Origin of the sequence: Nocardioides seonyuensis, assembly GCF_004683965.1 — a bacterium.
Classification (GTDB): Bacteria; Actinomycetota; Actinomycetes; order Propionibacteriales; family Nocardioidaceae; genus Nocardioides; species Nocardioides seonyuensis.
Genome location: NZ_CP038436.1, coordinates 3,897,027 through 3,953,390, shown reverse-complemented (window position 1 = coordinate 3,953,390; position 56,364 = coordinate 3,897,027). Strand labels below are relative to the sequence as shown.

Sequence of the window (56,364 nt, the reverse complement as noted above, 5' to 3'; positions counted from 1 at the left end):
TACATCGTCACCTACGGCACGATCAAGGCCAAGCAGGCCGTCAAGGACTCCAGCCGCATCCTCGCCTACCCCTTCGCCATGGGCGACCGGATCACCAAGGCGATGCCGGCCGCGGTCATGGGCAAGGACGTCCCGCTCAAGGAGATCTTCAACCCCGAGCACAAGCGCTACGGCGAGGGTGGCGAGTTCCGAGCCCTCTACGACGGTGACGCCGACGTGCGCCGGGTCGTCGACACCGCGATGGGCATCGAGGGCCTCAAGCGCCAGTGGGGGGTCCACGCGGCGGGCGTGATCATGTCCAGCGAGCCGCTGATCGACGTGATCCCCCTGCTGAAGCGCCCGGCCGACGGGGCGATGATCACCCAGTTCGACTACCCCACGTGCGAGTCCCTGGGCCTGATCAAGATGGACTTCCTGGGGCTGCGCAACCTCACCGTCCTCGACGACGCGGTCAAGAACATCAAGACCAACTGCGGTGAGGACCTCGTCCTCGAGGAGCTCGAGCTCACCGACCCCAAGACCTACGAGCTGCTCCAGCGCGGCGACACGCTGGGTGTCTTCCAGCTCGACGGTGGTCCGATGCGTGCCCTGCTGCGGTCGATGCGGCCCGACACCTTCGAGGACATCTCGGCCGTCGGTGCCCTCTACCGACCTGGCCCGATGGGGGCCGACTCCCACAACAAGTACGCCCGCCGCAAGACCGGTCGCGAGCCGGTGGAGCCGATCCACCCCGAGCTCGCTGAGGCCCTCAAGGACATCCTCGGCGAGACCTACGGCCTGATCGTCTACCAGGAGCAGGTCATGGCGATCGCGCAGAAGCTGGCGGGCTACACGCTCGGCCAGGCCGACCTGCTGCGACGCGCCATGGGCAAGAAGAAGAAGGAGGAGCTGGACAAGCAGTTCGAGACCTTCTCCGGCGGCATGCAGGAGCGCGGCTACTCACCGGCTGCCATCAAGACGCTCTGGGACATCCTGCTGCCCTTCTCCGACTACGCCTTCAACAAGGCCCACTCCGCGGCCTACGGGGTGGTCAGCTACTACACCGCCTACCTCAAGGCCAACTACCCGGCTGAATACATGGCCGCGCTCCTGACGTCGGTGAAGGACGACAAGGACAAGATGGCGATCTACCTCAACGAGTGTCGCCGGATGAAGATCCAGGTCCTGCCGCCCGACGTGAACGAGTCCCACGCCAACTTCACCCCGGTCGGCCGCGACATCCGGTTCGGGCTGACGGCGGTCCGCAACGTCGGCGGCAACGTCGTGGAGGGGATCGTCTCGGCGCGGGAGGAGAAGGGGCGATACGCCGACTTCAACGACTTCATGGAGAAGGTCCCGGCGCTGGTCTGCAACAAGCGTGTGATCGAGTCCCTGGTCAAGGCCGGCGCGTTCGACGAGATGAAGCACAGGCGTCGCGCCCTGGTGACGATCCACGAGTCCGCCGTCGACCAGTACGTCGACATCAAGAAGAACGAGGCGATCGGCCAGGACTCGCTCTTCGGGGGGATGGAGGACGACGACTCCGGCTTCGGTGTCTCGGTGGCGATCCCCGAGATCGACGAGTGGGACAAGATGACGTTGCTCGGCCACGAGCGCGAGATGCTCGGGCTCTACGTCTCCGACCACCCCCTCCTCGGTCTCGAGCACGTCCTGTCGCAGGGCACCGACACCAGCATCGGCGCGCTGATGCTCGACGAGGAGCGTGCCCACGGCTCGACGATCACGGTGAGCGGTCTTATCACCTCCGTCCAACGCAAGATCACCAAGCGCGGTGACGCTTGGGCGACGATCACGCTGGAGGACCTCGACGGCGCCATCGAGGTGCTGCTGTTCCCCAGCTCCTACCAGCTCGCGTCGACGCTGCTCGTCGAGGACGCGATCGTCCGGGTCAAGGGCCAGCTCTCGCGTGACAAGGACCAACCCGAGATCAGGGCACAGGAGGTCACCTCACCTGACATCTCGACCGGGCCCACCGGTCCGGTGGTGATCAGCCTCCCCTCGACCCGCTGCACTGCTCCGGTGGTCGAGCAGCTGAAGGACGTCCTCGGCACCCACCCCGGCATGACCGAGGTGCAGCTGCGCCTCCTCACCCGGGCATCCACCAAGGTCCTCAAGCTCGACGACCGGCTGCGCGTGACGCCCAGTCCGGCCCTGTTCGCCGACCTCAAGCAGCTCCTGGGGCCTGGATGCCTGACTGGCTGACCGGACCCTGGGGTCGGGCCTGCCTCGTGGTGGTCGGGTTCGTGGCGTGCGGAGCGTTGGCAGGCGTCATCTGGAACGCGTGGTGGGAGCCGCCCTCGGGTGTCGCCTACCAGGGGATGTGGCTCCTCGACCCTGCCGGTCCCGACGTCGCCCTCTCGGGCACTGCGCTCTATGTCGCCCTGGCGTTCCCCGTCGGCCTGGTGCTGGGTGTCGTGGTCTCGGCCGTCCCGCGTCATGAGGTCGCGACGCTCGTGGGCGTCGTCGTGGGGTCTGCGCTCGCTGCCTGGGTCATGTACTCCATCGGCCACCTGCTCGGCCCGCCGGACCCCCGCGTGCTGGCAGCGGGAGAGGCCGACTTCACCACCATCCCGTCAGACCTCGTGGTGGCAACCGCCGACGACACGCGCAACCCCCTGCGATCTCCCGCCCTGCTCGCCTGGCCCCTCGGCGCAGTCACCGGATTGGCCGTGAGCTATCTCCTCGGCCCGCGCACATCTCGCGACGCCGGCTGACGAAGCGCGCAAGCCCCCACCCTCCGGTGGTTGAGGAAGGACGGAGCGCCGTCCTGAGGAGGCCGCCCGCGGCCGTCTCGAAGGGTCCTGTCTCGAAACCCCTGTGGAATGGGAGTTCTGGGGCCTTGGACTGTCGGTGGTGACTGGTTGAGTATTCCCATGACCAGCACCGCACAAGACTCCGATCTCGAGGTCGTCGACCTCGCGGGTGCGAGCGTGACCGGTCTGTTGGAGCAGGCGGCGGAGTGCGAGGCGGTGCTGCGCGAGGCGGCGGTGCACCAGTTGCGTATCGCCTACGAGTGGGCGATCGCGCACCCGGTCGTGGACGCGGCCGAGACCGCTCACGGACCCGTGTTGCCTTCGGTCCTAGAAGCCCCGGAGACGTTGGGCGGTGAAGGGACGCCGGCGGTGGCGGCGTTCACCGCCGAGCCGCTCGCCGTCGCTTGTGGGATCGCCCCTTCGTCTGCGACGGCGCTGCTCGCGGATTCGCTGGACCTGCACCACCGACTCCCGGTGCTGTGGCACCAGACCCAGGCCGGATTCGTGCCTGCGTGGAAGGCGCGGCGGGTCGCAGCCCGCACCCGCGACCTGTCCCTGGACGCTGCCCTGTGGGTGGACCGGCACACCGCCGGCAGGGTCGGGTCCCTCAGCCTCGGGGCGTTGGACCGGTTGATCGCCGAGGCCGCCGCCCGTGTCGACGGCGAGCCCCTGGCCGAGAAGGACAAGCGCAGCCGCAGCGAGTGGGACGTGCAGCTCAAGCACCGCGACCCCCGCGAGGGCGGCGCGACCTCAGAGATCCACGCCGTCGGCGACACCCTCGACCTGACCCGGTTCCACGACGTCGTGCGCGCCGAAGCAGAAGCACTCGGCGCCCTGGGTGACGGCGACACCTTCGAGGTCCGCAAGGCCAAGGCCCTCGGTGTCATCGCCGACGCCCAGGCCCGCCTCGACCTCACCACCCTCCTCGACGAGGAGACGACCCCGGAGGAACAGGCCGCAGTCCGCCGCCGCCTCATCGAGCGCCGCGACGCCAGGGTCCGCCTCTACCTTCACGCCTCCCTCGCCGACGTCGCCGCCGGCGTACCCGGTGCGGTCGGCACCGTCGAAGGTCTCGGCCCGGTCACCCTCGACCAGATCAAGGAGTGGATGGGCAGGGCCCGGGTCACCATCCAGCCGGTCCTCCACGTCGCGAGCGAGGACACCTGGTCCGTGGACCGGCACGACCCGCCACGGCGGATGGCCGAGCAGGTCGTTCTCCGCGACTCGACCTGCGTGTTCCCGTGGTGCTCACACCCCTCACGGCACGCCGACCTCGACCACATCGAGCCCTACGAGGACCCAGACGAAGGTGGTCCTCCCCGAGAAGACGGCAGCGGCCAGACAAGACCTGACAATCTTGCGCCGCTGTGTCGAAGACACCACCGAGCCAAGACCACCGGGAGCTGGACCTACCAACGCACCACTCCGGGCACCTACCTGTGGACCGGCCCCGCCGGAGTCACCGCCCTCGTCACCCCCACCGGCACGATCACCCTGCCCACCTGCTGAGCAGGTCCCGTGTCGGGACCACCTCAGGTACGCGCCGCGCGACCCAGCACCTGTTGCACTTCTGCGTCCGGCTCGACCACCACCAACTCCACGGCGATGTTGTCCGGATCCCTGAAGTTGAGGTGGTGTCCCCATTCGCTCCAGCGAAGGTCGGAGCCCACGCCCTGCTCCGTGAGCCGCGCTCGCCACTCCTCGAGGCTCGCCAGATCTGGGACGGCGAGGCTCACGTGGTCGAGACCGGGGCGGAACTCGCTGAAGGGCGCGGCGATCCCGTCCTCGTGTGTAGTGAGGATCAGCGCGGAGAGGCCAGCGCCACCGATCAACAGCGCGCAGTACGTCTCGCTGGAGTCCAGGCATGGCGCTCGTCGGCGCGGTGGGCAACAGGCAACGTCCCTCGCGGCTGCGCCAGGAACCCATGCGGTCCCCGCACGAGCTCCGAGAGCCCATTTCACACCTCAGCCGGAGCGGCGTACCGAGGCGCGAGCGCCAGTAGGCTCCCGCCCATGACTGACACGGGTGGACAAGCTGAATACCTCGACGAAGGTGTCGAGACCAAGACTGACAATCGCAAGCGGGCGATCGTGCTGGGGGGCGTCGTGGCCACGGCGGCCGTGATCGGGGGTGCCGCCTGGGCGGCGACGAGCTTCTTCGCGACGGGAGCCCAGCCGGCCGAGGCGCTGCCCGCTTCGACCACGGTGGCCTACGCGTCGATCGACCTGGATCCGAGCGGCAGCCAGAAGATCGAGGCGATCCGGACTCTCCGCAAGTTCCCCGGACTCGAGGAGGAGATGAACTTCGACGCCGACGACGACCTGCGCGAGCAGCTCTTCGCCGAGCTCACCGAGTCCGGCGAGTGCGAGGGGCTCGACTTCGAGCGGGACATCGACCCGTGGCTCGGCTCGCGAGCAGCCATGGCCGGGGTCGAGGGGGCCGACGGCGAGGTCGTCCCGGTCGGCGTCATCCAGGTGACCGACCCCGGCAAGGCCGAGGACGGGATGGCCAACTTCGTGCGGGTGTGCGGTGGTGACGACGAGGACGCCTCGGCCGAGACCGGTCCGTGGATCATCGAGGGTGACTGGCTGGTCGTGGGGGAGGACCACGAGGCGGTCGAGGGCGTCGTCGAGGCGGCGGGCGAGGGCTCCCTGGCCGACGACGACGAGTTCACCCGGTGGACCGGCGAAGCCGGTGACCCGGGCATCCTCTCCGTCTACGTGGCAGCTGGGGCGGCCGCCCACTTCGACGACGTTTTCGCCTCGAGCGGCATGTTCTTCGGCCCCGCGACCATGGCCGGCGACCCCTCGATGACGGGTGCCATCGAGGACTTCGAGGGCATGGCGATGACCGTGCGCTTCGACGACGGGGCGCTCGAGATCGAGTCCGCTGCCAGCGCCAACCAGCAGATGCAGGAGTTCTTCGCGAGCACCGTCGGCATGGACCTCGTCGCGTCGCTGCCCGAGGACACCGTCGCCGCCCTGGGCATGGGTCTCAAGGACGGCTGGGTCGACGCCATCGCCGAGCAGATCGCCACCGCCGAGGGCGAGGACACCACCGTCGAGGACCTCTACGCGGAGGCGAGCGAAGCCACCGGCCTGGACTTGCCCACTGACCTCGAGAAGCTCTTCGGCGAAGGCATGACCGTGGCACTGGGCGATGGCATCGACGCCGACGCGCTCGCCAACGGCGGCGTGCTCGAGCTGCCGATCGGCGTGAAGATCAAGGGTGACCCCGATGACGTGCGAAGCGTCCTCGACAAGATCGAGCCGCAGCTGGGCCCCGACGAGCAAGGACTGCTCGAGTCGGCCGCGTCCGACGACCACGTCGCGATGAGTCCCGACGACGCGTTCCGGGAGGAGCTCGCCGAGGACGGGTCCCTCGGCGACAACGAGGTGTTCGAGGACCTCGTCGACGATTCTGGCGACGCGCAGGCGGTCCTGTTCGTCAACTTCAACGCCGACGACGACTGGCTCGTGCGGGTCGCCGACGACATCGACCCGACGGTCGCCGAGAACCTCGCACCGCTCTCAGCCCTGGGCGTGAGCAGCTGGTTCGACGACGGAGTCGGTCACGGCGTGGTGAGGCTCACGACCGACTGACGGCCGCCACCACGGCCCCGGTCACCGTGACCAGGTCGGCAGGCGCGAGCTCGAGGTCGAGGCCGCGCCTGCCGCCGGACACGAGCACGGTGTCGTACGACAGCGCACTCTCGTCGAGGACGGTGGGGTGCGGCCGGCGCTGGCCGACGGGGGAGATGCCGCCGGCGACGTAGCCGGTGGCACGCTCGGCCAGGTCAACGGGCGCCATCACGGCCTTGCTGCCGCCGAGCGCGCGAGCGAGCGCCTTCAGGTCGAGCTGACCGGACACCGGCACGATGCCCACGACGAGGGCGCCGTCGAGCAGCGCCATCAAGGTCTTGAGCACGCGCTCCGGCTCGACCCCGAGGGCCTCGGCCGCCTCCAGGCCGAAGCTCTCGGCGCGGGGGTCGTGCTCGTAGGCCCGGCTGGTGAAGTGGATGCCAGCCTCGGTGAGCACGGTGGTCGCGCGTGTGCCTGAGCCGCCCGCCGGCTTCTTGCGTCCCATCGTCAGTTGGGCGACCACGCTGTGCGCGCGACCTGGGTGGCCGGCAGCGAGGGGATCACGTTGATCGCGCGCAGCTCCTCGCGCAGCAGGTGGGTCACCAGCTCGAGCCGTTCCTGGGAGTCGGGCGCCTCGAGGAGCGACTGCCGCTCCGCCATCGGCAGCGGCGCGATGGCCGACAGCGTCCAGGCCAGGTAGTCGGGGTCGCGCGGCAGCGTGCCGCTGAACGGGTCACCCTGGAGCTGGGCCATGGCGGCACGGTAGGCCGTGAACGTGGCCCGGGCGCGGTCCAGCACCTGCTCCTCGACCCGGACACGCGGCTCCACGACGACGCTGGCGAGGCCGTGGGGGTAGTCGCCGCCGGGCTCCATGCGGTCGAGCAGCAGCCTGTCCCGGCCGACGGCCACGACGTCGAAGGAGCCGTCAGGTCGCGGCTCGACCTCGGTGAGCTGAAGGGTGCATCCGACCCGGTAGATGGACTGGGCGCCGTGGTCGCCGACCTCGTAGCCCTCACGGATCGCCACCGTCCCGAACACGCGCTGGCCGGGGTCCGGCACCTCGAGCAGGTGGTCGACCAGGGCGCGGTAGCGCTCCTCGAAGACGTGCAGGGGCACGGTCATGCCGGGGAACACCACGGTGTTCAGCGGGAACATCGGCATGGAGTCGGCCACGCCACGACCCTAGCCACTCGTCCACGCCTCGTGGGCGGGGCAACGCCGCCACCGGGGCGAACCTAGAATCGGGGCATGTCCCTGATCCGTCGCATCGACCTGAGGGACGCCGACCCGGCGTCCGTCGACTACCGCGCGAGCGTTCCTCGCGCCGAGTTCGACGTCGAGGCCGTGATGCATCGGGTGCAGGAGATCGTCGACGCCGTGCGCACGCGCGGCGTCGACGCGATCGTCGAGCTGACCGAGGAGCTCGACGGGGTGCGTCTCGACGACCTGCGGGTCCCCTCGGAGGCGCTGGTCCGGTCGCTCGAGGCACTCGACCCCGGCGTCCGCGCCGCGCTCGAGGAGTCCGTACGACGCTTGCGCGCGACGTGCGAGGCCGACCTCGAGGACGACCACAGCATCGAGGTGGCCCCCGGCGCGGTCGTGACCCACAGGTCGGTGCCGGTGGACCGGGTCGGCCTCTACGTCCCCGGAGGGTTGGCGCCCCTCGTCTCCACCGTGGTCATGAACGTCGTCCCTGCCCAGGTGGCAGGAGTCAGGTCCATCGCGTTGTCGGCTCCGCCCACGCGCGAGACCGGCTTGCCCGACGCGTCGATCCTGGCTGCCTGCGCCTTGCTCGGGGTGGACGAGGTCTACGCCGTCGGCGGCGCCCAGGCGGTCGCGATGTTCGCGCACGGCGCCGGGCCCTGTCGCCGCGTCGACATGGTCATTGGCCCCGGCAACCTCTACGTGACCGCAGCCAAGCGACTTCTGCGCGGGCTCGTCGGCATCGACTCCGAAGCCGGTCCCAGTGAGATCGCGGTGCTCGCCGACGACTCGGCAGAGGCCGCATTCGTTGCCGCGGACCTCCTCACCGAGGCCGAGCACGGCGGCACCTCGGCCGCACTCCTGGTCACCGACTCCGACGTGCTGGCCGACGACGTCGAGGCGGAGCTGGAGAAGCAGGTCGGTGCGACCCGGCACTCCGCGCGCATCGCCGACGCGCTGGGAGGCGAGCAGTCGGCCATCGTCCTGGTGCGCGACATGGACCAGGGCCTGGACGTGGTGAACGCCTACGCGTCCGAGCACCTCGAGATCCAGACCCGCGACGCGGCAGCGCTCTCCAGCAGGGTCCGCAATGCCGGAGCCATCTTCCTGGGGTCCTGGTCCCCGGTCGCGGTGGGCGACTACTGCGCCGGGTCCAACCACGTGCTGCCCACCGCAGGGTGCGCCTGCCACTCCTCCGGCCTCGGGGTGAAGTCGTTCCTCAAGCAGGTGCACGTGGTGGACTACACGCGCGAGGCACTGGCCGCCGTCGCGGACCACGTCGTCGCGCTGGCCGAGGCCGAGGACCTGCCCGGCCACGGCGCAGGCGTGAGCAGTCGGTTCGAGCGATGACCTTTCCTCCTCTGCGGGAGGAGCTGCGCGGCATCGAGCCCTACGGGGCCCCGCAGCTCGACGTGCCCGTCCAGCTCAACGTCAACGAGAACCCCTACGGACCCTCGCCGGAGGCCGCAGCAGACATCGCGCGTGCGGTGGGGCGTGCGGCAGCCAGCCTCAACCGCTACCCCGACCGTGAGTTCACCGAGCTGCGCGAGGGCCTGGCGGCCTACCTCAACTCCTCGGGGGGCCACGGCATCACACCCGAGATGGTGTGGGCTGCCAACGGCTCCAACGAGGTCATGCTCCAGCTCCTGCAGGCGTTCGGCGGTCCGGGCAGGTGCGCGCTGTCCTTCGCCCCCACCTACTCGATGTACCCCGAGTACGCCCGCGACGCGATGACCGAGTGGGTCGTGGGCCGGCGCGAGGAGGACTTCTCGCTCGACCTCGACGCCGCACGCAAGCTCGTGCTCGAGCGGCGCCCGACGATCGTGCTCCTGCCCAGTCCCAACAACCCGACCGGAACCGCCCTGCCTCCGGAGGCTGTCTCGGCGCTGTGCGAGGCGGCGGCGTCCTACGAGCCGGGCGGCCTCGTCGTCGTCGACGAGGCCTACGGCGAGTTCCGCCGGGCAGGCACGCCCAGCGCCCTGGAGCTGCTGCCGCGTCACCGCAACCTCGTGGTCACCCGCACGATGAGCAAGGCGTTCGCGCTCGCCGGGGCCAGGCTGGGCTACCTCGCCGCGGACCCGGCGATCGGCGACGCCATCCGCGTGGTGCGGTTGCCCTACCACCTCTCCGCGGTCACCCAGGCGACCGCGGTTGCGGCACTGCGGCACGCCCCTGAGCTGCTCGGCCGGGTGGAGGACCTGCGCGTCGAGCGCGACCTGACGGTGGCGTGGTTGCGGGACCAAGGGCTCGAGGTGCCCGACTCCGATTCCAATTTCGCGTTGTTCGGGCGCTTTCCCGACCGGCATGCTGTCTGGCAGCGCCTCCTCGACCGGGGGGTGCTGATCCGCGAGACCGGGCCGCAGGGATGGTTGCGGGTGTCCATCGGGACGCCCGAGGAGATGACAGCATTCAGGCACGCACTCACTGACGTGATGAAGGAGCAAGCATGAGCCGCACGGCCACCGTCGAGCGCACCACGAGCGAGTCGAGCGTCAAGGTCGAGGTCCACCTCGACGGCACCGGCCGGTCGCAGGTCACCACGGGCGTCGCGTTCTACGACCACATGCTCACCGCCTTCGCCCGGCACTCCCTGATCGACCTCGTCGTCCACACCACCGGCGACACCCACGTCGATGCCCACCACTCCGTCGAGGACACCGCGATCGCGCTCGGGCAGGCGTTGCGCGAGGCTCTCGGTGACAAGGCCGGGATCCGCCGGTTCGGAGACGCGACGGTGCCGCTCGACGAGGCGCTGGTGCAGGCCGTCGTCGACGTGTCGGGACGTCCCTACTGCGTGCACACCGGCGAGCCGGCGGGTCAGGAGTACGTCGCCATCGGCGGCAACGGCCCCAACGGCGCGCCCTACCAGGGGTCGCTGACGCGACACGTGTTCGAGACACTCGCCTTCCACGCCCACCTCGCCCTGCACGTGCGCGTGCTGGCCGGCCGCGACCCGCACCACATCGTGGAGACGCAGTTCAAGGCCTTCGCACGCGCGCTGCGCGACGCGATCGCGCTGGACCCGCGAGAGACGGGTGTGCCCTCGACGAAGGGAGCACTGTGAGCGAGGACGTCGTCGTCCTCGACTACGGCTCGGGCAACCTCCGCTCAGTGGTGCGGGCGGTCGAACGGACAGGTGCCAGCGTCACGCTGACGTCGGACTTCGACCGAGCGCTGGAGGCTGACGGGCTCGTCGTACCCGGGGTCGGCGCGTTCGCTGCGTGCATGGCCGGGCTGCGGGCGATCAAGGGCGAGCGCATCATCGGTCGACGGCTCGCGGGTGGCCGCCCGGTGCTCGGTATCTGCGTCGGGATGCAGATCCTCTTCGCGCGCGGGGTGGAGCACGGTGTGGAGACCGAAGGTTGTGACGAGTGGCCCGGCGTGGTCGAGCGACTGCAGGCGCCTGTCGTGCCGCACATGGGCTGGAACACCGTCGAGGTGCCGACCGGGTCGACGCTCTTCACGGGGGTCGAGGGCGAGCGGTTCTACTTCGTGCACTCCTACGGTGTCCGCGACTGGGCCCTGGTGACCAACGACCGCACCCGGGCGCCGCTGGTGACGTGGGCCGAGCACGGGGGAGACCGCTTCGTGGCCGCCGTGGAGAACGGACCCCTCAGCGCGACGCAGTTCCATCCGGAGAAGTCGGGTGACGCCGGGGCCGGGCTCCTGCGCAACTGGGTGCAGTCTCTCTGACTGCTGAGCGCCTCCCCATACCCGAAACGGGCTGCGGACCTGCGCGTCATCCTGCCCGCTGAGACGATCCAGATATTCGGGGCGGCGTCGTTGACACCGAGATGTTCGTGACGCAAAGTAACGCGCGTTTGCAACGGGAGTTGCATTCTGGGGAGTAGCCCAAGCTGGGAGGCAGGGTTTTGCGTTCGTCACATCTGAGGGTGGGTGACGTGCGGCCTGGGGAGGTCAGGGCATGGGTGCCCACCGCTGCGAGCCGTGCGGCCCTTGAGTCGTGCCCCGTGGACCCGCGACCCCTGACCCATGACCAGCTCGGCCACCTCTCCGGTGCCATGGGTCGCACTCAGGGCGATCCTGCTGACGCGCCGTGGATCGGGGCTTCCTGTGTGCTGGCCGACGCCGGTCCAGGGTCCGTGGCCGCCGCCCTCGCGAGCCTTTTCGACCGGCACGAGAGCCTGCGCTGCGACTACGTGCCCGGCCAGGTCGGGCTGCCGTCAGGCGTGCCGGGCCAGGACGAGCCGTTCCGTCGCCGGCTGTTGCCGCCACTGGTCGTGGAGTTCGAGGAGGTCCCGTTGGGGGTCCACGACGACGCCTCGGCCGTCCACGCGGTCATCATGGACTGGTTCGCGGCGCACGCCGGCCCGGCCGCCTGGCCGCACTCGGCCTTCGTGACGCTCGAGTCGGGCGATGAGGTCACGCTCTTCGCGGCCTTCGACCACGTGACCTTCGACGGCTTCTCGATGTACACGTTCGCCGCCGAGATCCCGCTGCTGCACAGGGTCTTCGCGGCTGGTGATGCCCCCGACCCGGCGCTCGCGCTCAGTGGGAGCCACCTGGAGCACGCCCGTGACGAGCGCGAGTTCACCCGCTCGCTCACCGTGCAGGAGCCGCGGCTCCGGCCGTGGCGCGAGCTGCTCGACGATCGCGGTCAGGTCCCCGGCCTGCCGCCGGCCTCGGGCGTGCGTCGCGGCGACCAGGTCACGCACGCCATGGTGTCGCTGCCCGTCGCCGCTGCGGAGGAGTCGGAGGCGTTCCGCGCTCTCTGCGAATCGTGGGGCGTCTCCTACGGGTTGGGGTTCATCGCGCTGCTGCTGCGGGCGATCGCCGTGCAGGAGGGCCCTGCGCCCACGACGGTCAGGACGATGATGAGCACCCACGGTCGCTCCCGTCCCTACCGCGGGTCCGTTGGGTGGTTCGCCGGCGTGGCGCCACTGACCGTCGACGTCGACCCGTCGGCCGACCTCCGTGACTCGGTCATGGCAGTCCGGTCGGCCTGGACCGACTCGGCTCCGTCGGGTCGCATTCCGCTGGGGGTGGTGGGGGACCTGCTCGGCACCCGAGTCGAGCCGGGCCTGGTCGTCTCGTTCATGGACTCCAGGTACTGCCCCGGATGGTCTGAATGGGCCTCCACCCAGGCTCGCGGCTACCTGGGCCACGTACCGCCCAGCGACCAGGCGCATGCCTGGATCAACTGCCTGCCCACCGGGACGTTCCTCGAGGCGCGCCACCCCGACACCCGCGAGTGTGCTTCCTGGGTCTCCACCCTCGCGGTCCTGATGCGGGGCTCCTTGCAGAGCGCGTTGCGCGGCTCGCGCGTGCCGCGGTCCGAGCTCGTGCCGACCGTTCCGTCCCCACGACAGGAGAGTGCCCACCATGCAGATGACTCGTCTCGATGACCACGAGACCGTCACCGGAGAGGTGTGGCTCCTGAGGCCGAGCCTGCGCACCAGGCAGGCGATGGGGCGCGCGGAGCGCTCGGACGCGCAGCCGTCCTACCTGCAGACCGCCCACCTCGACCTGCGCCTGGCGATGGAGCGCATCGGCAAGCGAGACGCCAGCTGGCTGGCACTGGCGTTCGAGCGCGAAGGTCGCATCGACCCCCAGGTCCTGGCCCGCACCCTGACGACCTGGGTGCGTCGCCACGGCGTCCTGCAAGGGTGGTTCACCGTCGGCGAAGGTGGCTACGTCCGACACGACGTGCACGTGGACGACATCGAGTTCGTGGCCGAGGCCGCGGGCCGCGTCGACGACATGACGTCGTTGCGTGCGGTCGTCGGGCCGCTGCTCGACGAGGTCTGCACGCCCTTCGACACCTTGGGCTACACGATGGTCGCGGTCGCCTCCCAGGAGCGGTCTGCGGTCTACCTCGGACAGGACCACTGCTACTCCGACGGCTTCAGCGTCATGATCGCGTTCACCGAGATCAACGAGATCTACGAGGCGCTCGAGGAGGGACGTCCGGTCGACCTGCCGCCGACGGTGAGCTACACCGACTATGCGCAGGTCGAGCGCGAGGCCGCCGCCCAGGTCACTGTCGAGCACCCCGCCATCGCCTACTGGGCCGACTACGCCATGAAGGACATGGGCACGCTGGCCACGTTCCCGATGGAGCTGGGACTCGCCCCCGGACAGCAGGAAGTGCTCGTCCCGGCCCGGATCGACCTCCTCGACGGTCCCGAGACCGAGGCTGTGGAGAGGCTGGCTCGTCAGGACGGTGCGACGTTCCCGTCTGTCGTGTACGCCGCGTGCGCCATCGCCGCGCGCGACCTCGCCGGCCGCTCGGCGTACCGCTTCCTGAACCCGATCCACACCAGGACCACTGCCGAGCAGCTCCCGGCGATGGGATGGTTCGTCAATCTCACCCCCATCCACGTGGACCTGGCAGCCGGGGACGACATCGTCTCCATCGCGCGCCGGGTGCGCGAGACGTTCAGGTCCGCCCAGGTCTGCGCCGACGTGCCCGTGCTGCGCGTCATGGAGCTGGTGAAGGAGGTCTTCGGCTTCGAGAGCGACAGCATCCAGCGCCCGCCGATCGTGTCGTACCTCGACGGTCGCCTGGTCCCCGGCAGCGAGCGCTGGGACGCCCAGCGGTTCTTCGGGCTCACCGGTGGTGGGGACGACGACGACGTCAACGTGTGGATCAACCGGATGCCTGCTGGGACGCACGTGATGTGCAGCGTCCCCGACACCCCGACGGCCGTCACCAACGTCCGGGCGTTCTTCGAGCACGCCCGCGACACCTTGCACGACTACCTGGCGCGGGGCGGTGACGGCGAGTCCTCGCTGTCGTAGATCTGGTCGGAGCCCACAGGATTCGGGCGATGACAAGCGGCCCTCCCGGGTCCAGAATGCAGGGACCACGCGACTCCGGGAGGGAACATGACGACGAGGCGACGACTGGCTGCGCTGGGGTGCGCGGCGTCGGTCCTGCTGGCACCGCTGACGGTGATGGGGCTGGCGGAGGCCAAGACCCCGCCGGGCAAGCCGGTGACGGTGATGACCCGCAACATCTATCTCGGCGTCGACATCAACCGCCCCGTCGAGGCAGCGATGGAAGCCGCCGCCCAGCCGGGGGCCAGCCTGATCACCGTGCTCACCGCACTCGCCCACGCGACGGACGAGAGCCGCAGGATCGTGGATCGCACCGACTTCCACGTGCGCGCTGAGCTCCTGGCCGACGAGATCGGTGACGCGCGACCCGACCTGGTCGGTCTGCAGGAGGTCGCCCTGTGGCGGCACGGGCCGATGGAGATCGGGCAGGTCGGCGTGCCCAACGCGGAGGTCGTCGACTACGACTTCCTGCAGATCCTCCTCGACGAGCTCGCCGAGCGAGGCACGCCCTACGTGGCGGCCAGCATCGCCGACCGCGCGGACGTCGAGGCGCCCAGCTTCTCCGGCAGCGTCGCGGCACCGGTCAACCCCCGAGACATCCGGCTGACCATGCGCGACGTCGTCCTGATGCGACAGTCCAGCAGCCTCACCGAGATCGACGAGGGTCAGGCTGTCTACGACGTGAACCTCTCGCTCGGGGTCGCGGGCGTGACGTTCGACTTCGACCGGGGCTACCAGTGGATCGACGTGCGGGCGGGCTCCGAGCGGTTCCGCTTCGTCAACACCCACCTCGAGGCCTTCAGCTCCGACATCGCCCTGGCCCAGGCGCAGCAGCTGGTGTCGGAGGCCACCTCGCCGGACCGCAGCACGATCTTCGTGTGCGACTGCAACTCCGATCCGGTCAACAGCAAGGTCAAGGAGATCGACACGGTGCCCCACAAGGCACCCTACGAGCTGATCACCGGGCCAGGCGGCTACACCGACCTCTGGAAGGCCTCAGGGCGGCCGGCCGACCTGCCCGGCTTCGACGCCGGAGACACCTCGGGGCTCAACGAGACGGTCGACGAACCCCTTCCCGGGTCGTGGACCCACCGCATCGACATGGTCTTCGGGCGCACCGCGTCAGGTGAGCCGCTCACCACCGACCGCGGTCGGGTGACGGGCCGCGACGGAGACCCGCGCGACCCGGCGACCGGCCTGTGGCCCTCCGACCACGCCGGAGTGGTCATGCGGGTGCGAGGTCTCTGAGGTGGCGGAGCTGAGCATGAACCAGATCATCCACGCAGCCGTACGCCGAGACATCGCGCGCACCGAGCAGGCGCTGCGGTCATTCCCCGAGGGTGATCGCTCACGCGCGTCCCAGCTGCACGGGGCGTGGCAGCACCTGGTCCACCAGCTGACCCACCACCATGAGGCCGAGGACGCCAACATCTGGCCGTTCCTGGAGTCCCGTGGACACGACGCGTCGCTGCTGGCGGCCATGGAGGAGGAGCACGCGGCGATGAAGGTCACGCTGTCCTCCGCCTCGGCCGCTCTCGACGACCTGGTGCAGGAGCCCACCACGGCGCAGGCGTCGACCGCTGCTGACGCAGTGGCCGAGGCAGGCAGGGTCACCAACACGCACCTCGACCACGAGGAGCGCGACGTCGAGCCGCTGGTGGCTGCCCTCGAGGACGACCCGGAGTGGAGGGCGGTCGCCAAGCGGCTGCGTCCGGCGAGCATCGTCGACGCGGCCAACGCGCTCGCCTGGATGCAGGACGGTGCGGGGGAGCGTGAGCTGTCGTCGCTGCGGGCCACGATCCCGGGTCCGGTGGTCAGCGTCATGACCGGCCTGCTCGGACGCCGCTACTCCCGGGAGGTGGCCCCCACCTGGCGGTGAACGTCGTACCAGGCGAGCTACGACCTCAGTCGACGACGGCCAGGCCTGGAGCGGGCTCGGGCTCGGGCACGCGCGGGTCCGGGACGTCGAGCGAGGCGCCCCGTTCCTCACCTGCCACCCATGCACGCACCTCCGCGATCGCGCTGGCGAATGCGATCTTGCGCTGGTCGGGTCCGACATCCATGGGCTGGGCGTTGAAGAACGCCACGTCGGTGATCCCGACGAAGCCGAAGATCGCTCGCAGGTAGCTCTCGAGGAAGTCGTAGGAAGCAAGTGGGCCAGAGGAGTAGTCGGCGCCCCGGGAGGTCACGCAGATCATCTGCCTGCCATGCACAAGGCCCTCGGGGCGTCCCTGCTCGTCGTACTGGAACAGGTAGCCGGGCTGGACGATCGCGTCGATGTAGTACTTCAGGGCGTAGGGGACGCTGAAGTTCCACATCGGCACGGTCAGGAGATAGGTGTCGGCGTCGAGGAACTGCTCGATGGTGCGCTCGATGTCGCTCCACGAGCCACGGGCGTCCTCGTCGATCGCCTGGCCGGTCATCAGCGCGTACTTCGTCTTGATGTTGGCCCCGGCCACAGCAGGCAGGTCGACGCTGAAGAGGTCGAGGGTCTTGACGTCGAGGTCGTCGTACTTCGCGTGGAGCTCCTCCAGGAGCACACCCGAGAGGCGTCCGGTGTGCGAGGCGAGCCCGCGCGGAGTGGCGACGATGTGCAGCAGACGGTGGGTCATGAAGGCCTCGGGGCAGTGGCGGAGGTGCCGGAGGTTCCATTAGAGCGCCGTGGCCAGCGCATGGATACCCCGGTATGGACCATCGCGACCACTCATAGGATCGAGGCATGGCTTCCCCCGATCAGCGCCACCTCGAGCTCCTGCCCGCCGTCGACATCAAGGGTGGCCAGGCCGTCCAGCTGACCCAGGGAGTCGACGGGTCCGAGAAGCGCTTCGGCGACCCGGTCGAGGCGGCGCTTCGCTGGCAGGAGGCGGGTGCGGAGTGGATCCACCTCGTCGACCTCGACGCGGCGTTCGGGCACGGCCACAACCGTGAGCTCCAGGCTCAGATCGTCGGCACCCTCGACATCCGGGTTGAGATGAGCGGCGGCATCCGCGACGACGAGTCCCTCGAGGCCGCCATGGCGACGGGCTGCCGTCGGGTCAACATCGGCACGGCGGCACTCGAGTCGCCCGAGTGGTGCGCCCGCGCCATAGCGACCTACGGCGACCGGGTGGCGATAGGCCTCGACGTGAGGGGTACGACGCTGGCGGCGCGCGGCTGGACCCGTGAGGGCGGCGACCTCTACGAGACCCTGGCCCGTCTCGACGCCGAGGGCTGCGCGCGCTACGTCGTCACCGACGTCAACAAGGACGGCATGCTCGCCGGCCCCAACCTCCAGCTCCTCCGCGACGTCTGCGAGCGCACCGACCGACCGGTCGTCGCGAGTGGGGGAGTGACCACGCTCGACGACATCCGGGCCCTGATGGACCTCGTGCCGATCGGTGTCGAGGGCGCCATCGCGGGGACGGCGCTCTACGAGGGCCGGTTCACCCTCGAGGACGCCCTGGCGCTGACCCAGCGACGGGCGCCGCAGTGACGCTCTCGATCCGCGTGATCCCCTGCCTGGACGTCGACGGCGGCCGGGTGGTCAAGGGCGTCAACTTCACCGAGCTGCGAGATGCGGGCGACCCGGTGGAGCTGGCCCGGCTCTACGACGCGGAAGGGGCCGACGAGCTGACCTTCCTCGACATCTCGGCCTCCCACGAGGGACGCGCGACGACGATGGAGATCGTGTCCCGCACCGCCGAGGAGGTCTTCATCCCGCTGACGGTGGGCGGGGGAGTGAGCAGCGTGGAGGACGTGGACCGGCTGCTGCGCGCGGGTGCCGACAAGGTCGCGATGAACACGGCGGCGATCCACCGGCCCGAGCTCATCGCGGAGGTGGCGGACCGGTTCGGCAGCCAGGTGCTCGTGCTCAGTGTCGACGCCCGCCGGGCGGAGGGGACCGGCAGCGGGTTCGAGGTGACCACCCACGGCGGCCGCAAGAGCGCCGGTCTCGACGCGGTCGAGTGGGCTGCCAGGGGAGCCGAGCTCGGTGCCGGCGAGATCCTGCTCAACGCCATGGACGCCGACGGCACCACCGACGGATTCGACCTCGAGCTGATCAGGGCCGTGCGTCGCGAGGTCAGCATCCCCGTGATCGCGAGCGGCGGGGCAGGTGCCGTTGATCACTTTCCGCCAGCCGTCGACGCCGGTGCGGACGCGGTGCTCGCCGCGACGGTCTTCCACTTCGGCACCCTGAGCATCGCCGACGTCAAGGCCGGGCTGAGATCTGGCGGCCACCCCGTCCGGTGACGTTTAGGATTCAACCCATGTCTGCCCTGCCCCTGAACGCGCTCACCCGCGCCGCTGCCGTCGCCCTCCTCGCCACCTCCCTCGCAGCCTGTGCCCCCGCCGATGAGGCCGAGGACGCGGGCACCGCCGAGGAGACCACCTCGACCTCGGAGGAGTGCACCCCCGAGACCATGGAGACGGTCACGCCGGGGGCGCTGACGATCGCGACCGACTCCCCGGCCTACGAGCCGTGGTTCGTCGACGACGACCCGGCCAACGGGGAGGGCTACGAGTCCGCGGTCGCCTACGCGATCGCCGAGGAGCTCGGCTTCGACGAGGACGACGTCACGTGGACCGTGGTGCCGTTCAACAAGGTCGTGCAGCCGGGCGCCACCGGCTTCGACTTCGACGTCAACCAGGTCTCCATCACCGAGAAGCGACGCAACGCGGTCGACTTCTCCTCCGGCTACTACGACGTCCGGCAGACCGTCATCACCAACGAGGGCAGCGCGATCGCCGACGCGTCCTCCCTGGAGGACCTCGCCGACGCCAAGCTCGGCGCCCAGGTGGGGACCACCAGCTATGACGCCATCACCGAGCAGATCCAGCCGTCGCAGGACCCCGGCGTCTACGACACCAACGACCAGGCGGTCCAGGCCCTCAAGAACGGCCAGATCGACGGCATCGTGGTCGACCTGCCGACCGCCTACTTCATGACCGCGGTCCAGCTCGACGACGGGGTGATCGTCGGCCAGCTCCCGTTGGCGAGCGAGACCCCCGAGCAGTTCGGCGCGGTGCTGCCCAAGGGCTCGGCGATCACTGACTGCGTGACGCAGGCGGTCGACGCGCTGCGCGAGGACGGCACCCTCGACGAGCTCAACGAAGAGTGGCTCGCCCAGCAGGGCGCTCCCGAGCTGTCCTGATGTCCACAGTCGACGGCGCCGACTGGACGCCGTCGGCGGTCCAGCGTGAGCGGGACGCCTGGCGCCGGCGCCAGACGTTTCGCAGCGCCGGCATCGCCGGACTCAGCACGACCTTCCTCCTGGGAGTCCTGGGCTACGTCGTCGTCTCCTCGCCTGGATGGGACCGCGTCGCTGAGACCTACTTCGACTGGGACAAGGCCGTTGACTCGTTCCCTGCGGTGCTCGAGGGCCTCTGGCTGAACATCCGGGTGATGCTGGTCTGTGCGCTGCTGATCCTGGTCGTCAGTCTCACGATCGCGGTCATGCGCACCCTGCGTGGGCCGGTGGCGTTCCCGCTGCGAATGCTCGGCACGGCCTACGTCGACGTGTTCCGGGGCCTGCCGCTGCTGCTCGTGCTCTTCCTGCTCGGCTTCGGGGGGCCAGCGCTCAACCTCAGCGGCCTGCCCAAGTCGGCGCTGTTCTGGGGCTGCTCGGCGCTGGTGCTGTCCTACTCCGCCTACGTCGCCGAGGTCTTCCGGGCCGGGATCGAGTCGATCCACCCGAGCCAGCGTCTCGCCGGTCGGGCGCTGGGGCTGAGCTATGCGAAGACCCTGCGCCACGTGGTGCTGCCGCAGGCGTGGAGGAGGGTCCTGCCGCCCTTGATGAACGACCTGGTCTCGCTGCAGAAGGACTCCGGCCTGATCGCCGTGCTGGGCGTGATCGACGCCATCCGTGCCGCACAGATAGAGACGGCCCGCGACTTCAACTACACGCCGTACGTCGTCGCCGGCGTGCTGTTCGTGTGCCTGACCGTGCCGATGGCCAGGCTGACGGACTGGTTCGCGCGCAAGCAGGGGTTCCACGGCGCGGGAGGAATGCTCTGATGGCACTGCTGGCGATGACGGGCGTGCGCAAGGCCTTCGGGAACCACGTGGTGCTGAGCTCCGTCGACCTGACGATCGACGCCGGGCAGTGCGTGGTCCTGATCGGCGCGTCGGGGTCGGGCAAGTCGACCCTGCTGCGCTGCGCCAACCTGCTCGAGGTCGTCGACGACGGTGTGATCACCTTCGACGGCCGCGACATCACCGACCCGCGGGTCGACGGCGACGAGGTGCGCTCCCGGATGGGTCTGGTGTTCCAGGCCTACAACCTGTTCCCGCACCTGAGCGTGCTCGGCAACGTCACCCTCGCGCTGCGCAAGGTGCACGGCGTCCCGGACGCGGAAGCGCGCACGCGCGGCCTGGAGATGCTGGACCGGGTGGGGCTCGCCGAGAAGGCCAGCGCCCGCCCCGACGACCTCTCGGGGGGCCAGCAGCAGCGCGTGGCGATCGCGCGGGCGCTGGTCGCGAACCCGAGGCTGATGCTGCTCGACGAGGTGACGTCGGCGCTCGACCCGGAGCTGGTGGGAGAGGTGCTCGACCTTCTCGGAGAGCTGAAGGCCGACGGAGTGACGATGCTGCTGAACACCCACGAGATGGGCTTCGCGCGCGAGGTCGCCGACCAGGTCTGCTTCCTCCACGACGGACGGATCCACGAGTCGGGGACGCCCGAGCAGGTCCTGGGCAACCCCACCCAGGAGCGGACCAGGGCCTTCCTCTCGCGCATCAGGGCCTGAGCTAACCTCGGGCTGGTGAGTGACGAGTCAACGCTGCGCGGCTCCACCACTCGCGAAGGCTTCGCCGTCCTCGGTGTCGCGATCCGGCGCGAGCCGTTCGTCTTCACGGTCGCCACCGCCGGCGCCGTCCTCTTCGGGGTCCTCACCGTCGCCGACGCGTGGGTGCTGGGCTGGGCGACCGACAATGCCCTGGTCCCGGCGTTCGAGAACGGCGAGATCGGCACCGACATGCTGGTGTGGGTCGTCGCGCTCTTCGTCGGGGTGGCGATCCTGCGAGCCGTCGGCATCGTGGCCCGTCGCCTCGGTGGCGGGATCATGTACTACCGGATGCAGTCCCACACCAGGCGCTCGGTGACGCGCCAGTACCTCGCCCTGCCGATGGAGTGGCACCAGCGCCACCCGACCGGGCAGCTGCTCTCCAACGCCTACTCCGACGTCGAGGCCGCCTGGGCGCCGATCATGCCGCTGCCGATGGCACTCGGCACGATCGTGATGATGGTGATCGCCGTCATCCAGATGCTCATCGCCGACGTCGTGATGGCGGTGGTGGGGCTGTTGGTCTTCCCGGCCGTCATCGTCGCCAACCTGGCCTACCAGCGCTTCTCCTCCCCGCTCATGACACGCGCCCAGGGCCTGCGCGCGGAGGTCAGCGAGATCGCCCACGAGTCGTTCGACGGGGCGATGGTGGTCAAGACGCTGGGTCGCGAGACCGAGGAGACCGACAGGTTCCGGGCCAAGGCCCACGAGCTGCGCGACGTCAACATCCGGGCGGGCCGCATCCGTGCGGCGTTCGACCCGACACTGGCGAGCCTGCCCAACCTCGGCGTGCTGGTGGTGCTCGCCGTGGGGGTCTCGCGGGTGATGAGCGGCGACACCGATGCCGGCGACGTGGTGACGATCGCCTACCTCCTCACCATCGTCTCCTTCCCGATCCGGGCGATCGGTTGGCTGCTCGGCGAGTTCCCGCGCTCCGTGGTGGGCTACAACAGGGCCCGCGCCGTGATCGAGGCGACCGGGGCGATGTCGTACGGCGGCGGGTCGCTGCCACGGAAGTCCACGGGAGCGCTCCTCGAGCTCGACGACCTGCGCTACTCCTACGACCCCACCGCGCCCCTCTTGAAGGGCGTCGACCTCACCGTCACCCCGGGGCAGACGCTGGCGATCGTGGGTCCGACCGCGTCCGGCAAGAGCACGCTCACCAGTCTGATGGCCCGCCTGGTCGACCCCGACGACGGAGAGATCCGCATCGACGGGATCGACTTGCGCGACCTGCGCCACGGCGAGCTGGCGCGTGACGTCGCGCTCGTCCCGCAGACCGCGTTCCTCTTCGACGACACCGTGCGGGACAACGTGACGCTGGGTGCCGACGTCAGCGACGAGGACGTCTGGGCGGCCCTGCGCACCGCGCAGGCCGACGGCTTCGTCGCCGCCCTGCCCGCGGGGCTCGACGCCCGCCTGGGAGAGCGCGGCACCTCCCTGTCCGGAGGCCAGCGGCAGCGTCTCTCGCTGGCGCGCGCCCTGGTCCGGCGCCCCCGGCTGCTGATCCTCGACGACGCGACGTCAGCGGTGGACCCGGAGGTGGAGGCCCGCATCCTCGCCTCGCTGCGCGACGACGTGACGGGCTTGGAGGCCTCGCTGGTCGTGGTGGCCTACCGCAAGGCGACCATCTCGCTCGCCGACGAGGTGGTGCACCTCGACCAGGGGCGCATCGTGGGCCGGGGCACCCACGCCGAGCTCCTCGCCGGTAGCCCCGACTACGCCCGCCTGGTCAACGCCTACGAGGTGGAGACCCATGAGTGATCCCACTGCAGGCACCACCATGGACACCGGCGAGAACATCCAGCCGCTGGAGACCATCCGCCTGGGCATGCGCTACTCGCCCGAGATCCGCGAGGGTCTGGGCTTGACGCTCCTGCTCGCGGTCATCGCCTCGTGCGGGCAGGTCGTGGTCCCGATCGCGGTGCAGCAGACCCTGGACCGGGGACTCAACGGCCCGGACGGCCCTCGGTTGGGCTTCGTGCTGTGGATGGGTCTCGCTGCCTTCGTGGCGATCGTGGTGACCAGCGTGGCGTCGTACGCCATGACCAGTCGGCTGTTCACCGCCTCCGAGCGTGGCCTGGCCACCCTGCGCACCCGCGCGTTCCGGCACGTCCACGACCTCCCGCTGCTCACGCAGAACACCGAGCGGCGCGGGGCCCTCGTCTCGCGGGTCACCACCGACGTCGACCAGGTGAGCCAGTTCCTCGTCTTCGGAGGACTGATCTTCGTGGTCAGCGTGGGCCAGATCCTCGTCGCCACCGTCCTGATGCTGGTCTACAGCTGGGAGCTCGCGGCGGTCGTCTGGTTGTGCTTCGCCCCGCTGTTCCTGTCGATCCGCTACTTCCAGAAGAAGCTGTCCCAGGCCTACACCGTCGTACGACACCAGGTCGGCGTGCTGCTCGGCGCGATCTCCGAGCCGGTGGTCGGCGCGGCAGTGGTGCGGTCCTACGGCGTGCAGGAGCGCACCCAGGAGCGCATCGACACCGCGATCGACGACTGGCAGGCCGCCTACACGCACGCCCAGACCTACACGGTGGTGTCGTTCTCGCTCGGCGGCATCTCGGCGGGGCTCGCGAACGCCGGCGTGATCGTGATCGGGATCCTGCTGGGCTTCACCTCCGACATGACTCCCGGCAAGGTGCTCGCCTTCGCGTTCCTGGTGTCGCTGTTCGTGGGTCCGGTGCAGATGGGCACCCAGATCCTCACCGACGCCCAGAACGCCATCTCGAGCTGGCGTCGTACCCTCGGCATCCTCGAGACGCCTGCCGACCTCGTCGATCCCGGTCCCGGGGGCGTCGAGCTGCCGAGCGGACCGATCGACGTGACCTTCGACCACGTGACCTTCGCCTACCCCGCGGGTCCGCCCGTGCTCATCGACGTCGACCTCCACATCGACGCCGGCACGCGGGTGGCGATCGTGGGGGAGACGGGCTCCGGGAAGTCGACCTTCGCCAAGCTGTTGACACGCCTGATGGACCCCACCGAGGGTGCGGTCCTGCTCGACGGGGTCGACGTGCGCACCATCGACGCCGCCTCGCTCCGCAGGAGCGTGGTGCTCGTCCCCCAGGAGGGGTTCCTCTTCGACGACACCATCGCGGCCAACGTGCGCTACGGCAAGCTCGACGCGACCGACGAGGAGATCCACACCTCGGCGCAGGAGCTGGGGCTCTCTGAGTGGCTGGAGGGGCTGCCACGCGGGCTGCGGACGCGCGTGGGACAGCGTGGTGAGTCGCTGTCAGCGGGGGAGCGGCAGCTGGTGGCGCTGCTGCGGGCGCACCTGGCCGACCCGGACCTGCTGGTGCTCGACGAGGCGACGAGCGCGGTGGACCCGCGTCTCGAGATGCAGATCGGCCTGGCCATGGAGCGGCTGATGCAGTCGAGGACCTCGGTGACGATCGCCCACCGGCTCTCGACCGCGGAGAAGGCCGACGAGGTGATCGTGGTCGACCGCGGGCGGGTGGTGCAGCGTGGTCCCCACGCAGAGCTGCTCACCCACGGGGGCAGCGTCTACGCGGGGCTACACGCGAGCTGGGTGTCCCAGCGCGGGAGCTGAAGGGGGGTCAGGAGGCGAGGAGCTCGGCGATCAGCTGGTCGACGTCGAGGTGCTCGGACTCGTGCCCCTCGGGAACGACCTCGGTCGTCCGGCTGATGAACTCGGCGACGCTCTCGGCGCGCGCCTCCAGGAGGAGGTGGCCGTCGGGGGAGCTGAGCTCGATGTTGACCACGGCACGGCCGTGGCCGTCGATCCCGGGGAAGACTGCGACGTCGCCGTCTCCGTTCGGGGCGAGGGTGCCGCGCGAGAGGAGGTCCCGGCCGAAGGTCCACACGAGGCTGCCGTCGCCGGTGACGAAGGTCATCGACACCGCGTAGGGATCGGTTCGCCGGTAGCCGAGCACCGTGTCGATCTCGTGGCGCTGACCATTCTGGTCCACGCACTCGACCGTGATGTCGACGGCAACGTCGGCGACGGTGCGTCCGCTTCCGAACATGTTCATCCTTGGTCCTCCAGAACCTTTCGGGCAGTTCACCCACAAGACGCCGCCGGGGCCGCGCCATGACGCGATATCGAAACTGCTACTGCTGGTCTAGACCAAATCCCTGTTTCGCCACGTTGTATGACGTCGCTAGGGTCTGGTCATGACCGGAGCCGCCAAGCGGATCGTTCTCGAGACGCTGGGCTGGGTGCTGCTCCTCGTCGGGATCGCCGCTCTGGTGCTCCCCGGCCCGGGTCTCCTCTGTATCTTTGCCGCACTTGCCCTGCTTTCGCAGCAATATGAGTGGGCTGATCGCAGAGTCGAGCCAATTCGTCTCCGCGCACTGCGAGGAGCGGCTGAGAGCGTGGCCACGTGGCCACGCATCATCGCCTCCGTCCTGAGCGCTGCAGCGCTCGCCGCCTGCGGCGTCCTGTGGATCATGTACCCGCCCGCGCCGGACTGGTGGCCGCTCGACGCCGCGCTCTGGCTTCCGGGAGGTGTCTGGACCGGTGTCACCCAGGTCGGCTCCGCCGTCATCGCCGTGGCGCTGATCATCTACAGCTACCGCCGCTTCCACGGACGCCCCGAGGCGCTGGAGGCTCTCAACCGCGAGATCGCGGGTGAGGGAGCCGATTCCCCCTCTCGCGGACCGGTGCGTTAAGGTTCCCGACGGACTCGGGCGATTGGCGCAGTGGTAGCGCGCTTCGTTCACACCGAAGAGGTCACTGGTTCGAACCCAGTATCGCCCACCGAGCAGAAAACCGCCTTTGACCTGCGAAGACAGCAGATCAGAGGCGGTTCTGATTTGGTCCTCGTAGTCCCTACGTAGTCCTCAGATCCGGCGAGCCGTCCATTAAGACGCGTCCTCGCGGTGCGTGGTCGGGATGCGGCGGAGCGCATCTTCGAGCTCGTCGAGACGGATCCGGATATGCCGACGACCGCACTTGTAGGCCGGAATCGTGCCGTCGCTGATCCGCCGGCGGATCGTCTTCTTGCTCAACGACATCAAGTCGGCGGCCTCATCGAGGGTGAGGTAGACGGGCGTGACGCGCTGCTTGGGGACGCGGGCTGTCTTGCTCTGTGTGGTCATGGCGGGCTCCTGGTGGTTTGTGGTCACTTCGGAGGTGCGCGACGTTCCGCAGCGCTGCGTCGTTCGAACGGGTGTGCGAAACTTCATGGCATGGCGGGTGGTTATGGGCGGGGTGCGGGAGTCCCTCTGCGGGATCGCGTCCGTGTCGGCCTAGACGAGTTCGGCGAATCCGAGACGCTCGTGCGCCGCGTTGCTCCGTCTGGGCCTGGTCGGCACTGCTGGGTGTCGGTGCCCGTCGATGGTGGGCTCTCGCGCCCTGCGCTGCTGCTCGAGTGGCGTCGCGAGGGCGACGGTGGTCCTTGGGTGGGTCATGTCGTGTACGTCGCGCAGTTGAGGACCGACGAGTGGACCACGGTCATGGAGTGGCTGCCTGCGGATCGGATGACGGCTGAACCGCCGACAGCCTGAGGGTGCTGCTCGACCCAGGGCTACAGACTCGGGGCGTCGCTTGCTTGGCGGCGCCCGGTCGGTCGGTGGATGAGCGCGGCCTGCAGCTCGGCTCGTGAGGTACCGGGTCCTGTATTGCGAGGCCCGGTGGTCGGTCGTAGTCGGTCTCGGACGGTGTGGACGACTGCGAGGTCTTCGGCCTCGGTGACGGGTCGGAACCGTTCGCGTACGGGGAGGGTGATCCTTCCCCTCTTCTCTGGGTCGAGTCGAGGGAGAGTGACTCGCTGGACGAACGCCTTGCGTTGGAGGCCTTCCTCGACGATGTCGGCGATGCGGTGGTCGATGCAGTCGAAGAGGATCTGGAAGCCGCCGAGCACGCGCGGTTCGATGACGGTGTCGGGTGCGATCCTCTCGAGCCGCGCTGCGGCAGTGGCTGCTTCGCCGGCGGCGAGTTCTCCGGTGCCGATGAGTCCGCCGAGATCGCGCAGCTCTTGTTGGACGCGCGTGTAGGTCGCGGCCCGTGTCTTCCATGGCTCGACCAGGGCCGGCTGTGCGCGTGCCGCGAACGGGGTCAGCAGGCTGGAGATGAGGCGTTGGGAGTCCACGACGACCCTGAGGTTCACCAAACTGGGAAAGGCGCGAAGCCGCACGGTGAGGTCGTGCTCGGCTTGGAGCACGCCGAGGATTCCGGCTTTCACTGTGGTGGTCCTGATCGGCTTGCTCATGGGTCGCCAGCCGACGTCGTCGATGCTGTAGTCGGGTTGGCCCAGGTTGACATCGAGGGACGCGGCCAGAGCGGTCCACCCGAGCCGGGCGCTCTCCGCCAGCGACTCCCAGCCGGGGACGTACCTGTACCGCTGGTCGAGGATTACAAGTGCCTGCGCGATCGCGGCGACGTCCCCGACTAGTGCTTGGGCTTGTCTGGTGGTGAGCAGGCCGGCGAGGGCGGGGGTGGTGTCGTGTTCGGCGAGGGCAGCAGCGCGTGCGACCTGACGCCAGCCGTCCACGACAGGACTCTCGCTCGCGGTGGTCAACAGCTCGGTCGACGCGGGCGTGGCAGTCGACTCGGTCCGTGCGTGCTCCAAGGCGCGCGCGAGCTCGATCGCCGGGCTGCTGCGGCCGTTGGGTTTGAACGGGTTGTGGTTGCGTGGCGGCAGGTTGGTGAACAGCATCGGGCTTGCCACCTGCATCGCCTGGCCACACCAGACGAGCACGCTCTCGCGGTACTGCCGGATCACCTCCCCATCGGTCTGGCGTGCGGCGGAGTCCCTATCGCTCAGACGCTGCTGGATTCGGTGCTGCCCCAGCAAGGCGACAAGCTCGTTGCGCATCGTGGCACCGGTCTCGCCGTACATCAGTGGATCTCCAGCACGGTCGCGTTGTCGAGGAGAGCCAGGAGGAGCTCGACTTGGAGCTCGTCGACGCCGTGGGTCTTGAGCTCCTCGAGCGCGTGCGCGGCGAGGTTGAAGAGTTCGCCAGGCCCGTCGGGAAGGCCGTAGGTGTCGATGGCGGGACAGCCGTCACCATGAAGGACGTCCAGGGTGATCAGCACCTGCTCGTAGGCCGAGGACGCCTCGATGCAGCTGGCGCCATCGGAAAGAACCGCCAGGGCCGATCGGGCATCGCAGAGGGTGCGCGCGTGCGCGAGAAGCATCGCCTGCTCCTTTCGAGGGGATGGGAACGACACTCATGGGGCAGGGGCCGAAGGAACGCCGGACTTCGGCCTGGCCTGTGGATGAGGTGGCCTGTGCCGACCCGTGTGCTTGCTGCGGCTCAGGCCGTGAGTTGCTCGGCGACGAGGGCTTCGATCCGTCGGCGCTGTTGTAGGTCCTCGCGGACGAAGGCCTCGAAGTCGCGGTTCCGGTCGAGGATCTCGACCTCGCCGCTGTTGTTCTCCGGCGTTTCGCCGGGCCAATTGGTCTGTCGGGTGGGGCGGTCCCGGTCCAGGCGGGTGCCACAGATGGAGACCCAGTCCCGAAGCCGGGCCTTGGCTTCGGTGAAGTCGCCGAGCCATCTGATCGGGTCGGAGGGCCCAGCGGTCTCGTGGTAGCAAGCGAGCCAGTGGGTGTGGAGGGCGGAGAGCTCCCACACGAGCTCGTCGTGCCGGTGCCAGTAGGGCGGCACGATCGTCGGTGTGAGTCCGAAGGAGGCCTTGAGCCACTTCACCCACGCGTCCAGGTCGCGCCACCGGTACTCGGCCTCATCGGCGGTGAGGAGGTTCCAGTTGATCGCCGTGGGTGGCCCGTCGATGACGGCTTGCAGGCTGCCATACGCAGCGCGAGCCTCGGTGGGGTGCTGGTCGACGACAGCCATCACATGCCGAGCGCAGGCTGGTGCTGCACGGCCCTCTGTGCGGAGGCCGGGGCGTGCGGCGGGCGCCGCTGGACGACGTACGTCGTCTGGTTGGCGTTGTGACCGATCTTGCGGGCGACGAACTCTTCCTTGATGAGGCTCCCGCCGCGTTGGTCGATCTCGTACTCGTGGATGTAGCCGCTGGCGACGAAGAAGTCGCCCGGCCTGAACCGCTGGCCGATGACGCTGGCGGCTGTGTCGTACGCGACGACGTCGTGATAGGTCGGATCGAGCTTGGTGAAGGTGTCGTCCGCCTCGTGACGCCACTGCTCGACACCGACCCGGAGGCGGATGCGGTCGCCACCGCCCGTGGTGCGCTGGAGGTCGGAGATGGAGACGATGAACCCGGCCAGGCTCATCTGGGTGGGGATGGACATGCGGGACTCCTGGAGCCGGCGCGCCCTCGGAGTGAGTAGCGCAGTCAACAGTCAGGTGCGCCGACTCGGCCAAGATGGGATGCTGGTCGGACCCGTCTTGCGGGGGTGAACGATCCGCGAAGGCCTGGGCGCACCGTCGATGGCGGCGGAATGCCGCAGCTCGATGGACCATCAACTCCAAACTCGGTCCATCCGCCCAGTGGGCGCTGGGTGCGGTCGGAGAGATCGACCACCTATGGCACTAGGTTGGCCACGTGGACGCCTCTGCCCTCGAACCGGACGAGGCAGCCAAGCTGAAGCTTCGCCACATCCTGCGCGACTTCGCTCCATCGGAGTCCGGGCGAGGGTGGGTGGGGCGCAGTATCCGGGTCCCTGTTCACTCCGAGTCATTCGCGGTCCCGCAGCTTGCGATCGCGGCCCTGAAGTGGGTCGGATTCAATGACAGTGGCCCCCACGACAAGACCGCATGGTGCATGGAAGGTCGCTACCGCGACACCCACATCGCGCTCGCGTCGACTAAGTTCGGACTCCGCGTGTTCGTTGAGGGTCCTGCGCACGGCGACAGCACCCGCGGCGCCGCGGAATTGGACGATGCGGCGTCCGGTGCCGTCGCGTTCACCGGCACCGACGACCTCGAGGACAAGCCTGAGCTGAGGTCCCTCGTCGATGGATTCATCTCCCAGCTCATGGCGGGAGCGAAGGTGTTTGACCGACACGTCATGTCTCCGCTGGTCGACGCACAAGTCACGTCCGGTGATGTCACCCTGATGAATCAGAGCGCGCGGCTGCGTGGCGCCTACGACTATTTCAGATGGCAGGCGCAAGCGTTCCTCGACGGTCACGGCGACGAGGGATTGCGTCGCGCGATGACAGAGATGGGTGAGCGGGCAGCGTCGCAGACCGGCCAGCCCTGGTTCTTCACTCCCTTTCTTACTCGGACGCAGATGCAGTACTGCCTGACGGCAATGGCCACCGCCTACTTCTCCTGGCTCGAGCACGTGCTTGTGCTTTCCTTGCCGTTCGGGTCGTGGGAGCCGGAGCAGGACGACATCATAAAGGTCATATCCAGCACGTGGACTGAGAAGTGGGCGCTCGTCATTCCCGCTTCGAACACTTCAGAGCGACCACTTGCGGCCCTCAAGGAGGCCGCGGAGGAGTTCCGACACCTGAATGTTCACGGCGGGTTCGGCAAGGGGAACCGTTCCTTACTGGTGCATACCCCCATGGGCGTGCTGCCTGCCCGGCTGACGTCTGGTGCGCGAGCCATCAAGGCATCGGTGGTGCCTGAGGCACCGATCTCATTCGTGGACGCATGTGAAATCTTCGACGCGACAGACACGTTCCTACGCAACGGTCCCCTGAGTCTGCAAATGCGCTGGATCGAGTCTGGACTCCAGGTGGCGTTCGATGCCGAGACGCGGCGATCGTTTAGGGACACGATCGCGCAGGGGCCGGACGCGTTCGAGGTCCTGGTTGCAACTGCGGTAGAGCTCGAGGATCGGATGATGAACTTCGACTACTGATGGCATGAATCTCTATGAGGCGGGTAGAGGTCCACCACAGCCTTGATCTTGAGCGTCGGCTGAGAGCCGGCTTCAACCGATTCGCTTGCACAAACCACCAGGAAGGTCCGGCTCGGTTGCGCGGTCGTCGCCTTCAAAGATGACGGGCACGTGCTGGAGATGCCATGAGCAGGGTGAGTGCTTCCACTTCCACGTGATGTCGCTGATCGTCAGCGCCGTTGCACGAATCTGCGGCATGCAAGTAAGTGCCACTATGACGATCGCTATCCACCAGGGGTGGTCGCTACCGGACAGTGCGACGCTGGCTGCTCCGATTCCGGGCGCAAGCAGCGATGCACTCGTGGTGTCCATCGCATCCACCTCTATCCACTCGAGCGCCGCTCCGGATGTGAGCCTCTCAGGCTCGAGAGCGAGCGGTCCGCCCTGGTCGACGACCAGGCACGCCAGCCGTAGACGGGCGCGTGGGGTGAGTGCGGCGTTAGCGAGGGACACGAAGACCTCCTGGGTGGAAAGCGGTTCCTTAGACAACTCCACTCCACGCCCGGAGGTCTTCGCCTTCCAAGCTCATTCAAAATCGTGTCGTCACACGATCTCGACCAACGTGCCCGATCGGTACACCCAGGTGTCGTGACTATGCACGCTCCCCGAAAACTGCGTCGAACTCCGCGATGGCACTCTGGGAGTGCCGTATCAGGCGCTCCATGAAGGGTCGGAGTGCTGCGGCGTCCAGCACGTCGTCCGGAAGCGCATCTAGAAGGACACGACCTCCAGGCTTCTGAACTACATCCCGAAGTGGAAGCCTCGGCAGTTCGGCCTTGATCGAGGAGAACTTGTTGTCCACCACCGCCGGATGCAACGCAAAGTTGGTCACCATGAGCGGGGTGTAGATCTCCCGCAATGCGACAAATGCAGCCTGTCGCTCGTCGGGCAGTGCGGCGGCCTTCCTAGAGACACGACTGTTGATTGGTTCAGTGTATTCATGGAGCGCATCGGTCTCTTCAGCGACAGTCGGCGACATGAAGGACCTGAACCACCGGAGGGCGAACATTCGCTGAAAGTCGTCCCAAGTGAGTAGGTGAACGTTCGAGTAGGCAGCGGCCTCGCTGGCTCCCGATTGGAAGCCAGCTGACGACACCAACAATCCAGTGTTGGCGCCGCTGTCGCCAACCACGGTGCGGAAGCCGTGAACGACATCCTTGCTCACTGGCCTGTTCCAGTGTTTGCACTCGATGGCAAGGATGTTTGGCGGCTCTGCACGATCGTCGGCCCAGACATCGACGTTTACATCACCGCGTGCCAACTCAACGTGCTTCTGCACTTCGACCTCGTAGCCGCACTCGCGCAGGACACGCGCGACCATTGCCTCTAGGTCCTGCCAAGTGGCTGGCGGCGCGTCCTCGATTAGTGGGCTCACAGATCGAGCGTGCCAGTCTTGCTGAGTCTCCCGCGTCGGCTCGCGGCGGAAAGACGCGGGTGGTTACGCATCAGCTGGCGCACCTGATCCGAGCTATGGCCCAGTGCAGGTCATGGGGCAGGGCAAGAGCCAACTCAATGACTCCGTCTTCCGTCAGGCGTGCGTAGGCAGCGGCTAGTTCGGTGAGCGCGGCTTCCCTCGGTCGAGCTTGAACGAGCTTGGCCAAGGGCCTGTACAGGTCTGGCGCCAGTTCTCGCAGCCGGTCTTGGTCCTGAGCGGGCATTGAACTCCATGCGGAGGTGAGCGCAACAAGCGCCTCACTCCTGCGGCGCTCGTTGCGTCGACGCGTGTCGCGAAGGCTCTCTTGGCGCACGCGTTCCACATAGGCATCGAGGTCCGAACGGGAAACCCGCCAGGTGGCGGCGCCGCCGCGTCTAGCTACTACTGCAAGCAGGCCCTTGGTGACGAGGCTCGTCGCCTTGGAGTGGCTTAGTCCAAGCTCGGCAGCGACCTGCTTCATTGTCAGTAGGTCGTTGGGTGCCATGCGAAAAACCTAGATGCCAGTTAGCGCCCTGCGCCACCACTCGATCGCGACACGTTGACTTGCGGCGGAGAGACTCTCACCGCCCAGATCGGCCCCGCCGTTGGCGATCCACCCATGGACAAAGTTGAGTGACGACGGGCGGCGCGCTGCGCAGCAGCACCAGTCCCGTACCAAACGGGAGAGTCCGAATCCTCTCAGGTGGCATCACAGCCACTCGACGTGTTGTTCGCTGGATCGATCGGGAGCCGTAGTCCCCGATCGAGACGCTGTCAGTTCGCTCGTCGCGTTCGCCGATGAGCACGGAGAGCTCTTGGAGATCTTTGGAGGCAGACGCGCCACCGAGGATGACCTTGACGATGGAGGCGTCCCAGATCGCGCTCGCGGCGTGGTCGCCCCACTTGTGGCGTGCTTGGGACAGTGACTGGAGAACCGGCATGGTGGTGATGCCAGTCCCACCACCTTCGGCCATCAGCACCGGCAGCGACGGAAGCGGCGAAAGGTTGCCGATCTCATCGAGGGCGAGAAGGAGCGGCGGGTCGAGTCTCGCGCCGGGAGAACTGGCGGCCAGCCCACGGGCGGTCTCGGTGAGGTCCTCGATGAAGGCTGCGACAAGTGGCCAGGAGGCACCGGAACCCGCACCGGTTGCCAGCAAGTAGAGCGTCCCGTTGTTGGTGAGGAACTCAGTCGGGTCGAACTGTTCGCCGGGCTCAGGATTGACGGCATCGAGGACGCGAGGGTCGGCGAGGGAGGCGAGAGCTTGGGCGACTCCCATCCAGATCGAGTCGCGGGTGCGCGGGTCGGCGCCGATCATGGCCTGCAGCGCGTCGGCCCATCCAGTCGCCGCCGCGGGGTGTCCGGACAGGATACCGACCGCATCGGCCGCCACCGATGGGGACAGCGACCACTCGAAGAGCACCCGCGTGGAGAGACCTTCCAGCGCGGCTGCGTGCAGGAGCGCCTGAAGGGCGGACCGGGTCTTGCCTTCCCAGAACCCGCCGGACTCGACGCCGTCGGCCGAGAGCCCGGTGGAGGCGGCGAGGCCGGCGGCGCGGATCATCGCGGTCAGGGGTTGTTCGCAGCCTCGTACGGGTGACCAGCGCACAGCCGCTCGTCGTACGTCGATCAGCTCGGCGGTGAGCTGCTGTGGGTCGAAGACCGCGACGGGCCCACGCTCTTGTCTTGCGGCCAACGTGGCGGTGATGTTGTCGGGGCGGGTTGACGTGGTGACCACGGCGCCGGGCGCGTCGAGGATCGCGTTGATGACCAGGTGGAGGCCCTTGCCGGAGCGGGGTGGCCCGAGGATGAGGATGGAGTCCTCGACCGAGGCCCAGATCTCGCGGCCTCGGCTGCGGCCGAGCCGGTAGCCGATGTCTTCCGGTGAGGGGTGGGGGAGTGAGGGGCGCAGGGTTTGGCCGCGGCGTAGGAGTGCCTTCTTCGATGCCGCCGCTTCGATGTCGCGGGCGGTGGCGGTGCCGGGAAGTCGGTGTGGGTCTCGTGTGGCGCGATGTCGTACCCCGCTGACCACCCGCCACGTCACCCACGAGATGCCGGCAAGGACTGTCAGCCCGGCGGCGACGACAAGCCAGTACGCCGCGGCAGAGAGCTCGTTCGCCTCCAGGGCAGCACCGGGGTCGCGGGCGTTGAGGAGGACCTGGAACCCCGATGACACTCGGCTGCTCGGCTGCTCGGTGCCTGTCAGGAAGGCGGCGATCGACCCGGCTCCTCGCAGCAGTAGGGAGACACCGAACGCAGCGAGCAGTGCAACGAGGGCGAGGTTGACCAGTTCGTCGTCGACACCCCGCCCGTGTGGGTTCCCCGGTGTCATTGGATGGTCGCGATGGTGTGGGAGGTCAGTCCGACCAGGACGAGTCCGTCACGGCGTGAGGCGAGCAGCGTCGGCGGGAGGCGTAGGGGTGCGCTGCCGTCGAGGTCGGCTGTCTGTCGGGTCAGGACGTAGGCGAGCGCGACCTGCTCACCGGGCATGAAGCCTGCGTGGGACGTGGCGGGGGTCGTCGGCCAAACTGACTCTTCCTTGGGTGGCTCGGTGAGGTGTTCGGGTGGGGTGGCGATGTCGGCGTACGTCGTACCGTCGGCCTCACGGACCTCAACCCGGACGGGGGAGTCGAGCATGGTGGTGATCTGGTCCAGTACGTCGCCCACGTTGCCGCGGGTGAACACGCTGGCGTGTTGGTAGACCTCGCCATCGAGAGTGACGGTAAGGCCGCCATCGCCTGAAACGTTGATATGCACGACTGGGAGAACGACGGGGATCTTCACAGCTCCACCGCCGGAGTCTTCGCTTGGATACGTCGCATGGGCGCGGAGGGGGTGAGTGCGGCCCGGTCGAGTCCGGGTGGGTCGCCGTCGCCGACCTTGATGGTGTCGAGCCGGTCGAGGATCCCGAGTGCAGTGGCGCGGACTCGTTCGGCGGTGGCTTGCACGACCTCGACTGGTGTCTTGCCGGGGACGCTTTTGGCCCAGGTCGCGACGTAGGGGATGGTGTAGGCGCTCGTGTCCAGACCATGGGCGGCGCCGACCATAAGCGCGACAGACTCGGCTTCTACCTCGGCAGTCCCGCGATGCACGGTCGCCTCGGCCGCCGCAGTCGTGTCGGCGTCGACGGACTTCGGGGCATGGAGCCGGCAGTGCCCGAGCTCGTGCGCGAGCGTCTTGGCCTGGGCTGCGTCGTCGACGTCCATGCGTATCGAGACTTCGCGGGTGAGGAAGTCAGTGAGACCGTTGGCGCCTCCGATCGCTGCGGACGAGGAGACCAGCCGTAGTTCGTAGCCGTCGGAGGTGATCTGATCGGCGAGGCCGTCCCACAGCCCCGACGGCGCCTCCCCTTCCAGGAGGACCGGACGTGGAGGTTCCGGCAACGGGAGACCGTCGGTTTGCGACACGTCCCACACGTGGGTGCCCTTCACGCCGATGAGCCGTGACTTCACGACCTCGCCAGGAGCGGGCCTCTCGCCGCGGCCGAGTCGATGCCACGACCCAGGATTGGCGGGCTCGCGGCTGGCGAATCGTGCGGTGACCGGGGCGAGGATGCCGTACCCGGACTGTCCCTTGACTACATGCCGGCCGAGGGACTGCCATTGCCGGAACCCCGCGACGTACGTCGGGCTCGGCTCCGGCACGCGACCCTCGTTGTACGCCGCGAGGTGCGCTGTGGCGATCAGGAGCGAGTTGCTGAAGCTCCTCGACCGGAACCTGACCGCGAAGGTCATCGCACGTGTCCAGTCCTCACCCGTGACGAGAGCGGCCACGGACTCGGCCAACTCTTGTTGAAGTGCCTCGAGTTTCGCCGTTCGTGCTGCTGCCGGTCGGTCTTGGAGTCGCATGCGTGCCTCCTGGCTTCGATAACCAGGAGGTACGCAGCCAGCGCCGCGACTCCGTCCCAATGAGGGCCACGAGGCATTGGCGGAGCGACGCGCCGGATGAATGTCATACTCGATCGCGCAGACGGATCATGGGTAGATTGCGGCGATGTCGACGACGATCCGGCTTGATGGCGCAGACTGGGATCGGGAGCTACTCCAGAAGCCCGTGGCGTCTCTCGAGTCAGCGCAACTACGCGCCGACCAACGTCGATCGGCGGGCCCCTCTGCGCTACTCGGCGTCGCTGCGATTGCCTGTACCGGTGACCCTTCACGGGCCCGAGCCATGGTCCAAGGTGACTTTGACCTTCCGAAGGCCAGAGCGCGCGACTCCGTAAAGGTTGGCGCAGCGATCTGTGACGGGCACAGAGCTTCGAACACAGCACTTGGGTACTTGGCTGGGGTCAAGGTTTCCGAACGCCAACAGGCCAAGTTGATCGCGATGCTGACCGGCGTTGCTCTCAAGACCGGTGCCTCCCCCACGCTCGTGAGTTCGGCTGCCGTGGAACGGTCCGTCGCATCGAGAGCGATAGGTCGGCTCGCCCGCAAGGCCGTGAGGTTTGGTGACCGCCCTAGCCAGGCAGCCCTAGCAGCACTCTTGGCGTCTCGCTTGGGGAGTGCCGGGGTGCGCCGCATCGGGGCTCCCCTCCTCACTTCGGGCCTGGCTCATACGTTCATGGGCCCGCGGAGGTCATCCTCCGTCCAGAGTGCATCCGACCGGCTTCTGGTGGCCGCATATGCCATGTCCGCACTGTCGACACGGGGCCTTGATCTGGGTTCGGAACGATGGCATGGAGCGCCAGGCGACTGGCGCTATCGAGCCGCCCCTTGGGTGCTTCCGCTCATCGATGAGAAGACATCGTCGGCGTTGATCCAGCTACTTGATGCAGCCAGGGCCCGAGGGCTTAGCTTCGTCGCTCCCGGCTCGTCCCCTTTCGTGCACACGGACTCTCGAGATGTCACTGAGTACATGAGGAACGTCGCAGTTGGCCAAGCGAGTGCGCTCACCAAGTGGACCGACTGGCCCACCTGGTTTGGCGGCGACCCGAACGGGGCGCAAGTCCTCCTCACCCAGGATGACAACTATGCGTACGCCTGGGTTGGGCGGCGCAAACAGGGGCAGCTCATCGCGTTCGATACGACCGACTTCATCGGCTGGGGTCTCGATGAACCAGGCACAGAACAGGCCATGGCCTACGCAGTCGGCTGGTACGTCGACGTCTCAATAAGCCTGCGCCTGAACCCCGCCGGAACGTCTGCTTTCAGGCGAACTGCTGGCGGGTCAAAGACGGGGGGCATCAACTACAAGCCGACTCCTTCGTACGTTGGGCAGCGCGCAGGGGTCGCTCTAGGTACTCACAGCCCACCGAAGCCGCATATGCGGGCGGCCCACGTGCGGAATCTGGGCCAGGGGAACCCGAGCGACGAGGCACTGAGTCACGCGCATGCGAAGTACCGAAGCCAGATGGGGCCACATGACACCTGGGTTCGAAGAGCCACCGTTGGCGGTGCGTCAACTCAGAAGGCGATGAAGACGCACCTCAGCAAGCACTCGGCTCTCGCCGACGCTCTCGGCCTGATGGACCGAAGTTCAATCCCGTAGGCAACTGCGATTCTCGACGCGCAGCGGGAGTGCCCGGCAGGCGGCGGTAAGAAGCAGGGCGGGCTGACTGGTCTGCGCCGTCGTCCAGCGGAGCCAGCCTGCCTCGCCTAGTGTCGAAGAATGACCGAGCCGATCACCCCCAGGCAGCTCTCGGTAGAGCTCAGCCTCAGTCCCACAACGATCCGTCAGTGGCTGCGCGACCAAGGCTGGCAGAGCGCTCCGTATCGCCGGTGGGAGCTCTCCTAAGAGCAGGCGGACCAAGTTCGCGAGCATTTCGGCGACTGATACGTCGACAAGCGGCTACGTCTCGCTCGTGAGGATGACTCTGGCTGCGGTGGCCCTCTCCTGGTCGCCCAGGTTCGCGACCAACATCAACAGGAACTCAGCGGCCTGACAAGCGCCATGCTTCCCTGCGATCTGACTGTACGTGTGGGCAAGTACCGCCGGCAGCGGGTCGGTGGTGCCGGGCAGGTCGTCGACGGCTGTTCGGATGCCTTGCATCACGAACGGCAGGGTGTCGGGACGTAGCCACGGCTGGGAGAACTGGTGGGTGAGAAGAATCTTCAGGTTTTGCGAAGCGGCTTCGACGCTCCCGTCGGTGATGCGGACCAAGCCGAGCGCTACTGCGGCTGTCCAGTCCGCAATGGCTGCCGGGGACGTGGGCGCGACCCGGGCCATGGCTGTGCTGGCGAATCGGACGCATGCGGCGGGGTCGACCCAAGAGTGGGTGCGTGTAAGTGCGGCGGCGGCGCCCTTGGGCCTCCAGTTGTCGAGTTCGGCGGCGAGCGTCAGTACGTCCGCGTCGAAGTCCAGGTCTACGTGGTAGCCGGCGACCAGGCTGGCGCGTGCGGCGATCCCGAGGTCGTGATCGAGTAGGCCGGCAGCTTCCAGAGCCGCGAGGAGGTCGACGGTGCCGAACGTTTGAGCGCCTTCGGAGGCGGCCATCTGGCGAAGGGATCGGTCGTCGCACCAGAAGGGCCGCCCCTCGGACATGGCTAGGTCGAGGGAGCTGAGCCAGATTCCGTCGCCAGAGAACTCCGCGAACCGCTTGAGTCCGGGCCAGCCCCGGCGCTCAGAGCGGGCCAACAGGTCAACGACCCGGTCTGCGCGACGTGCGAAGGCGTCGGCTTCCTCCTCGCTTGTCTCGGTAATCAGCGGACGCGCTTGCTTGTCGTCCCAGCCCAAGGTCATGGTCGACCGCATGTTGAGGCTCTGCTGGGCGCCGAGCGCGTCGCGGTAGGCGGAGTCCGTCGTTCCCAGATCCAGAAAAGCACCGATCAGCCTGTCGACGATCGCCGGGTTGAGGAGCGAGAGCGTCGCCGCCGCAGAGCCGTCGATGACGACTCGAGAGCCCAGGGCGGCCGCAGCGACCGCTTGGCCGGCCTCGGCGGCTGGCGGCATGTGGCTGAACACGAGGCCTGCGCCGGTCATAATGCAGACTTCGACATAGGTTCGGCTCGTCAATTCGACGACGAATCCGAGCGGTAGTTCGCCACGTCCTACGCGTTCGCGAAGGTCTTTGATCGCCGGGTCTTCTGCTGTTCGGTTCTTGAGCATTGTCGTCAGTGAACCGACGATGTCGTTCTCGTCCAGCGTGAACGACCGGAACACTTGGTTCTCGGGATGCGCCGCGGTGAAGTCTGCGGTCGCCTTGTGAAGCTCGGCGATGTCGGCGTCGGCGACGTCGCGTGCGTGGCGGGTGAGCCCGCGGTAAATCTGGATGAGGAACACGCCGACGGTGTCAGGCTCGTGGACCCAGGCGCTCATCGTCTCGAGGGAGCGTTGGACGAACTCTGGGCTGTCGTCGCACTCTGCTGTCAGGCCGATCCAAGTCCGGGCGTCGGCGGGGTCGCGCGGGTCGACCGGCCTGCCCTCGTGGGTGAGGGCACGCCAAGCGTCCTCGATGCTGCCCGCTCGGACCAGGCTGTGCACTAGGGCCCAGCGGACGGTGAGGTTCCCTGGCGCGATGGTGGCCATCTCACGCACGACGGCCAACGACCGCGAAAACTCACCTCGTGACTCCAGCGAGTCAAACTGGATCATCAGGGTTTCCAGGCGTCCCGCCCAGGTCGGGCCGCCGAGCGACAGCGCCGTGGCGGCCACGTCGAACGCTTTCTCGTAGGCCCCGGCGCTCTCGTACCGTGATGCGGCCATCCTCATCATCAGAGGGTGGTTCCAGCGGGCGCCGCCGGCTTCAAGGACTGCGGCCGCGTCTGCAACTTTCCCCTGCGCGACGAGCCGTTCTGCAAGGAGGACGGTGAGCTGCTCAGAATCGCGGGCCCTGACACGAAGCAACGACATGTCCTCGTCGCTGCTCATCACCTCGTGGATGGTCTTGATGTGGTCGACGGCCAAGCTGTACTCGTCGGGCAGGGAACCCAGGTCGGGGAGGCGCTTGCCCAGCGGTGCCAGGGCGGACGCGGTCTGGAGCCGCGATGTGTCATTCGGAGCGTGTTCCCAGGCTTGGAGCCAGGCATCCTCGGCGTCGTCGGGACGGTCGTCTGCGAAGGCCTTCCAACCGGCGACGGTGTGAGTAACGAACGGATCATCGAGAGACTCGGCCACTGCCTGCGCGTTCTCGAATCTGCCCATTGCGGCGGCAAGAATCGCCGACTCTCGTCGTAGTCGGATGTCGCGAGCCTCGTGTGGGAGAGCGGTTCCCTCTGGCGGAGCTTGCGTGAGGCGCCATGCCCGGTCGATGTCGGTGGCCAGCGCGGATGCTTTCACCGCTGTCAGGATCGGGGCGACACTGTCGCCGAGCCATGTTCGACGGGAGTCGCGAGCCTGGATGGCCAGGTCGAAGGCGCGGGCAAAGTCGCTGAGCGGGTGTTCGCTCAGCCCGTGGTGGCCGCGTGAGAGCAGGGCCTCGGCGGTACGCAGCGTGTTGCCGCTGCCCTCGGGATGGTCGGCTGCGCCTTCGATTCCGATCTGGATGGCCCGATTGAAGTCGCCGCGACCGGTTGCTGCCGCGGTCTGCAGAATGGACTTGATCGACTGGTCGTTGGGATCGTCCGCGTCCCAGGATTCGAGGACCTCCTCGGCAGGCGAGTAGTCGCCCTTCTCGATTGCTTCGCCCGCTGCAGCGAGTGGGTGCTTCGGGACCGAACGCGACCACAGATCTCTTGCAAGCGCGGCGTCTTGTGGCGTGCCGGTTCCGATGCTCAGGCCGGCTCGGGCCCACCAGTACGAGGCAGAGGCACCCGCGTCGACTCCCTTCGCGACGAACTCCACGACTGCCACGCTGGCCCCGTAATCGCCGGCGACGCATGCGAGCCAGCACCATGCTTCGGCGGGAGCGTCTGCCATGGCGGCCGGGGGAGCGGTTGCCCACTGTTCTAAGAGGCTCCGTCGATCACGCTCGCCGGCGAGGGTGATCACAAGTCCCCGAAAGGGCGTCCATTGGGCTGCGAGGTCGCGGGCCGCTGTTGCTCGCCAGGGATGGAGCTTCTCCAGGGCGGTCGTGAACGCGACCTCGTCGCCGCCTGCTGTGAGCAGCGCTCGTTGCTCGCTGGCCGTGGTCTTAATCGTCTGTTCGAGACGAAGCGTTTGTGCCACTCGGCCGTCGTTTACGGTCTCCCGGCGCAGGGCTTCATTGCGAATGAGTTCGACCACCCTCGCGACAGCCGCGGCAATGTCCAGGTTGGCAGCATCCACCATTGTGAACTCCAACCGCTCAAGCGCGCTTTGGAGCTGATCGGTGTCGCCTTTTGTAACAGCTTCACGCACGTCCTCGGTCTTCAACCAGGAAGCCAGTGTCCGCCAACCGACCTCGATGCCCTCAGACTTCGCCTTCTTCGAGACGGCTCGGGCGACCCGGATGCGCTGGGTCCGCTTCCCGAGGAACACGACTATCTGCCTTCCAGCGGCACCGCTGATTCCCTTGGCCGTACCGGTCGCCGCAGATGCTGCCGCTGCCGCGGTAAGTGGATCCACCATTGCTGCTCCTTCGCTGTCGCCTCCTATCCTTCCTGAGAGGTCCGACAGGCGACGCTCTCCGCCACTGACGGCGGATGGCATGGCGCGGCGCCGGCTTTAGACCACAGCGGCGCCTTGGCATATTTCGTACGTCATTCTGGGCGAACAGGGCTACTCCGTAGCGGGCGGGGACGCCGCCGTCTCAAGCGCCAGTCAACATTCGGCTGGAGGTGTCGAAGACTCGGAGTTCGTCTGGATGCATCTGATGCTGGACCACGAATGAGCGATCTTTGATCCGCCAGAGCCCTTGACCCGTGCCGAGGGTGGGGATGAGCGCCTGCTCGGTGCCGGTCAGTCCGAGCGCGGTCGAGGTGGCGCCGAGTTGATCTGCCTCTTGCCGGTACACGATCCGGGTCTCAGCGTTGGCGAGCAGTGATGAGGCGAGGGCGCGCATGGCGGAGCCGGAGTCACCGACGTTGTCGAGGTCGGTGAGCTTGTGGAAGATCAGCATGTTGGCGATCCCGTAGTGCCTGGCCATCCGCCATTGGGCGTCCATCCTGCGCAGCAGTGCGGGGTGGGACATGAGCCGCCAGGCTTCGTCGTACACGACCCAGCGTTGCCCGCCCGCGGGGTCCATGAGTGCGGATTCCATCCACGCTGATGCGCATGTCATCAGGACCGAGATGAGGGTCGCGTTCTCGGCGACGCGGGAGAGGTCGAGGGAGATCATTGGCAGAGCCGGGTCGAACCTCACTGTTGATGGGCCGTCGAACAAGCCGGCGAGGTCGCCGGCGACGAGTCGGCGCAGGGCGTGGCCGACGAGTCGCGCGTCCTCGGTGAGGCGACCGTTGGGGTCATCGACCTGATCCGGGCTGAGGAGTCGATCGACGATCATGGGGAGGACTGGTACGTCGGAACCGCGGACGGTGCGGTCGATGGCGATGTCGACAGCCGTGTGCTCGAGCGGGGTCAACCGCCGCTCGAGAACCGTTTCGGCGAGTGCGCCGACCAGGTCGCGTCGGCGCGATGCGACTTGGCTGGACCATTGGGCGTCGTCGAGTCCAACGGGCCGGTGGCCTTCGTCGAGTGGGTTGAGCCGGTTGATCATTCCATGCCCGAGTGCGATGGCTCGCCCACCGACGGCTTCGGCGACAGCGGTGTGTTCACCCTTCGGGTCACCAGGGACGTACACACGGCGACCGAAAGGGATCGATCGCGTGTAGAGGCTCTTGGCCAGTGACGACTTGCCCGAACCGACGATGCCGGCGAGGACGAGGTTCGGTGCGGTGATGAGTCCCCGCGCGTAAAGGATCCACGGGTCGTAGACGAAGGAGGATCCGGAGTAGAGGTCCTGGCCCACGAACACGCCCTCGCTGCTCAAGCCGCCTTCGGCGAGGAACGGGTACGCCCCAGCGAGGGTCGCGGAGGTGTCCTGGTGCCGGGGGAGCTTGAACCGGCCAAAGGTTCGCAGCGCTGCTGGACCAGGCTCGCCAGCCTTCGGCAGCACGGCGGTCGCGCGGCGCTCAGCCTTGAGGTCGTCGTACGCCTGCTTGGCCGACGTTCGGCGGGTGTCGCGGTCGTGCTGGGCCATCGAACGAGCCGCGCCGTCCCGGAATTTGCGGTCGCGCCGCCGCTCCTTGGTCGGCGACACGAGGACCGAGGTGTGCAGCCGCTCGTCGTCGGTCACAGAGACAGCCCGGCGTTCGGGGCTGGATGCCGGTGTGGACGTTCCGGCGTGCTGGTGGCGTAGGTCATGCTCGCCTCGATCTCGTGGGCCCGGTCGATGCACTCGGCGACCTGCTGGAGCATCTCCGCCGCGCGGTGGAGCTCCCACGCGACGCGGTACGACGCCGCGCGCCCCGCCTGCGCGTCGCCAATGGCGCTCACCCCGCACTTGGCCGGCTGGTCGTGGAGATCCCCGAGTTGATGCAAGGACTGTGACATCGAGGCGAGCGACGCAGTGAGGGCACCCAGGACGGGGTAGACCGCAGTGGAGTTGTTCATGGATCTGGTGGCGTGCGCGAGACCGCGGGCGGCTTCGCGGAGTTCGTCGGCATCGGCGGTCGGGTCGTTGAAGGTAGGCATCGCAGCAGGCTCCTGGATCGATGGGTCTCATCGAGGAGGTGCGCACGCGGCCGCCATTGAATGCGGGAAGCACACTTGACCTACGAACGTGAACCCGAAATGAGTCGTCGGGCGAGGGGACGCCGGTCAGTCCTGCGCCGACGTAGTCAGCTCCATCATGAGCTGTGCGTAGGTCTCGCCGTCGATCTCGCCGTCCTGGTACTGGCGCATCAACTCGTCAACCTGGGTCTTCAGCTCCTGCCGTTCCACCCGGTCCTCCCTCGCATCGGACGTCGGCTTGGGCCGCTTGAGCTTCGAAGCCGCCGCGCCGCGCATATCGCGGAGTGCAGTCAAAGCTGCCCGGTCGTCAGGCACACCGTCTCCGTCACGATCGACCCGTCGGAACGCACGTGTGACGGTGGACCCCGCTCCGCCGATTGCTCCGCCAGCGTTCTTCAAGGCGGTAATGGCCTGCGCTTCGTCGGGAATGCCGTCGCCGTCCAGATCAACGTTCCGGAAGACCCGGGTCGCCTTGTTGGCGGTGGAGGACACCCACCCTGAGGTCGACTTGGCGGCGTCGTCCAAAGCAGAAAACGCACGGTTCGGCTCATGCTCATCGCCGGCCGTCGCCGACTCGGCGGCGAGATGTGCAGGGAACTCCTCCGGTGCCTCAGCGAAGGCGACACGCGCTGCACTGACAACCTCCCGGCCGAAGACGAAGCGCGTCATCCCGCCAGCAACGGCTCCGACGCCGTACTCGACGATCGACTGCTGGCCATCAGAGAGGCCGCCGCGCATGGTGTCGAGCTGACCGGTTTGAACGGTGCGGACCAGATCGCCAGCGGCTGTTCCGGGGAGTTGAGAGGCAAGGGTGTTGGCCCAGTGTGACCAATCATCTTGAGCGGATGCCAACTGCTCCCCGAGGCCGCTCGCGGAGCGCGTAGCGCGCGCGACATCGTTCGCCATGGCCGAGATCTGCTTCTGGCTCACTCGGTCGTTCGAAAGCCCGTAGACCAAGGCCTTCGACTGGTCCTGGTCGAGGCGCATGCCGTGGATCTCCGCGAGCGCCAAAGCAAAGACCGCGGTGATTTCGAACTGCAGGCGCTCGTCGCCAGCGGGCACCATGCGCGCAACACCTGTCCGCGCCATGTTCGCCGCGGCTGCCTTGGCAGCGGTCTTTGCCGCGGCTTTGGCTGCCACCTTCTTCGCGGCCACCTTCGCGCCTACCTTGCCAGCCTCCTTGCCTGCGGAGGCTCCTGGAATGAGCGACAGCCCGACGCTTGCGGCGATCGTGCCAGCGGTTGCAACGCCTCCTGCGACGCTGATGGCGGTGACGTAGTGGCGCTCGAGGAGCGTGACAACCTCTGCCGGGGAGGCCTCAGGGTGGCGGCGCCTCACTCGGCGGACGTACTTGCGGGCCAGTGAGTGGCGGGCGCCGACCGCGTCTGAAATCTCGCGCTCGGCAGTCGCAACATCGAGATCGGCGCCTACCGTAGCGCCGTCGAGGTCGGGCTCAGTGCCTGCGGAAGTGTTGGCGTCCGGCTCCTGATGTTCGTCCATGTTCGCATCGTTTCAGGAGCCCCTGACAGTTGTCCGGGGAATGCCTTCCACAGCGAACCGGGCTGCACTGCGCCGACTTGACCGCCGGGCAGGAAACAGAAGATCCCGCCGGAGTCTCGGGTCTCCAGCGGGATCTGGGGAAGAGCATGCCGCAACACTTGATGGGCCGTCAGTCGTTCGCCGAAATGTGGACGAGCTTTCGAACAGCTACATGCTTCTGGCCACGGGCAGCGCCGCGGCGGCGAAGCCCTGAGCCTGCTGCCCCCACAGCCGCCGGGTTTCGCACGAGGCCTGGATCGCGGCCTGCTCGACAGTGGCGACGGCCCGCTCGAGTTCGTCGGGATCAGTCGCGCTGATAGCGACGAGACCAGTGACGCGCAGGACACCGTGGCCGGCGGTGAGGTCCGCTTCTTGTTGGAGGACGTCCTGGTATTCGGCTGATTGTTGGGCGTCTTCGATCTGGCCGATCTTCTGCCGCTGGGCGGCGTCGGAGATGTACTCGGTCTTCTTCTTGCGGATGTCTCGGGCAGCACGGTCGGTCCGCATCGGCGTGTAGAGCAGCGTGAAGGTGCGGCGCACCCCCGACGACAGCAGCAGGGGCGCGAGGAAGCCTGGGAAGACGAGTGAGCGGGGCCATTCGCTGATCCACAGGACGCAGTGGTGCGCGGAGTCGCTGCGCAGCGAACCCCAGGATTCGGTGACGGTTACGGGGCCGGCGGTGGCAAGGTCGCGGCCGAGGTCGCCGTGTCGTTCGAGGGCGCCGGCCACCGCGGGGTCGTACGCGGAGCGAAGGATCAGGGCGAGGTCGCCTGGGGTGAGCCAGTCGCCGGGGGAGAGGTCGGCCGACTTCAAAGCCGCGACCATGGTGGCCATCTCTTGCCGTAGTACGGCGCCTGCCCCACGCATTCCTCCTCCGGCGGCTCGGACGGACCTGCTGGCGGTCTTCATGTCGAGGGAGATTGAGATCGTGCTTGCGTGGCGTTCACCTGCGGGGCCGGCGCGGTCGACGAGTTCCGCATACGTTTTCGACACCCAGGTGTTGTCGTGGGCGCCGTGGCGCCGCCACCAGTCGGCGAGGCCTTTGCCGGACTCGGGCAGCGTGCGTTCCATGACCTGAAGCGACGCGATCCGTCCGGATCGGCAGGCGGTGGCGAGAACGCGTCCCCAGGTCACGACGCGGCGTTCCTGTTCCGAGGGGTCGAGGAGGACGAACGCGGGGTGGGTGAGGCCGATGATCGCGGTCAGGGTCGCGGCGTGCGGGTCGTGCACCATGACCGCTCCGGTCTCGACGTCGACCCATTGCCGCAACCTAGCCGCGTCCCCGGGGAGGGCGAGGGTGCCAGCAGGACGTGGTTTGAGGATGCGTCGCCGGTAGTTGAGTTGCCCGCCGGTGGATCGCCAGGCCCAGACGGTGGCGATGGGTGCCCACTCGACGAGCGTCCGGCCGCCGATCTTGACGAATGCCACGCTCAAGCAGGCCGTGATGACGGGTACGGCGAGCAGGGCGGCACCGACGTACAGCGCCAGGATTAGAGACCCGGCCGCCGTGCCGACGACGGTGAGTTGTGGTCCGGAAAGGCCGAGCAGTACGCCGCGGCGTGAGAGGCGGGAGAACTTGATCGGCGTCAGTCCCGGCTCGGTCGTCGTACTCATCGCGACCCACCCCGGTCTGGTTTCTCAGGCAGGGTGGTGTCAGCAACATGCGGAGGCGCGGACCCGTTCCGGGGCGCCTGTGCAGACTCGGCGTGGTTGCCGGGCGTGGCTGCGACGAACTGCCCCAGCCGGGGACCGGCTGCGGCGGCTTCCTTCGCGGCCACGATCCCTGCTCCGACGGCTCCCCCAGCAGCCGCACCGCCAGCTGCGCCACCTCCGGCGGAGCCGGCGCCGCTGGAGCCCCCCGACGCACTACCAGCGCTCCTGCCTGGGCCGCCGCCCGCGCTGCCACCTGAGCTTCCGCCGACGGTGCCCGCAGGTGCCGGGCCACCACCTCCGCCGCCAGCGCCGGAGGGAGAGGGCGACGTGCCACGACCCGACGTACCGCCACCACTTCCTGCGTCGCCCAGGACCTTGGCGGGCTGGGATCCACCTCGAGAGAGGGGCACGGGCATCGGGCGGTTGAGAGCGGACTTGGCTTCCTGCTCTGCGGACATGGCGTGGTACATGTCGAAGCCCATGAAGGCGATGGCCTTGTAGGTCAGGTAGGGCGCGAACCCGGCCATCAGCATGAGTACGACACCGGCGATGGGTTGGCTGACCGACTGCAGGTCGGCGTCGATGGGCGCGGAGATCTGGGCGGTGGCGATCAGGAAGATCACGACCAGCACGACCTTCGAGAGGATCATCGCGATCACGAACATCGCCCACCGCGACACCCACGAGCGGGTGTGATCCCAGCTGGATCCGGCGAGCGCGATGGGCGCGAAGACGATCGCGATCAGCAACAGGGCCTTGCGGATCAGGAGGCTGAACCAGACGATCAGCGAAGCCATGAGAGCGAGGCTGGCGAGGAAGATCGTCAGGATCGCGCCTGCGCCGGGCGAAGCGAGGTTGATGGTGGTGATTCCGGCGGCCAGGAGGGTGATCTTGTCGCCCATCTGGTTCATGTTGGTGCCGGCGGCGTTGACGATGCCGATGCTGAGCTGGTCGGTGACCTGCAGCGCGGTGGCGAGTAAGGCGAGGGCGACGAACGAGCCGAGGATCGATTTGGCGAGCCCGAGGAGAGCGCGGGTCATGGCCGCGGGTTCGCGGCGGATCATGCCGCCGATGACCTGGAGCATGAAGAATGCGAGCATCACGAAGACCGCGATGCCGAACATGATGTTGTAGACCTTCGTGTACTGACCGCCGGTCACGTCGACGTACGTCGTGGTGTCGATGGCCTTCCACACCGACGCGAACATCCACTCCGCGGCACCGCCCATGCCGTGAGCGAGCCACTCGAAGGGTGCGGTGATGATCTCACCCGCCGCGTCGCCGGCGACGTTGCAGACGGTGTGGATGACGGGGACGTCGCAGACTCCCATGACCGCCTCAGACTCTCTGGCCGACGTTCCAGAAGAAGTTCACCAACGTCACCGAGGCCCCGCACGCGATGGCTGCACCGAGTGCGACAAGGACGCCGAGCTTGCCGCGACCGGCGAGATGGGGATTGGAGGAGTTCGACCCCATCGCCCACACCACCGCGGCGATGATCAGAGCGAGCACGGCGAGAATCAGTCCGATCGTCATCGACGCTCCGACTATCTGCTTCAGCTCGCCGATACCGGGCAATCCGTTGGAGTTCGGACTGATGGAGATGTCGAGCGGTACGAGGACCGAGAGTGAAAGGCGCATGGGAGTCTCCTGAGACGTCTGGGCGGACGTCTTATAGGTGGGCACCGAGGTCCAACAGCCAGTTCGCCCAAGCGAGCGCGCCGCCGGTCAGGGTCGCGCCGGCGAGGGCGACGAGCACGCCGGTCTTGGCCTTCTGGGCCGTGTGCCAACTACCTCCGTTGGCAGCGAGCGCCCAGGTGGTCGCGGAGACGATGAGCATGAGTACGGCGAAGATCAAACCGTAGGTCAGAAGGGCACCAACGATGGCTCGGAGGTCGTCGGCGCCGCCGACGGCTCCGAAGTTGGGGCCGCCAATAGACGCAGCCGGATGAAGGATCATGCTCTGAAGGTGTGCAAGAGCCAGTTCGTAAACGGAGCCGACGCAATTGGAGGTGCAGCGGGGCAGACTGCGCGGGCGCGTCGTTGCCGCGGTGTCGACATCTTCAACGTTCGCAGTCTCGGGGCACCTAGGCAGCACGCCGGTTGCGTCGATGACTCACCGATCCTGGCTCCGGGTGCGAGTTTAAGCGCGGCTCTCGGCTCCTGGCTCGCCCTCAGCCGCTTGGCCGTGTGTTCGGGCCGGAGGTGTCTCTCCCAAAGCAGCTCGAAGGACGACGGAGTAGCCCAGGTAAAAGTGAGTCAATTGGATCAACGTCTCGATAAACCGGACGGTCGTCAACTTATGTATCAAGTCGTCCTGCATCAATGCTTCGAGGTCTTCTGAGTGCCTGCCCCAGTGGATGAGATCGCCGTATTGGAACATCGAAAGTAGTTGCTGCGGTCGAGCGTCTTCGCCTGGGAGCAACTGCCCTGCAGGAAGTGAGTAGCCATGGTCATAGGCCGCCCGTCGCCCCGCTGTCGGAATCAGGAGACCGGATTGCAGGCCACCGTGCGCACGATTCCACGCCCGATGTTCCTCAGAACGTCGCTCGCGGTGGCTGTCTGTCGCTTCATGGATCTGACGCCCGAGAATCTTGCGCACCCTGGTGTAACTGGCGGGCTCCTCTGGGCTACAAATCTGGCGGAACAGGACGTTGGTGCCTCGAAGGGATTCGTTGGATGGAAAGTTTGCCTCGACATGAGGTTCCTTACCAGGGCCTGGCACGGTGACTCTCATGCCTCCTTCATGGGTGAGCACCGACGACTCGGCCAATTCTGAACATGTCGATATGAAGCGATCGAGGACACGCCGTTCCTGAGCGTCAAGGACAGGCGAGGGCAGTTCGGGGAATTCTGCGGGGTCGGGAAGGCCGTACACGTACTGCAACAATCGCCACCAGAAGACGAACCCGGCAGGATTCGTGGACGCATCGGCATACGGCGGTGTGAAGTCCAGTGGTCTCTCGCGAATCAGCGCGTGGAAGGGTTGGGCTCGCAATCGCACGGTGCTTCCTCTCTCGCGCATAGCTACTCTCCCAAGCGTGGCACGTAACCTCTTCTCGCGCATCGAGCGACCTCGAGTCCCACTCAGCTTTTCGGCCCAGGACTAGCCGAGACGCCGCACCGTCATGACCTCACCGTCGAACTCCCCGATCGTTCCGTAGCGGACGACGTCGCCGGTGCGGGGCGCGTGAAGAATCTGGTCCCCGCCAACGTAGATCGCGACGTGGTGCGGCCGGCCGGCGCCGGGATAGCTGAAGAAGATCAGGTCGCCGGGCTGCTTGTCGGCCCATGCGATGCCGCGTCCGGCGCGGATCTGGTCGCCGGAGTAGTGGGGGAGTCGGATCCTGCGGTCGGAGGCTTGGTAGGCGGCGTACAGGACCAGGCCGGAGCAGTCGAAGCCGCCGCCGGTGGGGCCTTCGAAGTTCCCGCCGCCCCAGACATAGGGGAGCCCGAGCTGTGAGGCCGCCGCGGTGATGAATGCGCCAGGGAAGCCTTCGGGAAGGTCGACCGGGACTTCGCCGTCCCCGTCGTCGGCGCAGGCCAAGCCAGCACCGAGGCCCACGCCACTGAGTGCGGCCAGGATGGCCTCGGCGACGGGCTGGTTGACGACGTACCGGTCCGGGTAGGCCGACACCTCGACGGCCTGGGCTGCTTCACCAAGCTCGAGGTCTTCCCAGTTCGGAATGTCGAGGAGCCCTGAGGGTGAGCCGTGATTGGGCCCGTTGGGGCCGCCGTAGAACGCGCGGCTGGACCAGACGGGGTCCATGAGGTGGCGCACGGTTCCCCAGCCGGTCGAGGGCCGCATCTGGAACAGGCCCAGTGAGTCATGATCGCCGCCGTCGCCGTCGTTGGCGATCTCGGCTGATCCGGGGTGGGCACTGACGTTGGACAGCACTCTGAGGGCTGATTCGGTCAGCGCAGCCATGAGGGCAATGAGTTGCCCGCGGGCGGGGACGTTCGCGGACTTGCCGACGGCGACGATCGTCGCGGCTCGCTGGAGTTGTCGCTGGGTGAACGTGACGGTCTCCCCGTTCGCGTTCGTCGTGGAGAGGCTGGTGGGTACGTCACCAGTGACGGCGAGGCTGCCAGTCGCCGCCGCATCCGTGAGGCACGAGCCTGTCCCTGCTGCGGCAGGGCCAACAAGCGTGGCGACACCCACGACCGCCGCCCCGGGCGCGAGCACCACAGCCAGCGCTACGCCGACGATCAGGATGCGCATGCTCATCGCGCGCTACTTCAGTGGGTTGTCGAGTTGGGAGAGACGCAGCACGTGGCAGCGCTCGAACGCGGGTGGACAGGCGACGAAGACAGTGAACGCGACGGGGTACGACGTCTCGGCCGGTTCGCCTTCCCAGATTCCCTCGCGGTGGCGGGTGCCGGTGATGGTGACCGCGGTCGTACCTGGTCGCAGGTGTCCACGCGCTTGCTCGAGCGCCGCTGCCCACGAGTGGGGAACGAATGCCTGCTCGATGGAGAGGGTCTGGGTCACGTTCATAGTGGCGAGATCCAGCCACTGCTCGATGCTCGGCAGGTACGTCGCCACGTCGGTGAGCAGGCCGGGCGTCTCTTCACCGGAAGGGTCGGTGTCGGCGAGCACGGCCGCGGTGTAGTCAACGGGCAGCAGACCAGCGGTTGTGTCCCAGTTGAAGAGGGACGTCGCGACGGCGCGGGCGTAGGTGATGGGATCGGAGGTGCGGGGGAGCGAACGGTCTTCCTGAGCGGGCGACTCGTCCGACTCCACCTCGATTGCCTCGGCATCGATGCCTGCAGGATGCCCGTTCGCGGCAGGCCGCGCGGCCGGTTGGCGTACCAGTCCGTAGACGCCTGCGACCATCGTCGAGACGGCGAGGACCCCGACGAGGATGAGCAGGACCTGGCGGCGTGTGATGTCGAGCATGACGTCTCCGAACGGCGAAGGGGTTGGCGTCCCCTCAGGTGCGCGACCTAAGCCGAGGCGAGGTCGTTGCGCGCGACCCTGAGTCGCTCACGGAACTCGACCGTTTCCGCCACGACGCGCTCGAACCGCTCCCATTCCTCGTCGCTGAGGGGACCCGCGAGATCGTGGGGGTCGTACAGCTCCGACCAGCCTTCGAGCTCGGTCCACATGAGGATGAAGGACCTCAGGCTGCGGTGGAACGGCATACCGGTGGGCTTCCTCTTGAGTGCCCGTAGGCCCTTGCGGGCGTCTTGCTGCCGCACACGGGCCAGTGCTGCTTCGCCGAGCTTCTTCACGTCGTCGGGATCGGCGACCTCAGGGTCCGGCGTACTGGCCAATTCGACTGCGGCGCGGACGCGCTTGTACGCCGGTTCGACGGGGGCATCGTTGTCGATCTCGGTGAGCATGTTGCGCGCGAACGTGCGGATGGACTCGGGCTGGTTGGTGTCACACGAGATGCGGCGGATCCAGTTGATCTGTTCGAGTCGGGCGAACGACTGGGCGCCGGTGATCATGCGTGAGGCTTGATTTCGGGAGTCCCCGGAGCCGCGTGGTGCCGTGGGGCCCTCGGCACCGTTCACTCCGTCAGAACCGCCGCCTGCTCCGAAGCGCGTCGCCTCCTGACGGCGCTGGCCGTCCTCGGCGAGGAGTCGCTTGATCTCGGCGTACAGCTCGGCGGTCTCCAACGGAGTGAGGGGCTTGCGGTGCTCATTCTCGTCCTGCTGGGCGAGCAGGTGCGAGAGCTGGTCGGAGATGCCGGACCGAACCCATACCTTCAAGGTGGTCCAGCCGAGCCGACGTACTGCCTCCAGGCGCCGCCACCCGCACACCAGGACGCCGTTGGGGGTGATGGTGATGGGCTGAAGCAGCCCGACCTCTTCGATCGAGCGGGCCAGTGCCTCGATGTCGCCGGCGTCCTTGCGGTGCCGGATGCCGACGACGATGGAGTCGATGGTCCGCTCGAGTTCGATGTGGCCGCGTGTGTCAGGCATCGATGCGCCTCGCAGTCTTGGGTGCGGTCTGGCTGATCTCGAGGATCAGGTCGTCGTCGGCGAGGAACTCGGTGATCTCGTAGCCGCACATAAAGAGTGTCAGCAGGCCATGGCCGGCGCGAGTGAACCGGTACTCCGGCTCGGGACACCCCAGCACCAACCGCAGGAGTGCGGTCCAGGCGTCGCGGTCCAGGTCGAGGGCTGCCCGTCCGACCTCATCACGGCGTAGCAGGGAGTGAGCGGCGGGACGGTTCTTGGATTCGGCAAGCCGCCCACAGATGTAGTCCACCGCGCAGATCGTGGTGTTCTCGGGCCACCCCAGCGCCGTGAACAGCGCGATCACGCGGTCGGTGGCCTCGGCCGGTGTGGTGGGCTTCGTCTGATCGATTGTCTCGGGGCCGTCGACGACCCTGCCTAGGAAGGCGGGTGCGCGCAGGGCGGGGTGGTACTCCAACACGTCGTTCTCGTACTCACAGAACCGGCGGGCGTCGTGACGACCCCACGTGACGTGGCGCCGTGCCTGCGGGTTCGAGCACAGCAACCCGTTGGCACGCTCCTCGGCGATCAGGCTGACCTGCACTGCGCGGGTGACGACCGCCCAGGGGTCGTCGGCGGTGCGCACGGCCCGGGTGTGCATGGCCTCGAAGGCGGCATACGCCGAGTCCTCGGGCTGGCAGCCGTGGTTGATCGCCAGCCAGCGGTATTTGCGGATCGTGAACTCCATCAGTCGCTCGGCCTCGGGGTCGGTGCGCCAGGACCAGTGGCCCACGGAGTCGAGGTTGTGAAGGCGTTGCAGGAGCTGGCGCAGCCCTTCTCCGGTGGCGAATGAGGCGTTCATAGTCCGATGCCTTCCTCTCGGGTCGATCTGCGTTGGGATTGGTGGATGTGGCGGCGCACTGCGCGGCTCGAGGTCGTGGGGGTACGGCGTGCGCGACGGATCAGCTCGGCCTGCAGATCGATGCCCCTCCCGACCATCGGGCCGGTGAAGCTCGGCAAGTCCGAGGGCCGGACCCACGCGATCCGCTCGGACCTGAGGCCGGCGGGTTGGTCTCTCGGGAGGGACGGGTCGGCTGCATGGGCTAGACCGTTGCCCTCGTGCCCGGCATCGTGGCCAGGGCCGGCGTTGGCATCGGGGGAGTACGACATCTCCGGCGGCTGGTGGGTGTGGCGGCGGTACTCGCCGTGACTGTTCATTGCGCGATCGCTTCACTCACCGGGGTAGGGCCCGGGCGGCTCACCCGAGGTCGCGGGACGGCGGTGCGGTACGCCGAGACAATGGTCGACTCCACCTCCGGTTGGGGGAGACCCGCCTGGACACCGGCCGGGCCCAGGGTCGCAATGGTGAACTCGATCGGGTGGCCGTCTTCGACGAGGCGACAGGCCGCCCAGAACAGCCCTTGGTTGCGACCGCCCTCGGGCTGCGTGGCCATCCACTTGGCCAACCGTTCCGGCCTCGTGCCCAGGGGCGGAAGCGGGGTGCACGCTTGGCGTGTCTGTTTGGGCGGGTCGAGGAATAGGCGCAGCTTGGCCGCGTCCAACGGCATCGGCTTCCGTTCGGAGACTGCGATGACCTCGTACGGTGTTGGCTTGCCGCGGACCTCAAGGCGCGAGGGCGGCGCGATGACGTACCCGCCGTCGCCGCGGAAGTCGATGTGTGCGCCTGGAACCTGCCAGCACCTCTGTTCGTCTCTGGCGGTCGGATAGTAGGCGTGCATGCCGCCCGAGGGTGTGCGGACCAGCCATCCCCACCCTTGGGTCAGTCCCTTGTGATGGGCGCAGTCGAAGGCCTCGTACCCGCTCCCAGAGCCATGGACGTCGACGTCCACCACGAGCACGCCAGTGGTGACGCCGGTGGGGAGCCCGATGTTGGCGTCAGGTGTACGACGCCACCATCGTTCGACCGTGGCGAGGGAGACGCTCGCATCGTGGAAACCGTTCGGGGTCAGCGGCTGCTTGCCGCCCGTGACGCAGGGGAAGACCGGGATGCCGAGGCTCGCGTACCGGCGCGCTGCGGCAACCAGCGACGGAGCCGCTGCAACACGGGACATGGTGCCCGTAGACCATCGGGGGCCTGTGGACGTCGAGTTGGACATGCCGCCGACTGTGCAGTGTCAGGTACGCCCGATTTTGCCTCTCGCGAGGGGGAACCTGAGGGGGGAACCTGCATAACCGCAGGTCAGCAGGTTCCCCCCGATAGTTGCGACCTCCTCTTGGTCGCCGACGGGCCCGATCCTGGCGCCGGAAGATCAGCCGATGACCGAGCGCACAGCCCAAGCAATGTAGCCATTGCGGGTGGGGTGGTACCCGTCGGCGATGCTCCAGGACTTGCCATTGATCCCGGGGTTGGAGCCGCACATGTCGTGGCCCCCGAACGAGTTGATGGAGCTCTTGTACGTGAACCCTGCTCCAGCGGCCGGGAACACTCGCATTCGCCACGGTCGCCTGCGACGGATGGTCTTGCATCCTGTACCCCGGTACAGGCTTACGGTGGGCACATGGACCTACACCTGACTGCTGGCACCGAAGAGCCACCGTGGGTGGACGTGGCTGACTGCACGCTCCCCACCGCCGAACGGCCGCTGCGCCTAGCGGAGTTCGACGAGCTGTTCACCGACTCGCTCCGCTCAATCGAGCGCACCAGTGACTCGGTCGTACGCCTGAAACTGGCGGGCGACGCCGACCTGGCGCGACGGACGCAAGCCCTCGCTGACGCTGAGTCGACCTGCTGCTCGTTCTTCACCTTCACCGTCACCCCGCTCAACGACCAAGACGTGGCGTGCGACGCATCGGTGCCGGCGGCGTACACCGAGGTGCTCGACGGCCTGGTCTCCCGGGCCGAGGCCGCGCTCGGCGGTGTTTCATGACTACCGATGGGGGCGCGCCAGCGGGCCTGCGTCGCGGGCAGGTGGCCGCTGCGGCAGACGTGAACATCGAGACGCTGCGGTACTACGAACGCCGGGGTCTGCTCGCCGAACCGAACCGGAGCCCCGGAGGGCACCGGCTCTACCCGTCCGAGGCAGTCACGGTGCTGCGCGTCATCAAGGCTGCTCAACGCCTCGGGTTCACGCTGGATGAGGTGGCTGACCTGCTCGAGCTTGGTCGCCATCGGCACGGCAAGCTGGTCGACGCCGGCCTCCAGCAACGGGCCCGCGAGAAGCTCGTCGAGGTCGAGGAGCGCATCGCCGACTTGGTCACCATTCGCGACAACCTGTCTGCCGCCATCGACGCCGGGTGTGACGACCTCGTGGCTTGCGCTTCGGAGGAGTGCTGTCCCATCCCGTTCACGGCCATCACCATCCACCCGGACAGTAGGGCCGCCAGCGTCGAGGAAGGCTCGTGATGAAGTTCAAGGACCGGCACATGGTCGGCGGAGCCGCCGCGGCGTGCGCAGTCTGCTGTGCGGCACCGGTCGTGGGGTTGTTGGGCGTGGCCGGGTTTGCTGCCACGGCTGTGACGTT

The 56,364-nt window shown here is 67.8% G+C and carries 53 protein-coding genes and 1 tRNA gene (2 of these 54 running past the window's edge); 25 read left to right on the top strand and 29 right to left on the bottom strand.

Annotation, left to right across the window (positions count from 1 at the left end; genetic code table 11):
* The 3 genes from dnaE to EXE58_RS19200 form a co-directional block, all read left to right on the top strand.
* Positions 1-2,202 carry the 3' portion of a DNA polymerase III subunit alpha gene (gene dnaE, locus EXE58_RS19210; RefSeq protein WP_135269718.1) on the top strand. Its footprint begins 1,347 nt before the window's first position, so only the last 2,202 of its 3,549 coding nucleotides appear in the window; its start codon lies off the left edge, out of view; it ends in the stop codon at positions 2,200-2,202.
* Positions 2,187-2,714, top strand: a complete 528-nt coding sequence (locus tag EXE58_RS19205; protein WP_135269328.1) for a hypothetical protein — start codon at positions 2,187-2,189, stop codon at positions 2,712-2,714. Before dnaE ends, EXE58_RS19205 begins: the two co-directional genes overlap by 16 nt.
* A 159-nt stretch (positions 2,715-2,873) precedes the next feature.
* A complete protein-coding gene (locus tag EXE58_RS19200) occupies positions 2,874-4,262 on the top strand; it encodes an HNH endonuclease signature motif containing protein (RefSeq protein ID WP_135269327.1) in 1,389 nt (462 codons plus the stop codon).
* A 23-nt stretch (positions 4,263-4,285) separates the two neighbouring features.
* Here EXE58_RS19200 and EXE58_RS19195 read toward each other — a convergent pair whose 3' ends face one another.
* A complete protein-coding gene (locus EXE58_RS19195) occupies positions 4,286-4,585 on the bottom strand; it encodes a VOC family protein (protein ID WP_135269326.1) in 300 nt (99 codons plus the stop codon).
* A gap of 180 nt (positions 4,586-4,765) precedes the next feature.
* Between EXE58_RS19195 and EXE58_RS19190 the strand changes: the two genes are divergently transcribed.
* Positions 4,766-6,355, top strand: a complete 1,590-nt coding sequence (locus tag EXE58_RS19190) for a DUF3352 domain-containing protein (RefSeq protein WP_135269325.1) — start codon at positions 4,766-4,768, stop codon at positions 6,353-6,355.
* On the opposite strand, the gene ybaK is transcribed toward EXE58_RS19190, so the two are convergent.
* Positions 6,342-6,839, bottom strand: a complete 498-nt coding sequence (gene ybaK, locus EXE58_RS19185; RefSeq protein ID WP_135269717.1) for a Cys-tRNA(Pro) deacylase — start codon at positions 6,837-6,839, stop codon at positions 6,342-6,344. The genes EXE58_RS19190 and ybaK overlap by 14 nt on opposite strands.
* 2 nt (positions 6,840-6,841) lie before the next feature.
* Positions 6,842-7,507 (bottom strand): LON peptidase substrate-binding domain-containing protein, encoded by a 666-nt coding sequence (locus tag EXE58_RS19180; RefSeq protein WP_135269324.1) that lies wholly within the window; start codon positions 7,505-7,507, stop codon positions 6,842-6,844.
* A gap of 81 nt (positions 7,508-7,588) precedes the next feature.
* Between EXE58_RS19180 and hisD the strand changes: the two genes are divergently transcribed.
* The 8 genes from hisD (at position 7,589) to EXE58_RS19140 (ending at position 16,217) form a co-directional block, all read left to right on the top strand.
* Positions 7,589-8,887, top strand: coding sequence for a histidinol dehydrogenase (hisD, locus tag EXE58_RS19820; RefSeq protein ID WP_135269716.1), 1,299 nt, complete (start codon positions 7,589-7,591; stop codon positions 8,885-8,887).
* Entirely contained in the window at positions 8,884-9,987 is a 1,104-nt protein-coding gene (locus EXE58_RS19170) for a histidinol-phosphate transaminase (RefSeq protein WP_135269323.1), read from the top strand. Before hisD ends, EXE58_RS19170 begins: the two co-directional genes overlap by 4 nt.
* Positions 9,984-10,601 carry an imidazoleglycerol-phosphate dehydratase HisB gene (hisB, locus tag EXE58_RS19165; RefSeq protein ID WP_135269322.1) on the top strand — a complete coding sequence of 206 codons (618 nt, stop codon included), beginning with the start codon at positions 9,984-9,986 and terminating at the stop codon, positions 10,599-10,601. Before EXE58_RS19170 ends, hisB begins: the two co-directional genes overlap by 4 nt.
* Positions 10,598-11,230: an imidazole glycerol phosphate synthase subunit HisH gene (hisH, locus tag EXE58_RS19160; RefSeq protein ID WP_135269321.1), complete on the top strand. Its 633-nt coding sequence runs from the start codon at positions 10,598-10,600 to the stop codon at positions 11,228-11,230. Before hisB ends, hisH begins: the two co-directional genes overlap by 4 nt.
* Before the next feature lie 278 nt (positions 11,231-11,508).
* The gene (locus EXE58_RS19155) at positions 11,509-12,903 is read left to right on the top strand and encodes a condensation domain-containing protein (RefSeq protein WP_135269320.1); all 1,395 of its coding nucleotides are present in this window, start codon (positions 11,509-11,511) and stop codon (positions 12,901-12,903) included.
* Positions 12,881-14,299: a condensation domain-containing protein gene (locus EXE58_RS19150; RefSeq protein WP_135269319.1), complete on the top strand. Its 1,419-nt coding sequence runs from the start codon at positions 12,881-12,883 to the stop codon at positions 14,297-14,299. The genes EXE58_RS19155 and EXE58_RS19150 overlap by 23 nt, the downstream gene beginning before the upstream one ends.
* An 87-nt stretch (positions 14,300-14,386) precedes the next feature.
* Positions 14,387-15,586 carry an exonuclease/endonuclease/phosphatase family protein gene (locus EXE58_RS19145; RefSeq protein ID WP_135269318.1) on the top strand — a complete coding sequence of 400 codons (1,200 nt, stop codon included), beginning with the start codon at positions 14,387-14,389 and terminating at the stop codon, positions 15,584-15,586.
* A gap of 16 nt (positions 15,587-15,602) precedes the next feature.
* Positions 15,603-16,217 carry a hemerythrin domain-containing protein gene (locus EXE58_RS19140; protein WP_135269317.1) on the top strand — a complete coding sequence of 205 codons (615 nt, stop codon included), beginning with the start codon at positions 15,603-15,605 and terminating at the stop codon, positions 16,215-16,217.
* Between the two features lie 25 nt (positions 16,218-16,242).
* On the opposite strand, the gene EXE58_RS19135 is transcribed toward EXE58_RS19140, so the two are convergent.
* Positions 16,243-16,950 (bottom strand): FMN-dependent NADH-azoreductase, encoded by a 708-nt coding sequence (locus EXE58_RS19135; protein WP_135269316.1) that lies wholly within the window; start codon positions 16,948-16,950, stop codon positions 16,243-16,245.
* A gap of 107 nt (positions 16,951-17,057) precedes the next feature.
* Between EXE58_RS19135 and priA the strand changes: the two genes are divergently transcribed.
* The 7 genes from priA to EXE58_RS19100 are packed head-to-tail and all read left to right on the top strand — an operon-like array spanning position 17,058 to position 24,656.
* The gene (gene priA / locus EXE58_RS19130) at positions 17,058-17,810 is read left to right on the top strand and encodes a bifunctional 1-(5-phosphoribosyl)-5-((5-phosphoribosylamino)methylideneamino)imidazole-4-carboxamide isomerase/phosphoribosylanthranilate isomerase PriA (protein WP_135269315.1); all 753 of its coding nucleotides are present in this window, start codon (positions 17,058-17,060) and stop codon (positions 17,808-17,810) included.
* Positions 17,807-18,568, top strand: a complete 762-nt coding sequence (hisF, locus tag EXE58_RS19125; protein WP_135269314.1) for an imidazole glycerol phosphate synthase subunit HisF — start codon at positions 17,807-17,809, stop codon at positions 18,566-18,568. Before priA ends, hisF begins: the two co-directional genes overlap by 4 nt.
* A 17-nt stretch (positions 18,569-18,585) precedes the next feature.
* A complete protein-coding gene (locus tag EXE58_RS19120) occupies positions 18,586-19,470 on the top strand; it encodes an ABC transporter substrate-binding protein (protein WP_135269313.1) in 885 nt (294 codons plus the stop codon).
* Positions 19,470-20,333: an amino acid ABC transporter permease gene (locus tag EXE58_RS19115; RefSeq protein ID WP_135269312.1), complete on the top strand. Its 864-nt coding sequence runs from the start codon at positions 19,470-19,472 to the stop codon at positions 20,331-20,333. The genes EXE58_RS19120 and EXE58_RS19115 overlap by 1 nt, the downstream gene beginning before the upstream one ends.
* Positions 20,333-21,064, top strand: a complete 732-nt coding sequence (locus tag EXE58_RS19110; protein WP_135269311.1) for an amino acid ABC transporter ATP-binding protein — start codon at positions 20,333-20,335, stop codon at positions 21,062-21,064. Before EXE58_RS19115 ends, EXE58_RS19110 begins: the two co-directional genes overlap by 1 nt.
* 15 nt (positions 21,065-21,079) lie before the next feature.
* Complete coding sequence (locus EXE58_RS19105; RefSeq protein ID WP_135269310.1) at positions 21,080-22,864, top strand: ABC transporter ATP-binding protein; 1,785 nt, start codon at positions 21,080-21,082, stop codon at positions 22,862-22,864.
* On the top strand, positions 22,857-24,656 hold the full coding sequence (locus tag EXE58_RS19100) for an ABC transporter ATP-binding protein (protein ID WP_135269309.1): 1,800 nt from the start codon (positions 22,857-22,859) through the stop codon (positions 24,654-24,656). Before EXE58_RS19105 ends, EXE58_RS19100 begins: the two co-directional genes overlap by 8 nt.
* A gap of 7 nt (positions 24,657-24,663) precedes the next feature.
* Here EXE58_RS19100 and EXE58_RS19095 read toward each other — a convergent pair whose 3' ends face one another.
* On the bottom strand, positions 24,664-25,092 hold the full coding sequence (locus tag EXE58_RS19095; protein ID WP_167289021.1) for an SsgA family sporulation/cell division regulator: 429 nt from the start codon (positions 25,090-25,092) through the stop codon (positions 24,664-24,666).
* A gap of 148 nt (positions 25,093-25,240) precedes the next feature.
* Here EXE58_RS19095 and EXE58_RS19090 point away from each other — a divergent pair, with 148 nt between their 5' ends.
* Together EXE58_RS19090 and EXE58_RS19085 are read left to right on the top strand one after the other, a co-directional pair.
* Positions 25,241-25,738: a PGPGW domain-containing protein gene (locus tag EXE58_RS19090; protein ID WP_135269307.1), complete on the top strand. Its 498-nt coding sequence runs from the start codon at positions 25,241-25,243 to the stop codon at positions 25,736-25,738.
* Positions 25,739-25,754: 16 nt separating this feature from the next.
* Positions 25,755-25,826, top strand: a tRNA-Val gene (locus EXE58_RS19085).
* A gap of 104 nt (positions 25,827-25,930) precedes the next feature.
* Here the strand turns inward: EXE58_RS19085 and EXE58_RS19080 are convergent.
* The 5 genes from EXE58_RS19080 to EXE58_RS19060 all read right to left on the bottom strand — a co-directional run bounded on the left by EXE58_RS19080 (position 25,931) and on the right by EXE58_RS19060 (position 29,283).
* Positions 25,931-26,167 carry a helix-turn-helix domain-containing protein gene (locus EXE58_RS19080; protein ID WP_135269306.1) on the bottom strand — a complete coding sequence of 79 codons (237 nt, stop codon included), beginning with the start codon at positions 26,165-26,167 and terminating at the stop codon, positions 25,931-25,933.
* A gap of 428 nt (positions 26,168-26,595) precedes the next feature.
* On the bottom strand, positions 26,596-27,909 hold the full coding sequence (locus EXE58_RS19075) for a hypothetical protein (protein ID WP_135269305.1): 1,314 nt from the start codon (positions 27,907-27,909) through the stop codon (positions 26,596-26,598).
* Positions 27,909-28,208: a hypothetical protein gene (locus tag EXE58_RS19070; RefSeq protein WP_135269304.1), complete on the bottom strand. Its 300-nt coding sequence runs from the start codon at positions 28,206-28,208 to the stop codon at positions 27,909-27,911. The genes EXE58_RS19075 and EXE58_RS19070 overlap by 1 nt, the downstream gene beginning before the upstream one ends.
* 119 nt (positions 28,209-28,327) lie before the next feature.
* On the bottom strand, positions 28,328-28,867 hold the full coding sequence (locus EXE58_RS19065) for a hypothetical protein (RefSeq protein WP_135269303.1): 540 nt from the start codon (positions 28,865-28,867) through the stop codon (positions 28,328-28,330).
* Positions 28,867-29,283, bottom strand: coding sequence for a single-stranded DNA-binding protein (locus EXE58_RS19060; protein WP_135269302.1), 417 nt, complete (start codon positions 29,281-29,283; stop codon positions 28,867-28,869). Before EXE58_RS19060 ends, EXE58_RS19065 begins: the two co-directional genes overlap by 1 nt.
* 254 nt (positions 29,284-29,537) lie before the next feature.
* Here EXE58_RS19060 and EXE58_RS19055 point away from each other — a divergent pair, with 254 nt between their 5' ends.
* Complete coding sequence (locus EXE58_RS19055; RefSeq protein ID WP_135269301.1) at positions 29,538-30,806, top strand: hypothetical protein; 1,269 nt, start codon at positions 29,538-29,540, stop codon at positions 30,804-30,806.
* A gap of 72 nt (positions 30,807-30,878) precedes the next feature.
* Here the strand turns inward: EXE58_RS19055 and EXE58_RS19050 are convergent, their stop codons facing one another.
* The 19 genes from EXE58_RS19050 to EXE58_RS18960 all read right to left on the bottom strand — a co-directional run bounded on the left by EXE58_RS19050 (position 30,879) and on the right by EXE58_RS18960 (position 54,999).
* Positions 30,879-31,157: a hypothetical protein gene (locus EXE58_RS19050; RefSeq protein WP_135269300.1), complete on the bottom strand. Its 279-nt coding sequence runs from the start codon at positions 31,155-31,157 to the stop codon at positions 30,879-30,881.
* A gap of 280 nt (positions 31,158-31,437) precedes the next feature.
* A complete protein-coding gene (locus tag EXE58_RS19045; RefSeq protein ID WP_135269299.1) occupies positions 31,438-32,220 on the bottom strand; it encodes a restriction endonuclease in 783 nt (260 codons plus the stop codon).
* A 70-nt stretch (positions 32,221-32,290) separates the two neighbouring features.
* Positions 32,291-32,764 (bottom strand): helix-turn-helix domain-containing protein, encoded by a 474-nt coding sequence (locus tag EXE58_RS19040; protein WP_135269298.1) that lies wholly within the window; start codon positions 32,762-32,764, stop codon positions 32,291-32,293.
* Positions 32,765-32,840: 76 nt separating this feature from the next.
* A complete protein-coding gene (locus EXE58_RS19035) occupies positions 32,841-34,589 on the bottom strand; it encodes a TraM recognition domain-containing protein (protein WP_135269297.1) in 1,749 nt (582 codons plus the stop codon).
* A complete protein-coding gene (locus EXE58_RS19030) occupies positions 34,586-34,942 on the bottom strand; it encodes a hypothetical protein (protein ID WP_167289019.1) in 357 nt (118 codons plus the stop codon). The genes EXE58_RS19035 and EXE58_RS19030 overlap by 4 nt, the downstream gene beginning before the upstream one ends.
* Before the next feature lie 95 nt (positions 34,943-35,037).
* Positions 35,038-36,030 carry an ArdC-like ssDNA-binding domain-containing protein gene (locus EXE58_RS19815; protein WP_208544077.1) on the bottom strand — a complete coding sequence of 331 codons (993 nt, stop codon included), beginning with the start codon at positions 36,028-36,030 and terminating at the stop codon, positions 35,038-35,040.
* Positions 36,031-38,044: 2,014 nt separating this feature from the next.
* On the bottom strand, positions 38,045-41,680 hold the full coding sequence (locus EXE58_RS19020; protein ID WP_135269295.1) for a PIN domain-containing protein: 3,636 nt from the start codon (positions 41,678-41,680) through the stop codon (positions 38,045-38,047).
* Positions 41,681-41,861: 181 nt separating this feature from the next.
* Positions 41,862-43,346, bottom strand: a complete 1,485-nt coding sequence (locus EXE58_RS19015) for an ATP-binding protein (RefSeq protein WP_135269294.1) — start codon at positions 43,344-43,346, stop codon at positions 41,862-41,864.
* Positions 43,343-43,744 (bottom strand): hypothetical protein, encoded by a 402-nt coding sequence (locus EXE58_RS19010; protein WP_135269293.1) that lies wholly within the window; start codon positions 43,742-43,744, stop codon positions 43,343-43,345. Before EXE58_RS19010 ends, EXE58_RS19015 begins: the two co-directional genes overlap by 4 nt.
* Positions 43,745-43,870: 126 nt before the next feature.
* A complete protein-coding gene (locus EXE58_RS19005) occupies positions 43,871-45,283 on the bottom strand; it encodes a hypothetical protein (protein WP_208544076.1) in 1,413 nt (470 codons plus the stop codon).
* Between the two features lie 207 nt (positions 45,284-45,490).
* A complete protein-coding gene (locus EXE58_RS19000) occupies positions 45,491-46,936 on the bottom strand; it encodes an SCO6880 family protein (protein WP_135269292.1) in 1,446 nt (481 codons plus the stop codon).
* The gene (locus tag EXE58_RS18995; RefSeq protein WP_135269291.1) at positions 46,933-48,306 is read right to left on the bottom strand and encodes a TrbL/VirB6 family protein; all 1,374 of its coding nucleotides are present in this window, start codon (positions 48,304-48,306) and stop codon (positions 46,933-46,935) included. Before EXE58_RS18995 ends, EXE58_RS19000 begins: the two co-directional genes overlap by 4 nt.
* A gap of 7 nt (positions 48,307-48,313) precedes the next feature.
* Positions 48,314-48,616: a DUF6112 family protein gene (locus EXE58_RS18990; RefSeq protein WP_135269290.1), complete on the bottom strand. Its 303-nt coding sequence runs from the start codon at positions 48,614-48,616 to the stop codon at positions 48,314-48,316.
* A 31-nt stretch (positions 48,617-48,647) separates the two neighbouring features.
* A complete protein-coding gene (locus tag EXE58_RS18985) occupies positions 48,648-48,935 on the bottom strand; it encodes a DUF6112 family protein (RefSeq protein WP_244242328.1) in 288 nt (95 codons plus the stop codon).
* Between the two features lie 1,146 nt (positions 48,936-50,081).
* Complete coding sequence (locus EXE58_RS20225; protein WP_135269289.1) at positions 50,082-51,203, bottom strand: C40 family peptidase; 1,122 nt, start codon at positions 51,201-51,203, stop codon at positions 50,082-50,084.
* A gap of 6 nt (positions 51,204-51,209) precedes the next feature.
* A complete protein-coding gene (locus EXE58_RS18975; protein WP_135269288.1) occupies positions 51,210-51,875 on the bottom strand; it encodes a hypothetical protein in 666 nt (221 codons plus the stop codon).
* A 47-nt stretch (positions 51,876-51,922) separates the two neighbouring features.
* Complete coding sequence (locus EXE58_RS18970; protein WP_135269287.1) at positions 51,923-52,906, bottom strand: ParB/RepB/Spo0J family partition protein; 984 nt, start codon at positions 52,904-52,906, stop codon at positions 51,923-51,925.
* Entirely contained in the window at positions 52,899-53,744 is an 846-nt protein-coding gene (locus EXE58_RS18965; RefSeq protein ID WP_135269286.1) for a serine/arginine repetitive matrix protein 2, read from the bottom strand. The genes EXE58_RS18970 and EXE58_RS18965 overlap by 8 nt, the downstream gene beginning before the upstream one ends.
* A 352-nt stretch (positions 53,745-54,096) precedes the next feature.
* Positions 54,097-54,999 carry a bifunctional DNA primase/polymerase gene (locus EXE58_RS18960; protein ID WP_244242327.1) on the bottom strand — a complete coding sequence of 301 codons (903 nt, stop codon included), beginning with the start codon at positions 54,997-54,999 and terminating at the stop codon, positions 54,097-54,099.
* Between the two features lie 402 nt (positions 55,000-55,401).
* Between EXE58_RS18960 and EXE58_RS18955 the strand changes: the two genes are divergently transcribed.
* The 3 genes in view from EXE58_RS18955 to EXE58_RS18945 are tightly spaced (each overlapping or abutting the next) and all read left to right on the top strand, a layout consistent with a single transcriptional unit that may run on beyond the window.
* The gene (locus EXE58_RS18955; protein ID WP_135269285.1) at positions 55,402-55,770 is read left to right on the top strand and encodes a hypothetical protein; all 369 of its coding nucleotides are present in this window, start codon (positions 55,402-55,404) and stop codon (positions 55,768-55,770) included.
* Positions 55,767-56,246 carry a MerR family transcriptional regulator gene (locus EXE58_RS18950; protein WP_135269284.1) on the top strand — a complete coding sequence of 160 codons (480 nt, stop codon included), beginning with the start codon at positions 55,767-55,769 and terminating at the stop codon, positions 56,244-56,246. Before EXE58_RS18955 ends, EXE58_RS18950 begins: the two co-directional genes overlap by 4 nt.
* Positions 56,246-56,364, top strand: the start of a protein-coding gene (locus tag EXE58_RS18945; protein ID WP_135269713.1) for a hypothetical protein. 163 nt of this gene lie beyond the right edge of the window; 119 of the gene's 282 nt are visible here — the first part of the coding sequence; it begins with the start codon at positions 56,246-56,248; the stop codon falls past the right edge of the window. The genes EXE58_RS18950 and EXE58_RS18945 overlap by 1 nt, the downstream gene beginning before the upstream one ends.

Excerpts from the sequence above, each read along its gene's own strand:
- EXE58_RS19205 (WP_135269328.1), top strand. The coding sequence starts at position 2,187 with ATGCCTGACTGGCTGACCGGACCCTGGGGTCGGGCCTGCCTCGTGGTG.
- EXE58_RS19200 (WP_135269327.1), top strand. The coding sequence starts at position 2,874 with ATGACCAGCACCGCACAAGACTCCGATCTCGAGGTCGTCGACCTCGCG.
- EXE58_RS19190 (WP_135269325.1), top strand. The coding sequence starts at position 4,766 with ATGACTGACACGGGTGGACAAGCTGAATACCTCGACGAAGGTGTCGAG.
- ybaK (WP_135269717.1), bottom strand. The coding sequence starts at position 6,839 with ATGGGACGCAAGAAGCCGGCGGGCGGCTCAGGCACACGCGCGACCACC.
- EXE58_RS19170 (WP_135269323.1), top strand. The coding sequence starts at position 8,884 with ATGACCTTTCCTCCTCTGCGGGAGGAGCTGCGCGGCATCGAGCCCTAC.
- hisB (WP_135269322.1), top strand. The coding sequence starts at position 9,984 with ATGAGCCGCACGGCCACCGTCGAGCGCACCACGAGCGAGTCGAGCGTC.
- EXE58_RS19150 (WP_135269319.1), top strand. The coding sequence starts at position 12,881 with ATGCAGATGACTCGTCTCGATGACCACGAGACCGTCACCGGAGAGGTG.
- EXE58_RS19145 (WP_135269318.1), top strand. The coding sequence starts at position 14,387 with ATGACGACGAGGCGACGACTGGCTGCGCTGGGGTGCGCGGCGTCGGTC.
- EXE58_RS19140 (WP_135269317.1), top strand. The coding sequence starts at position 15,603 with ATGAACCAGATCATCCACGCAGCCGTACGCCGAGACATCGCGCGCACC.
- EXE58_RS19135 (WP_135269316.1), bottom strand. The coding sequence starts at position 16,950 with ATGACCCACCGTCTGCTGCACATCGTCGCCACTCCGCGCGGGCTCGCC.
- priA (WP_135269315.1), top strand. The coding sequence starts at position 17,058 with ATGGCTTCCCCCGATCAGCGCCACCTCGAGCTCCTGCCCGCCGTCGAC.
- EXE58_RS19120 (WP_135269313.1), top strand. The coding sequence starts at position 18,586 with ATGTCTGCCCTGCCCCTGAACGCGCTCACCCGCGCCGCTGCCGTCGCC.
- EXE58_RS19115 (WP_135269312.1), top strand. The coding sequence starts at position 19,470 with ATGTCCACAGTCGACGGCGCCGACTGGACGCCGTCGGCGGTCCAGCGT.
- EXE58_RS19110 (WP_135269311.1), top strand. The coding sequence starts at position 20,333 with ATGGCACTGCTGGCGATGACGGGCGTGCGCAAGGCCTTCGGGAACCAC.
- EXE58_RS19100 (WP_135269309.1), top strand. The coding sequence starts at position 22,857 with ATGAGTGATCCCACTGCAGGCACCACCATGGACACCGGCGAGAACATC.
- EXE58_RS19095 (WP_167289021.1), bottom strand. The coding sequence starts at position 25,092 with ATGTTCGGAAGCGGACGCACCGTCGCCGACGTTGCCGTCGACATCACG.
- EXE58_RS19090 (WP_135269307.1), top strand. The coding sequence starts at position 25,241 with ATGACCGGAGCCGCCAAGCGGATCGTTCTCGAGACGCTGGGCTGGGTG.
- EXE58_RS19080 (WP_135269306.1), bottom strand. The coding sequence starts at position 26,167 with ATGACCACACAGAGCAAGACAGCCCGCGTCCCCAAGCAGCGCGTCACG.
- EXE58_RS19075 (WP_135269305.1), bottom strand. The coding sequence starts at position 27,909 with ATGTACGGCGAGACCGGTGCCACGATGCGCAACGAGCTTGTCGCCTTG.
- EXE58_RS19070 (WP_135269304.1), bottom strand. The coding sequence starts at position 28,208 with ATGCTTCTCGCGCACGCGCGCACCCTCTGCGATGCCCGATCGGCCCTG.
- EXE58_RS19065 (WP_135269303.1), bottom strand. The coding sequence starts at position 28,867 with ATGGCTGTCGTCGACCAGCACCCCACCGAGGCTCGCGCTGCGTATGGC.
- EXE58_RS19060 (WP_135269302.1), bottom strand. The coding sequence starts at position 29,283 with ATGTCCATCCCCACCCAGATGAGCCTGGCCGGGTTCATCGTCTCCATC.
- EXE58_RS19050 (WP_135269300.1), bottom strand. The coding sequence starts at position 31,157 with ATGGACACCACGAGTGCATCGCTGCTTGCGCCCGGAATCGGAGCAGCC.
- EXE58_RS19040 (WP_135269298.1), bottom strand. The coding sequence starts at position 32,764 with ATGGCACCCAACGACCTACTGACAATGAAGCAGGTCGCTGCCGAGCTT.
- EXE58_RS19035 (WP_135269297.1), bottom strand. The coding sequence starts at position 34,589 with ATGACACCGGGGAACCCACACGGGCGGGGTGTCGACGACGAACTGGTC.
- EXE58_RS19020 (WP_135269295.1), bottom strand. The coding sequence starts at position 41,680 with ATGGTGGATCCACTTACCGCGGCAGCGGCAGCATCTGCGGCGACCGGT.
- EXE58_RS19010 (WP_135269293.1), bottom strand. The coding sequence starts at position 43,744 with ATGCCTACCTTCAACGACCCGACCGCCGATGCCGACGAACTCCGCGAA.
- EXE58_RS19005 (WP_208544076.1), bottom strand. The coding sequence starts at position 45,283 with ATGGACGAACATCAGGAGCCGGACGCCAACACTTCCGCAGGCACTGAG.
- EXE58_RS19000 (WP_135269292.1), bottom strand. The coding sequence starts at position 46,936 with ATGAGTACGACGACCGAGCCGGGACTGACGCCGATCAAGTTCTCCCGC.
- EXE58_RS18995 (WP_135269291.1), bottom strand. The coding sequence starts at position 48,306 with ATGGGAGTCTGCGACGTCCCCGTCATCCACACCGTCTGCAACGTCGCC.
- EXE58_RS18990 (WP_135269290.1), bottom strand. The coding sequence starts at position 48,616 with ATGCGCCTTTCACTCTCGGTCCTCGTACCGCTCGACATCTCCATCAGT.
- EXE58_RS18985 (WP_244242328.1), bottom strand. The coding sequence starts at position 48,935 with ATGATCCTTCATCCGGCTGCGTCTATTGGCGGCCCCAACTTCGGAGCC.
- EXE58_RS20225 (WP_135269289.1), bottom strand. The coding sequence starts at position 51,203 with ATGAGCATGCGCATCCTGATCGTCGGCGTAGCGCTGGCTGTGGTGCTC.
- EXE58_RS18975 (WP_135269288.1), bottom strand. The coding sequence starts at position 51,875 with ATGCTCGACATCACACGCCGCCAGGTCCTGCTCATCCTCGTCGGGGTC.
- EXE58_RS18970 (WP_135269287.1), bottom strand. The coding sequence starts at position 52,906 with ATGCCTGACACACGCGGCCACATCGAACTCGAGCGGACCATCGACTCC.
- EXE58_RS18965 (WP_135269286.1), bottom strand. The coding sequence starts at position 53,744 with ATGAACGCCTCATTCGCCACCGGAGAAGGGCTGCGCCAGCTCCTGCAA.
- EXE58_RS18960 (WP_244242327.1), bottom strand. The coding sequence starts at position 54,999 with ATGTCCAACTCGACGTCCACAGGCCCCCGATGGTCTACGGGCACCATG.
- EXE58_RS18955 (WP_135269285.1), top strand. The coding sequence starts at position 55,402 with ATGGACCTACACCTGACTGCTGGCACCGAAGAGCCACCGTGGGTGGAC.
- EXE58_RS18950 (WP_135269284.1), top strand. The coding sequence starts at position 55,767 with ATGACTACCGATGGGGGCGCGCCAGCGGGCCTGCGTCGCGGGCAGGTG.